Here is a 57671-nt window from a genome sequence, read left to right on the forward strand (position 1 = left end):
TATACATAAGGCACCTCGTTAATTTTGTTTATTGCTATTTATTAAATTTTACGGAAAGGTCTTATTTTCAAAGTATTTTAATGTAAAATGACATATAAACACAAAGTATTTTGGCGAGACTCTTGAGGGAACAGGACAAGCTGAAGACTACAGGCTGAAGCTGTCCGATAAGAAAGCGAGAAAACAATACGTAGTATTATAAATAAAGAAGCCAGTAAATGAATTTATAAAAACTCATTTACTGGCTATTTTGCTAGGAATTATGTCCTAGCCTTTGTATATTGCAAATTTTCTGACAACGACATAAAATAGCTAAAAAGGGGTTGATGAAATGCTGAGATTATTTTTGATTTTCATCGCATTCATCATTAACACGACGATAACTTATTTATGGACTATCGAGGGAACATGGCCCAACTTGCTATTTAAATCATTATCATTGAGCATGATAATTGTTTTTATGTTCTATTACATTCGTTTTGTTATTGAAAATAAAAAAGAAGACTGAAGAAATAAAAAATAAAGAGTATCTTTTTGGATTAACTTATTTAATAATAACTCCACACTTTTTTATGAATCAGATAAATCATATTGATAAAATGATAAATCGAGCCATCGATCAAATTTATAACCTACATTTTTAATTGTACCTGCATGTGAGAAGTCAAACTTCTTATGCAATGCGATACTATCCATGTTCGATGCATCAATCCCAGCAACAATGGTGCGATAACCTTGTTCTTTAGCGTAACGAATTAAATTCTCTAATAATTGAGAAGCGATACCTAGTCCTCTGTACTGTTGATGAACATATATAGAATGTTCAATAGTATATAAATAGGCCGGCCATTGTCTAAAGGAACCATAAGTGGCAAAACCAACTACTTTCCCTTCTTTTTCATAAACCCATATAGGTTCGTTTATTTTTGCTTTAGATTGATACCATTGAAGACGTTCATCTAATTGTTGTGGCTTATACGTATAAACAGCTGTTGTATTAAGGATGGCATCATTATAAATTGTCAAAATATCTTGAAGATCTTCTAGTCGTGCAAATCTAATCATCTCAATCCCTCAAATCTTTAAAATTATTATTCTCATTCAATAGATAGTGCGTCATTTTCAGAGGTTAATATGCATTCTCATCTATTTCATATCATGTAATGTTGAATTTTTAATTTAATGCTATACTAAACTAAAATTATATAATTTGCGAAATAAATATAAAGGAGTAACATAAATGAAGCAGTGGATGAATAGATTAATCACCTTAATAGGCGTATTGTTAATCATTTTAGCTATTTATTTATTCTCAAAGCCATATATCGATAATTATCTACATGAAAAAGATAACGATCATAAAATTGAAAATTATGATAAAAAGGAAAAAGAACAGACAAAGACATCTAAATCGACGCCAAAGATACCTTCCGATAAATCTAAAATGGCTGGTTATATAGAAGTTCCAGATGCACAAATAAAAGAACCAGTATACCCTGGTCCAGCAACACCAGAACAACTCAATAGAGGTGTTAGTTTTGCAGAAGGTGACGAATCTCTTAATCAACAGAATATTTCAATTGCTGGTCATACGTTTACAGATCGTTCGCACTATCAATTTACAAATTTAAAATCAGCCAAAATCGGTAGTAAAGTGTATTTTAAAACTGGAAATCAAACTAGAAAGTATAAAATAACTAAAATACGTGATGTTAAGCCTACAGAGGTTAAGGTATTAGACGAACATCCTAATAAGAAAAATCAATTAACATTAATTACTTGCGATGACTATAACGAAGAAACGGGTGTTTGGGAAACAAGGAAAATATTCATAGCTACACAAATTAACTAATATTCTTATAAGTGAAAGATACGTAATAAACTGTATTAATTATGTTCTTCTTCGAGAAGATGCTTTGTTAAAATAAATTTTAATAACTTATTGATTAGAGGGTCGAGGACAAAGTGAATGTCCTTGGCTCTTTTTAATATTTTTGATTCAAGTTATATAAATGAAAATAAGAGATTTATCTTATATATTAAGCGATAGTGTGAATGACAAAGGTAATTATTTTTTATGTTGAAAACAATTTCAATATATGAATATGTTTTCACTATATTTGATATTGCTTCAATACCAAATCCAACAGCTATATAATGATTATGAATTTTAATCTATAGATAGGGGGATTAACGATGATTAAAGCCATTGCGGTAGATATGGATGGAACATTTCTTGACACAAATAAACAGTTTGATCGAAATCGTTTTGAAACTATTTTTAAAGAATTAATAGATAAAAATATTAAGTTTATAGCTGCGAGTGGGAATCAATTTGCAAAGCTAAAATCAATTTTTGGAGATAGGGAAATGTTCTTTATATCTGAAAATGGAGCAGTCATCTATAAAGGTAATCAACTTTACAATTATCGAAGTTTTGATCAGTATATTTTTCAAAAAGTTGTAAATTATTTAAATTTGAATCAAAAGATAAACAATTTGATTATTTGTGGTGTAAAAAGTGCATATATTTTAAAAGAAACAAGCGAAGCATTTAAGCAAGATGCACGTACATATTATCACCAACTAATAGAGGTTGACTCCTTACAAACATTACCTGATGATGATTATGTGAAAATTGCTTTCAATATAAATCGTCAGACTCATCCAGACTTAGATGAGAAATTAGCTCTTAAGTTTAAAGACGATATTAAACTAGTATCAAGTGGGAGAGATAGTATAGATGTTATTATGCCAAATATGACTAAGGGTCAAGCTTTGTCTAGATTATTAAAAGAATGGCAAATGCCTGCTTCACATTTAATGGCATTTGGAGATGCAAATAACGATAAAGATATGTTGGAGCTTGCCGAACATAGTTATGTTATGGCTAATAGTGAAGATCAATCATTATTTAATATAGCGAGTCATGTGGCACCTTCCAATGATGAACAAGGCGTACTATCAACAATCGAAAATGTTGTTCTCGGTTATTCCAATAAATAATAAAATGGTTAAATGTCTGAAACGTTAACATGTACAGACACTTAACCATTTTTTTAGAAAAGTAAAGTCTTTTTTATTTTATTCGCAACAATACCAAGTGATATTGTGATGTAATGATATAGGTTAAGTAAATCGAAATAATGATAAATAATATCTTGATTACAGTGATTACTGACTTTATTCGTATTAGTTTAATCGCGTATCACATGTGCCAGTATTAATTACTGATAATGCTGCATTCAAACCACCCTCTACTAAATTTTGTACTGCTTCATCGGAGAAAAAGGCAATATGAGGTGTAACTAAAATATTTTCATTTCTAATTAGGTCTAATAATATTGGGTCGTCAATCGTTTGATTTGAACAATCAAATGTGAAATAATTAGCTTCATTTTCATATGTGTCAATGGCAGCACCTGATAATGTACCATTATTTACTGCTTCAATTAAATCAGGCGTGTTTATCACAGCTCCTCTTGCGGCATTGACTAAAACGGCACCTTTTTTAACATTTTTAAACATATTGTTATCAAATAAATGGAAACTATCTTTATTAGCGGGTACATGTAATGAGATAATATCAGCATCTTTAATTGCATCCTCTACTGTTTCTTTATATTCTAAGAAAGATAAAGAATGATTAGGATATGCATCATAACCAACTACTCTCGCACCAAAACCAGCATAGATTTTACCAGTTGCAGCACCAATACGCCCTGTACCGATGATTGCTACAGTCATATTTTTTACTGGACGAGACATAATAGGGGACGCCCATGTGAAATTATGTGCTTGCACACGTTTTTCAATTGTTGGGAATTTTCGTACGAGTTGCAGAGCGATAGATACCGAATATTCAGCAATTGTTTCAGGTGAATAACTAGGTATATTCGAGATAATAATTTCATGTTTTTTTGCAAGTTCTAAGTCATACATATCAAATCCAGCCGTACGTTGTGCAATTTGTTTAATACCATAGGACTCTAATTTAGGGTAAACTTCAGGTTCTAATTTACCGAACTGCATTGTTGTAACACCGTCATAATCTTTTAATTGATCGACAGTATCTACACTTAAAAGTTCTGTTGATGTAGTGACATCGATATTATTTTTCTTTCCCCAACGTAATGCCATGTCCTTCTCATATGCTCTTGTGCCGAAAAACATAATTTTTGTCATTAAAAATTACCCCATTTCTAAAATTTGTAATTAATAAATAGTAAAAACATTCACAAGTCAGTACTTATGATTTTTTAATTATATGTGATTTAATTCACTAAACAAGTTACTTCATAGGTCTTTTAAATTTCTAAATTATACTAACTATATAAGTGAGCTGAAGAGATTAGAAATCAATTACTTTAGTTACTTTTTGAAGTCGTATATAATTTGTATCAACAGAAGTAAAGAGAGGAAGGTATGATTATGAATCAGATGAATCAAACGATTATTGATGCATTCCATTTTAGACATGCGACAAAAGAATTTGACCCTACGAAAAAAATTAGTGATGAAGATTTTAATACGATTTTAGAAACAGGTAGATTATCTCCAAGTTCACTAGGTTTAGAACCTTGGCACTTTGTAGTGGTTCAAAATAAAGAATTGAGAGAAAAATTGAAAGCCTATAGTTGGGGAGCACAAAAGCAACTTGATACAGCAAGTCACTTTGTATTAATTTTTGCTCGTAAGAATGTGACGGCTCATACAGATTACGTGCAACATTTACTTCGTGGCGTCAAAAAATATGAAGAAAGTACAATTCCAGCAGTTGAAAATAAATTTGATGATTTCCAAGAAAGTTTCCATATTGCCGATAATGAACGAACATTATATGACTGGGCGAGTAAAACAAACATATATTGCATTAGCAAACATGATGACAAGTGCTGCATTACTAGGTATCGACTCATGTCCAATTGAAGGATTTGATTTAGATAAAGTGACTGAAATTCTTTCAGATGAGGGTGTTTTAGATACGGAACAATTTGGTATTTCAGTTATGGTAGGCTTTGGTTACAGAGCACAAGAACCTAAACATGGCAAAGTTAGACAAAACGAAGACGACATCATTAGTTGGATTGAATAAAGAAATTCTATGAAACCCAGGGTATAACATGGATTTATGTTAAATATCATAGTTAACTCACGATAGTGAGAACTTTAATCTAGTACGATTATACGAATGTAAGATTAAGTGAGTTATCAATAATTAATATATAAGCAACCTGAGACTTTTACTTGAAGTCTCAGGTTGTTTTGTTGAATATAATAGAATTTTTATACGTTGAATAATAAAATTCAAAGCGGGTACAACATACAATAGTCGCTTTTAATGATGATGCAAACAGATAATTTTGCATTATTTACAAAAGAGGTTAAAATAGGTATTACATTAAGTAAACGCTTACATTTTATTAGGGATAAGCGATTACTTCAAATATCACTAAAAAAGGATGGGTTTTAATGACAAATATTAACGTAAGAAATTATATAGATGAAAGTTACGGCTTGTTTATTAACAATGAATTCCAAGCTAGTGATAGTGGGGAAACATTAACTGTTTCTAATCCAGCTAATGGTGAAGATTTAGCTAAAGTTGCACGCGCTGGTAAAAAAGATGTAGATAAAGCTGTTCAAGCAGCTCATGATGCATTTGATAGTTGGAGTAAGATTTCTAAAGAAGAACGTGCAGATTATTTATTAGAAATTAGTCGACGTATTCATGAGAAAACTGAACATTTAGCGACGGTTGAATCACTGCAAAATGGTAAACCTTATCGTGAAACATCAACAATTGATGTACCACAAGCAGCCAATCAATTTAAGTATTTTGCTAGTGTTTTAACAACTGACGAAGGTTCAGTTAATGAAATTGATCAAAATACAATGAGTTTAGTTGTTAATGAACCTGTTGGGGTTGTTGGTGCAGTAGTAGCATGGAATTTCCCAATTTTATTAGCTTCATGGAAATTAGGACCGGCTTTAGCAGCAGGTAACACAGTAGTAATTCAACCATCATCATCTACGCCTTTATCATTAATTGAACTTGCTAAAATTTTCCAAGAAGTTCTTCCTAAAGGAGTAGTTAATGTCTTAACTGGTAAAGGGTCTGAATCAGGAGACGCTATTTTCCATCATGAAGGTGTAGATAAGTTATCATTTACAGGTTCTACTGACGTGGGTTACGGTGTAGCACAAGCAGGTGCTGAACGTATCGTTCCTACAACATTAGAACTAGGTGGTAAAAGTGCTAATATTATCTTTGATGATGCTAATTTAGAGCAAGTGATTGAAGGTGTTCAACTTGGTATATTATTTAACCAAGGTGAAGTATGTAGTGCAGGTTCAAGATTATTAGTACAATCATCTATTTACGATGAATTGTTGCCAAAATTGAAAGAAGCATTTGAAAATATTAAAGTTGGCGATCCATTTGATGAAGATACTAAAATGAGTGCGCAAACTGGACCAGAACAATTAGATAAAATTGAAAGTTATATAAAAATTGCTGAAGAAGATGACAAAGCGAACATCTTAACTGGTGGTCATCGAATCACAGATAACGGCTTAGACAAAGGTTACTTCTTTGAGCCTACAATTATTGAGATTAACGATAACAAGCATCAACTTGCTCAAGAAGAAATCTTCGGTCCAGTTGTAGTAGTTGAAAAATTCGATGATGAGCAAGAAGCTATCGAAATTGCAAATGATTCTGAGTATGGTTTAGCTGGAGGTATCTTTACTACAGATATTCATCGTGCATTAAATGTAGCTAAAGCTATGAGAACAGGTCGTATTTGGATTAACACTTATAATCAAATTCCTGCAGGTGCGCCATTCGGAGGATATAAAAAATCAGGTATTGGGCGCGAAGTATATAAAGATGCTATCAAAAACTATCAACAAGTTAAAAATATCTTTATTGATACAAGCAACCAAACTAAAGGTTTATATTAATAAAACGAGACACTTTACAGGATGCATGCGTATGCGTGCGTCCTGTTTTTTGTTGAAATTTTACTTCAATTAAAAGCCGAAAATATTTTTGAGTATTACACAAAAATTTATTTATCTGGTGAAAAATAATAAATTAATATCCGCATTTATATTTTGTATGGTACAATCATTTTAAATATGAAAATGTTGTGAGAGATTTTATGAATCTAGAAAAAAGTTATATTGAACAACAAGTAACAAATCGTGGAAAACCTACTGCTGTATCTTAAGTACTTTGGTTCTTTTTAGGAGGATTTGGAGCACACAGATTTTACCATGGTAAAGTAGGAAGTGGAGTTGGATTATTAGTCTTAACATTATTAACTGTTTGGTTTACTTTTGGAATTCCTACTTTAATTTGGACTATTATTGATGCTTTTTTAATTCCAAACTGGGTTAAAGAAGATGAAGATAGAATACGTCAGCAAGCTTTAAGCGAAATAAAATTAATGAAAAATAAATAAAATTATAAAAACCTGAGACATTGAGTGCAACGCAAAGTTAGATTAAATTCTAACATTGTGAGGTATAGTACACATCAATCTTGTCTCAGGTTTTCTTAATATATAGACAAACCATTAGAAAATACACCTGCCATATATCAAACACTTTCAACACCCCCATAAAGACGAAGTACATGTTGAAATTCCACGGACAAGGCAAGTTGGGGTTCGGGGCCCCAACAAAGAGAATTTCACCGAGAAATTCAACGGGCAAAGCAAGTTGTCGGTAACTTGGATAACTTATTCAAAATAAGGCATGTATCAACTACGATAAGTTATTATCGTTATTTTATTTCGTTACCATGAATTGTAATGTCAAAGCCTTCAGGTGAAGTAACATGAGTAGTATTTGCATTAGGTTGATATATGTCAAAGTGACATAAACCATAAGTTTGTTCATTTTGAGTTCTAATCTTATTTGACTGCCAAGAATTTGTAGCTATATGATGATGATACTTTTGAGTGGACATAAATAGTGCTTGTGGGAAATTAGATATATGTTCGAACCCTAACTTTTCAACATAAAATGCATAAGCAGATTCTAAATTGTGTGTTTTGAGATGTAAATGCCCGATTTTTCCTTCTTCCGACCAACCTTGCCAACCTTCATTTGACCGTTGAGTCATTAAATCATTGACATCAACTTCCAATGTATCCATTTTGACAAAACCGTCTCGCCACACCCAGTCTTCTGAAGGGCGATCATGATAGACTTCAATACCATTGCCTTCAGGATCAGTGAAATATAGCGCTTCACTGACAAGGTGATCTCCACCACCCATTGCGATGTTGAGATTGTTAGCATGATAAAGGAAGTCTGCTAAATCGCTACGAGTCGGTAAAAGATAAGCAACATGGAATAACCCTGCTTCTCTAAATTCCGGTTGTCGACCGTTGTTAAGTTCATTTAAAGTTAAAGTATAACCAAGATTTCCGATGTTGAATACGGTTTGTTGATTCGTTTGTTTTTCAATAGAAAAACCTAATACATTAGAATAGAAATCAGTTAATTTATTTAAATCTTTAACATTTAAAGTGACGTTTGTTACTTGTGTAGCATCTATAGAATGAAAATTTGTCATAGTTTCGTGTTCCTTTCAATTTTAAAATAAGTATAATTAATATACTTAAAAGATATTAAAATAGCTAATATATTGAACTAATATAAAATCTAAATAAAAGAGTAGAACTAAATTATTTTGAAATTAGTTCTACTCTTACATAGTTGACTATATGTGTGGCCATTTGATAAACGTATTGCATATTTAGTCAACTGCTATAAATTTTCGGTGAAATAAGCGAATGACGTATATCTCAAATTGATATGAGTACATTCACATAAACTATCCTAAATAAACATCTTGTGCATGATCATCTTTTTCTAATACGTTTTTTGCGAATGGACAAGAAGCGATAATTTTTAGATTGTTTTCTCGTGCATGTTCAACAACACGATTAACTAATTTTTTACCTAGACCTTGTCCACCGAGTTCATCAGAAACTCCAGTATGATCAATGTCTATTTCATTGTTATCAACCTCTTTAAATGTAATAACAGCTTTTGGGTTATTTTCGTCATCACCTACATAGAATTTATGATCGCCTTGTTTAATTTCTGCAGCCATCGACGTTCACTCCTTTAAAATAGTATATAGTTATATTTATCACGCTTTGACGTTTTCAAACATAATTAGTTTACAGTTTACATTTATATTGATAACTATTGCTTTTTTATAATGTAACGGATATAGTGATAAGCGTATAAATTGGTCATAGTAGGGAGCACTTATATTGAAGAAATTAATTATAGTGTCAATCATCATTTTAATGTTAAGCGGATGCAGTAGCTTTGATCATCGTAAACGCGAAAGTATTAATGACAAGAATAAAATGAAAGTATACACGACTGTATACGCATTTCAAAGTTTGACACAACAGATTGGCGGAAAATATGTTGACGTGCAATCAATCTATCCTGATGGTGCAGATTTACACTCATATGAACCAACACAAAAAGATATGATTGATATTGCCAAAAGTGATCTGTTTGTCTATTCAAGCCATCAATTAGATCCTGTCGCTGCAAAGATTACGAATTCGATGACCAATAATAGTATGAAATTAGCGCTTGCCGAAGGACTCAAACAAAGTGATTTTATTGACTCTAAAGGCCATGATGAAGATCACGAGCATCATTCACATCATGAAGAATCGAATCAAGATCCTCATGTTTGGTTAGATCCTGTTCTAAATCAAAAATTCGCTTTCATGATCAAAGAGAAATTAATAGAGAAAGACCCTAAACATCAAGCTTATTACAATAAAAATTATAAAATGGTAAATAAAGATATTGTGCATATTGATCAACAACTACAATCAATAACGAAGCATTCTAAAAGGGATAAAGTTGTGATTTCACATGATTCGCTTGGATATTTAGCGCATCGTTATGGTTTTAAACAACAAGGTGTTAAAGGTATGAATGATGAAGAACCTAGTCAAAAAGAGATTTTGAATATCGTTAAAGATATTCAACATTCGCATGCGCCTTATGTTTTATATGAACAAAATATTACCTCCAAAATTACAGATGTTATTAAGAAAGAAACAGATACGAAACCATTAAGTTTTCATAATCTAGCTGTATTGACTAAAGAGGAGCAAAATGATGATTCAATTTCATACCAATCATTAATGAAAAAGAACATTTACGTATTAAATCGCGCACTCAATAATTAAAAACGGGGTGGGTCTAACGTTCTAAATAAAACGTTAAACCCACCCCGTTAGTTATATGATAATGATTACATTAGTATCTAATATAACTTACTGTGGTATTGTAGTATTCTTCAAAACCGTGAATACCGTCAGCGCCACCTAAGCCTGATTCACGCCAACCTGCGTGATAGCCATTAACGACTTCTTCAGCCTCACAATTTGCATATACTTCACCAAATTTTAGACGTTCGGTTGCTGTCATTACTTCTGTTAAATTTTCAGAGAAGATATAAGAAGATAAGCCAGCGTTTGTATCATTAGCGTCTTCAATCACTTGTTCAAAATCGCGGTATGTTGTTATCGCAAGAACTGGACCAAAAATTTCATCTTTAAACACATTATCGTCTTTTCTAACGTTATCTAATACCGTTGGTGCGTAGAAGAAACCATGGCGTTTTAATTGATGTCCACCAGTCATCAATGTTGCACCATTTTTAATAGCATCTTGAACCTTTTCATGAATACTATCAAGTTGTTTTTGGTTAATAATTGCGCCGTAATCGGTGTTTTCATCAAATGGATCTCCAACAGTTAAGCTTTTCATTTTGGAAGTTACTTTATTTAAAAAGTCATCGTGAACATCTTCATGTACAAAGATACGTTCAGGGCACGTACAAACTTGACCTGCATTATTTATACGGGCTGTCACGATATAGTTAACTGCTTTATCTAAATCGGCATTTGATGTGACAATGACTGGTGCGTTTCCACCTAATTCTAAATTTACTTTCTTTACAGTTTGAGCAGCATTTTCGTAAACAGATTTACCAGCTCTCATACTTCCAGTTAAAGAAATAAGTTGAATGTCTTTATGCGAAGCTAATTGTGTACCTACTGTTTCTCCAGTGCCAGGAACAATTTGAATCAATCCTGCTGGTATAGTTGATGCTCTGAATAATTCAGCTAATCGAAGAGTGAGTAACGTTGTCTCTTCACTAGGTTTAATCACTACTGAACAACCAGTTACTATAGCTGGAATGACTTTTCGCATAAGGACAAGTATCGGTGCGTTCCATGGCACAATACCAGCAGTAACTCCGATAGGTTTGTTGATAATTTGAATCGTTTCATTTGCAATACTATTTTGTAGAACACGTCCTTTATCTGACATACTCAGACTTGTCATATAATCGATAAATGAGATTGATTTGTCAATTTCTCCATAAGCTTGCGTTAAAGTTTTACCTTGTTCTTTTACGTATAATTGAGCTATTTCATCGCGATTTTTTTCTAATAAAGGTATAAGTAATTTAACATGTTCCGCACGTGTAGGTTGAGGCACGCGCTCCCATTCAAGTTGTGCTTGTTGCGATTTTTCAATGGCGTCGTTTACTTCCTCTTCAGTTGCAAGAGTGATAGTATCAAATGCCTCGCCAGTAGCTGGATTAATGACATCCATTGTCTCTTTAGACTGACTTTCTATAAATTCATTGTTAATAAATAATTGATTTGTCATGTTAAACACCTCCATTAGAAGTATTCCCTGAAAGATCAGTTTTAAATTTAAATTGCATTATTTTATATTAAAATTCTCCTGAACTTCAAGAAAATGAGCAACCAATAAGAAGGTGGAATAGTGTTTAAATAGATTCGTTAACTCACACAGGAAGTGTTAATAGAATTAAAATTTGTTTAGTATATGTTTAACTCTTTACCTTATTGACAATATAAAAGCCTAAGACAATTTGTCCTAGGCTAAGATTATTATTTTCGTAAAATTCCTTTGTATATCACAGGAATCAATAAGATAAAACCAAAAAGTCCCATAATAGGGAACACTTTACCAATGAGAGAAATGAATCCCACAAAAGTACAAGCAAATGTTATTATCGCCATCATAACTATAAGAATATAATAACGTTTCGTAAACGGTCGACTAAAGCGTGATGCAAAGGCGTACATTAAACCTACTACTGTATTGTATATGACTAAAACCATAATGACAGACATGATAATACCAATGGATGGAGAAATCTGCTTAGCAAGTAGCAATGATGGTAATGCTGCCTCTTTAATTTGATTAAATTCTGTAACAAGACCAAAATTAATCAAAAGTAATAGTAAAGTCACAATAATACCACCGATAAGTCCACCATAAATTGTGGACGATTGATATCGTAGCTTACCGCCCATTACAGTTAAAAAGCTAAATGCAGCAGCAATTTGTAAGCTAGCATAATTAATTGCGTCAAACCACCAACCAGGTGAAATCGACTTATTTTGATTTGAATATTGACTGACATCACTAAAGTTTAAATCACCGGTAATAAAGTAATACACTGCAATCATTACTACGACTGCCACAAGAAATGGTGTTACCCCTCCTAAAACAGCGATAAGACGATCGAACTTTAGAAATAATGTTATCAAAATAAGTATCACTAAAATGAAAGAACTTAACCAAAAAGGTAAGCCGAAACTTTCATTTATAGTCGATGCTCCGCCAGCTGTCATAATAATTGCTAGAGAAAATAAAAATACTGTAAGTATAATATCAAATAATTTAGCTATTGTTGGATGTAAATAATAACGAATAGATTCGGAGTGGTTTTGAGATCTAAGACGAAAGCCAGTATTTAATACGAATATTCCTCCAAGAGTTAAGATAAGTCCAGTAATAAAAATACCGCCAATACTGTAAATACCATGACTAGTGAAGAACTGAAAGATTTCCTGACCTGTTGCAAATCCTGCTCCAACTACAACGCCTACAAAGGCGAAGGCAACAATGATGGATTCTTTAACATTGTTCATTTAATAAACAAATCCCTTCAAGCGCTATCCAAGTTAGATTAATTTTTCTGACAAAAATTTTAAAAATTACATTAATCTATTTTAGATGATTTTACCGAAAAAATAAACAGTAAAGTTCGCCACATATGTACTATTGTATAAATAGGGTGCACGTTTAAGTATGGTATGATTAAATAAGATGGCAGATAAGTGCGTATAGTCAAGTGCCATCTAACTTAAATTCATATATTTCATTTAAATGTTTACATTATCTTTAAGCAAATCATAATGCAATTGCAAAGCATTTTTGGTAGTATAGGTCAATATTAAGTATATAAATCGAATTAGAAATAAAGAAGGTGTTTAATATGTCATTGGAATTGCCCGTGATGCTAACGATTGTATTGTTCTTAGCACTAGGCATTTTTAGTCAATGGTTAGCGAGTAGAATAAAATGGCCATCGATTGTTGTCATGGCCATCGTAGGTTTGCTTGTAGGACCTATTTTTGGACTAGCAAACCCAAAAGAGGCACTTGGACCTGAGGCATTTAGTTCAATTGTATCTCTTGCTGTAGCAATTATATTATTTGAAGGTAGTAGTAATCTAGATTTTAGAGAATTAAAAGGCATTTCTAAAGCTGTTATAAGAATTATTACAATAGGAGCGGGAATTGCATGGATTTTAGGAGCAATCGCTTTACATGTCACTATGAATTTCCCTCTGTCTATTTCATTTGTTATCGGAGGACTATTCCTAATCACTGGTCCAACCGTGATTCAACCCTTGCTGAAGCAAGCGAAAGTAAAAAGAAATGTCGATTCAGTATTAAGATGGGAAAGTATTATCTTAGATCCTATTGGACCTATTATTGCACTCACTGCATTTTATGTATTCCAGATTTTTGAGGAAGGGATAGGCTTTGTCGTTATTATTCTCTTTATCTTGAAACTCTTAGCTGCAATTTTAATAGGTTTTGGTGCAGCCTTTCTATTTAATTGGCTTATAGGTCAAGATAAAATTCCTCAAAGTTTAATGCCACCCATTCAGCTTGTATTTATTCTTTTAACATTTAGTATCTGCGATGAGATATTATCAGAATCAGGTTTACTAGCTGTAACAATTTTTGGCTTAATGATGGCGCGTAAAAAACGTCACGATCTCATCTTTAAAGAATCAGACCACTTTATAGATAATGCATCATCTATACTTGTGAGTACTGTATTTATTTTAATTACGTCTTCTCTCACTAAAGATGTGTTGCTCAATGTGTTATCTTGGCAGCTCATACTCTTTAGTTTGGTTATGATTGTATTAGTAAGACCAATTTCAGTGCTTCTTTCAACATTAGGTACTGAAATAACTAAAAAGGAACGTGTAGTAGTAGCACTAATGGCGCCTAGAGGTATTGTGGTTTTAACAGTGGCACAATTCTTCTCAAGTTTATTTATGGACGATAAAATTCCTATGGCTCAATATATTACACCAGTAACTTTTGGTCTTGTATTTATCACTGTAGTCATTTATGGATTTGGTTTTACACCTTTAAGTAAACTGTTCGGTGTAGCAAGTACGGAGCCACCAGGCGTGATCATTGTCGGAGAAAGTGAATTTTCGTTCCATCTTGGTATTAATCTAAGGGATCATGGTATACCCGTCATGATGTTCAACTTATTTGAAAACACATCAGAAAAAGCCCACGAAGCTGGGTTCGAAGTATTTAAAGGTAATCTTTTATCTAGCAATGATAGAATTTATTCTGATTTATTACGTTATAATAAATGTATTTTGATGACACAATCGTTTATCTTTAACAGTTTAGCATTTAATGAATTGGTGTCTGAATTTGGCTTGAATAATGTAGATATGATGCCAGTATCTTTTAATGATGAGCAAGCACGAAACAATTTAAATGGTCCAATCAGAAATCATATATTATTTGATGAAAATCATACCCCACGTTGGTTTAATCAATTTATTACACAACATAATATTGTTGAAGTACCGGCAGAAGATTATGAAAAAATTACAGAAAATGATATGTTAATCTATCATATCAATGAAGATAAAGAAGTGACGTTTAAACGAAGCAATAGAGATATACCTGAACATGAAACAGGTGTTTATGGTATTTTAAAAAATGCTTATTTAACTTAATGTGTTGCGTAAGTTACAAAAAGCCATACTTCAAAAATTAATTTGTTTTATGAAAAGATAATCAATGACGTGACCATTAATTAATTCAAAATAAAACAAAGTATACTTCAGCACATGAATTAAGCGCCTGTACATGAGTGTATGTACGGGCGCTTTCAATTTAAGTTATTAGGAGATAAGATATGTTATTACACATCAACTTACAAAATATGTTTGAAGATATTATGTTAAATATCGGTCGTGCATTAAAATTTTGAGGATATCAATTTGATCTTGAAGTTGTTTACCGATATTGGTATCTCTAATTTTTTTACGTTGCAATTCTTCATCTACAACGCGTTTCACTGACAATTCATCTGCCCCCATTGATAACACTTTTTCTTTTCTATTGAACTCTTTATGTGCAACCAATTGCATACCAAATGAATTATATAAAAGTGTGTATCCGGCAATACCAGTTGTTGATTGATAAGCTTTTGAAAATCCTCCATCTATGACTAACATTTTACCATTAGCTTTAATTGGATCTTCACCATCAATTTCTTTAACAGGCGTATGACCATTTATGATACGTCCTTCATCTGGATTAAGACCAAAATCCTTTAACATTTTACGTATCATATCAACATCTTCACGTAAGTAATAATAAGGATTTTTCTCCTCTTTATGAGATGCTTTATCTTCTATAAAATAACGTTCAAACGTTGTCATGGCACGTTTACCAAATAAAGATGAATATTTACCTGTCCAAAGATACCATACTAAATCTGTAGAAATGTCTTCGGTAGATTCTTTATGGTCAAAAGCTCTTCTTACATGATATTCAAAAACATCGAGTAGTTCACGACCGCTTAAACGTTCACCTTCAATTTCAAATGATTCCATTTCTCCATTTTCATCGACGGGAATACAACCGTGAATTAAAAGGTTGCCATTATATGGAAGATATAATTTTCCTTTTCGCATAAGGAAAGACATATGACGTCTTAATTTTTCAGATTGTTGGAATGAAAGTAATAGCTTATCCATAACTTCTTTTTCCTCTGCTAGTAACTCAGCGGGATTGTTAGGGTTTACAGTTTGGAAACAAGTATCTTTAAGCGGATATGTTTTATTATATATAGTGATTTCATTGTTATCATAATCTATTTTTTCTAAAACTAAACGTTCTTCCATCTCAAAAGAAGGACGACGCTTAATAATAGGCATTTCAAGTTTAAATTGAATCATCGCAATTGCTTGATGAATTTTTGTGATTTGACTTTCTTCGCGTTTTGTAAGACTGACGTCTTTATCTGGTCGTTTCTTAGGTTTAAACGCTGGGTTTTCAGCATCGTAATACTTTTCAGCAAGCGTAAGTAAAGGGCGTAGATTGATGCCATATGCATCTTCAATAATATCTAAATTATCATAACGTGCACAGATACGTAGAAGGTTAGCAAGACATACTTTTGAACCAGCATAGGCGCCAATCCATAATACATCATGATTTCCCCATTGGATATCTACAGAATGATAATTTATTAATGTATCCATAATCTTATCAGGTTTAGGACCACGGTCATAGATATCGCCCACGACATGAAGATGGTCTACGACTAGACGTTGTACAGTATAGGAAAGGCCAATGATTAAATCATCTGATTGTTCTAATTCAATAATTTGGTTAACTAATGTTTCATAATAAGGCTTTTTATTATGAAATTCATTGCTCTTGTAAAGTAGCTCTTCAATAATATAAACGTATTGTTCAGGTAATGCTTTGCGTAATTTTGAACGTGTATATTTTGATGAGCAATATGTAATTAAATCAATTAATCGTTGAATGGTTGTAATATACCAAATATTTAATGTTCCGATTGAATCGAAATTATTTTTAACTAATTTTAGTTTTTCTTCCGGATAGTATACTAATGCTGCTAAGTCGTTGATTTCTTGCTGGGATAATTTATCTTTGAAGATATCATTAATTTTAGCACGCACATTTCCAGATCCGTTTCTTAAAACATGTTGGAAAGATTCGTATTCACCATGAAGGTCACTAACAAAATGTTCAGTCCCTTTAGGTAATTCTAAGATTGACTCTAAGTTAATAATTTCAGTAGCAAGTTTTTCTGCACTGTCAAATTTTTGTGAGAGTAAATCTAGATATTTTTGTTTCATTTCACTTTCTGTAATATGGGTCATGCATAGTCACCTCTAATTATATTTTCCGACCTAACGATACGATTATTTATAATAATGCGCTTACATAGATTATCTTGAAAAATCAATTAATTTTCAATAATTGCGTATCATAAAATTAAAATTAATAAAAAAGCTAAGTTAACCGTTAAGAAACGGAAAACTTAGCATAACATTTATTTAACACTCCGACGACGTTTCATTAAATAACGTATAACAAAATATATGACTGCAATAATAATAATGACATACATGATACGTGAATATGTATGAATACCATTCATCAAAGCGTCAAAACTGTCACTGAGCAAACGACCGAGCAGTATTAAAGCAAAATTCCAAATTGTAGTACCTATTAAAGATAAAGTTGTAAACTGTATAACGTTCATTCGATTAATGCCAGCAGGTATTGTAATTAATACTCGAAGTACTGGGACAAAACGACATAAAAATACAGCCCACGCACCATACTTTTTAAACCAATCATTTGCCCGTTTCAAATCTTTACTTTTTAACTTCATCCACTTACCATGTCGATCAACGAAACGATATAATTTCTCTTCTGAGATAAGTCTACAAATATAATACAAAATGAGTAAACCAATGAATGAAGCAATTGTTGCTATGATTAATAATGTCCAAATAGATAAGTGTGATTTCACAGATAATAAGCCTGCAAAAGTTAAAATAATCTCAGATGGAACGACAGGTAATACGTTCTCTAATAAGATTAAAATGAATATCGCTGTATAACCCCACTTACTAATAAAATCAGTGATAATTTGTTCCATACAACGTTAGTTTCTCCTTTTAAATTAATCCAGTTGTCGTAAACTTGATGTTAAGTATAAGTTATTTTAACAAGAAACAGGTTGAAAGGGTAACAATCTTACTTTAATTAGCGTATGGATTTTAACAACGTATTGTATAGGTGATGTGCTTCTTCATCATTGTGTATACCATATGCATTCATACGACCATCTTTAAACAAGGTGAATTCATAAGTTTGATATTGAATTAATTTGGCAAAGGAAGTAGATTTCACCATATTCCCAGGGAAATGGGCAGCGTGTTTAAAAGCTTTAGGTGGGAATCTAAATAAATAAGCATTCCCACACAAGTCCTCAATAGTACGTTCTTGTTGGCTTTCTAGTAACGTATATTCATGTTTTTCACACACTGGGCAATCTTTATTTTTGAGTGCATCTACATTCATTGACTTATAATTGATATTAAATGCATCAATAGTGATTAATTGCTTTGAAAATCCTTTCCCAGATAGATAACGTACGGCCTCTGCTACTTCATAGCTTGCAATCATTGATATAACAGGTGGAAGTACGCCATTAATAGCGCAACTTTCCCCTGTGTCAGGAATTGTTTGCAATAAACATTTTAGACATGGTCCTTGGTGATCTATTCCATATACTGATCCTTTACTACCAACAGCTGCACCATAAACCCATGAGATTTGATGCTTGTGACAAACCTCATTAATTAGGTATCGTATTTTGAAGTTATCCATGCCATCAATGATGATGTCTGGTTCGACATTTTTTATCAAATTTTCGATATTTGATGAAGTAACTTCTAAATCATAAGTTGTTAGATTGACATTGGTATTAATTTGATTAATCTTAAGCTTGATTGCTTCTACTTTGGATATTAAAGTATGTGCGTCTTCTTCATCGAAGAGTGTTTGTCGATGTAAATTTGAAATTTCAACAATATCCATATCGACAATTGCAATATGATGAGCCCCCATGCGTGCGAGTTGATCTACAATATGGCTTCCTAAAGCACCAGCGCCAAAAATAAGTATTTGAGAGGAGGATAGCTTTTGCTGACCCTCTTCTCCAAATGGTGCAAAGCGTGTTTGACGTTCATAACGCGACATTTTACAAGAACCCTAAACCTTCTGATGGACTAGATGCTTGTGCAGTATACTTAACAGGAATGCGTCCAGCTTCATATGAAAGTCTGCCGGCATTTATACTTAATTTCATTGCTTCAGCCATTTTCACAGGATCTTTTGCCGCTGAAATGGCTGTGTTGAGTAAAATACCATCTGCGCCAAGCTCCATGGCATGACACGCATCTTTAGGGGAACCAATACCAGCATCTACGATTACAGGTACACTAGCATTTTCGATAATATAACTTAAATTTAATGGGTTATTAATACCTCTTCCTGTACCAATAGGGGATGCAAGTGGCATAACTGCGTGTACACCCAATTCTTCTAAACGTTGAGCTAAAACTAAATCGTTAGAGATGTAAGGACAAACAGTGTAACCTTTTTCTAACAATACTTTGCATGCCTCGTATGTTTCGAATGGATCAGGTAATAATGTTTCGTCATCACCAATGACTTCGACTTTAATCATGTCACATACACCTGCGTGATTAGCAATTTCAGCAATTCTGATAGCTTCTTGAGCTGTTTTGGCACCTGCAGTATTTGGAAAAGTGATAAAATCTTTTAAATTAACGTTTGCAAGTGGGTTAGGTAGGTTACGATCATATAAATTCATACGTCTTACTGCAAATGTAAGTACATTTGTTTCAGATGCCTCAATTGCTTTTGACTGAACCTCTTCATTTTCAAATTTTCCAGTACCTAAAAGTAAACGAGATTGTAATTCTAAATTTCCTATTTTAAACATATTAACCGCCTCCAACAATTTCTAGTAATTCTAATCTGTCGTCTTCTCTTACAGTATATTCTTCATATTTGTCTTGCTTGATAAGTTCTTTGTTTAGTTCAACAATCACTCGTTTTGGGTCTAATTCAAGTGAATGTAAAACCTCTTGTATCGATTGATTCTGATCGAAAGTGAAGAGGTCGCCATTAATGATACACTTCATGATTATTCCTCCTTGTAACTGTAAAACTTGAATAACGTGATGGTTTAATACCAGAAAGTAGCCAATTGGCAATGTCACGACCGATAATAGGTGACAATAATATTCCGTTTCGATAATGACCACTTATCACGTATAAGCCATCATCAATTTGATCCATGACTGGCATTTCTTTTTCTGTGTATGGTCTTACTCCTGACCATTTCTTCAGTATATGACTGTCTTTTAGTTGAGGTACACGATGATATGCATGGCGAAGAAGCCAATCCATACCTTCATCTGTAGTACCGACAGAATAATTATTAAATTCACTCGTCGCACCAATTAAAAAACGATTGGGTTGTTTTGGAACGATGTAACAACCATTAGTCATAAATAATGTCTCAGTAAGTGAAAGATCGTTATTTTCTAATAAGATAACTTCACCTTTAACGCCAATCACTTGTCGTTGTAGATGATATTGTGTTAATAATTGCGAAGACCATGCGCCACCTGCAACGATAATTTTGTGCGCTTCAATTGTTGAAGATTGATCGGTTTTCACTGAATAATAGCCATTATGCCGTTCTATTGAAGTGACCTCTGTAGACTCATAACGCTTAATCTCTCTTAACTTCATTGATTCTAATAATGCCAGTGTGTAATGATGTGCATTAATTTGACCATCGTGTGGTATGTGAATGGCCGCGTATGAAGGTTTAACTTCACCATGTGTAAGTTGTAGCAAATCATCATCTGATAATTGTTTGACACTACGGTCTTGACTATTCAGAAATTGATATTGTCGTTTTATAGATGAGATATCATCGTGTTCATTAGCAATTTTGATAAGTCCTGAATTTTTAAATTGAATGTCTATGCCTGTTTCATCTAATAATGATTTACTTAATTGTGGAAACATAGCACGAGATTCGATGGCTAATTGAAACAAGTCACTATCCTCTGTAAATTCATTTTGTGCACCAAGCATACCTCCAGCTTTATATGACGCATGCTTTCCAGGTACATCTCTATCTATGACTGCAACATCTAAGTGTGTTGCACTGAGGTGTCTAGCAATTGACATACCAATAACTCCTGAACCAATGATTAGTACATCATGCATGAGTAGACCACTCCTTTCTTAATTGTTTAATTTCTTCTAGTGAAGCATTGTTAAAATATGATATGGCACATATACCTTTAAATCCAGGTGGCATCTTTTGAAGTGAATGTTCATTAATACCACCAATAGCATAAATAGGGATAGGAACATTTAATGCCTGTTGAATAGCTTCTTTAGAACGCGGTGGTACATTTGGATGTGAAGAGGTAGGAAAAATATGTCCAAAAAAGACAGAATCCAAACCATTTTCGTAACATCGTTTTACTGTTTCAACGTCATGTGTAGACATACTTACACAAATATCAGGATGAGCTTCTTTATATGTGAAAGCAGTTGTGTCATTTTCTTTAAAATGGATACGTTTAAGGTGTAAATCCTCTAACAGTGTCACATCGCTATGAATAATTATTTTATCTTTACTAAAACCCAATTGAAGTAAAGATTGAATCATCTCCTTGTTTTCTTCGTTATTCATGGAAGTGCGAAATAACAAGCCATCAATAGCTTCTTCGATATGTTTATAATGCTGTAAATCGTCCTTAGTCAGTTGTTTATGATATGTAATCGCAATAAATATAAATATCCCCCCAATTTCTACAATAAAAAAACGCCATTTCCCTTAAATTGGGAAATAGCGTTGAGCTTTAGTATGACTTCATAAAATTGAGCGTCGCCACTTCCCTACGCCAGTATGAACTGGATCAGGTTCCAGGAATTATAAAGTCAGTTCTTTACTCTCAGCCTTAAACAAAGGCACTTCCAGTGGTTAAATATGAAATTAATTTACAAGATATTAAATGTTTCGTTTACAATATTTTACTACCTTTAATAAAAGACTTCAAATTTCTTTACAATTTCTATTAAGAAGATTGTAGATATCGTATTCATTTAAAAGTTATTATTATCATTTGCAAATCATTTTTAACTTTTATTGGTCAATTACATATTTAGAAACCATTTTTAAAAAATCAATAACTAATGATTGCTAATATATTGTGAGAATAGGGTGTAAGGGGCGCGGTAAAAGATATAAAAGTGTATGATGCATCTAAAATGCACAAAAAATATTAAAAAGTTCAAAAAAAATTCACAAAAAGTATTGTAACCGTTTACACTACGTGCTATATTAATAAAAAATTGTAGCGCTACAACTTAACAGTTGTTTTAAAAATTGAAGTTAAAACAGTCACCAGAGGGGATTTCTGAAACATAACGACATCATAATAAGAAACAACATAATACAAATGGAAGTAGGAAACAAATATGAAAGAAAAACGTAGTAATGTTCGTTGGTATTTTGCAATAGGGTTCTTCTTTATTGGGGTTATTGCTTACATGGATCGATCTAACATATCTTATATTGCAGTACCGATGATGAAAGATTTGGGGTTAACTAAGACACAATTTGGTTTATTAGCATCATTTTTCTCCCTAGGATATGCATTAATGCAAGTACCTTCGGGGATGTTAGCAGAGAAGTTTGGACCACGTAAAATGATTACTGTCGCTTTAGTTTGGTGGAGTGCATTTACCATCTTAACAGGGATGATTAAACATCATGGTTTACTTTACTTTATTAGATTCTTATTTGGTGTTGGTGAAGCGCCAATGTATCCATCCAATGCAGTTTTTAACTCTTTTTGGTTCGCTAAAAATGAAAAAGGTCGTGCATCTAGTGCGTTGTTAGCAGGATCTTATTTTGGTCCAGTTTTAGCACCTATCATCACGATAGCCATTGTCAATGCTTTTAACTGGCAAGCCGTTTTCTATATTTTCGGGGTTGTAGGAATTTTAATGGCAGTTCTTTGGGCAATTATTGCTAAAGACTTACCAGAACAACATAAAATGGTAAACGATGCCGAGAAAAGATTTATTACTCAAAATCGTGATATTGTCGCAACTGAGAAATCTTTACCACCGTGGAAACGTTTTTTAAGTCATTTCAGTTTCTACGCAATCGCATTGCAATACTTTGTAGTTCAGTTTGTTATCGCGTTGTTCCTAATATGGTTACCAACATATTTAACTGAACAATATCATGTGAATTTCAAAGAAATGACTATCAGTGCATTACCTTGGTTATTTATGTTCTTCTTAATTTTATTTGCTGGAGCTATTTCAGACAAGATTTTGAATACAGGTCAATCACGTTTTGTTGCACGTGGCGTAATTGCAATTGCGGGATTTGTGGTATTTTCAATTTCAATTTTCTTAGCAGTACATACAGACAACTTATATGTAACCATTTTCTGGTTATCACTTTGTTTAGGTGGCGTAGGTATTTCTATGGGAATGAGTTGGGCTGCAGCCACTGACTTAGGTCGTAATTTCTCTGGAACTGTGTCAGGTTGGATGAACTTATGGGGAAATGTTGGCGCACTTATTAGTCCTTTACTTGCAGGAATTGTTGTAGATCATTTAGGATGGTCAATGACATTACAACTCTTAATCGTTCCGGCTATTATAGCAGCAATTCTATGGTTCTTCGTTAAACCAGACAAACCTCTTATTGTTAGTGAAGAACACGTTAATAAATAATATTTTTCAAACACATGCAATGACATTCATATCATTGCGTGTGTTTATTCTTTTATTATGTGGTATAGAACATGGAAGCGATAAGCGAATTGTTTTTTTTATCAGTTATAAACTGCTAAACTTATAATTAATATGTATAGGAGTTGACTAAAATGATTATAATTAATGCTAAATTAAAAATCGATGCTAATAAACGCGAGGATTATCTAAAACTTATGAAAGAATTAGTCATAAATTCTAGAAAAGAAGACGGTAATTTATTCTATCATCATTACGAAGATGTAACTGAGAAAAATGTCTTTGTCGTAGTTGAAAACTATAAAGACGAACAAGCGGTTCAAGCACACAATCAATCAGATCACTTTAAAGTTTTTAGTGATAATATTAGTCAATATTTAATTGAAGAACCTCAAATTGATGTAAGTCAACCTATTCAATTATAATCACAATCTGTACTTACTCTAAAGTGACAATGTGATAAAATAATAATTAAATATCATAATTCTCAACAATGTTGATGAAGGGCAGAACAATAAATGTATGAAGTATATGTTCTGTCCTTTTTTAATTGAATTTGTGGGATGTTAGAGAAAGGAAGATTGGGATGCAACAAATCATTAACTCTTTGATACACTTCGACCGTTCAAAAATTGATATAGCTAAAGGAATACGACAAGGATTTTTAATGATACTACCAGCATTGATAGGTTACTTATTAGGATTCCCTATGTTTGGTATTCTAATATCAACAGGTACGCTAGCACATGTCTACGTTTTTAGTGGATCACCACAATCTATGTTAAAAACAGTCATCACCTGTTCACTATCATTTACTATTTGCATGATTCTTGGCACCTTAACAGTATCTCAGCCTATTTTATTTGGATTACTATTACTGATTGTTGTTACAATCCCATATTATACGTTTAATGCACTAAAAATCGCTGGTCCATCATCGACATTCTTTTTAGTAACGTTTTGCTTATCTATAAACTTACCGATAGCCCCAGAAGAAGCACTTTTACGTGGATCTGCAATTCTCATTGGTGGTATATTGGCTACCATAACAGTAATTTTAACAATCATATTTGCTAAAGAGAAAGCAGAAGACAGAGCAATTCATGCGGATTTTAAAACATTACATAACTTGCTACATCATTTTGATGAGCCAGAGGATTTCAAAGCATATGCTCGAAACGCTGTTACAGAATTTAGAAATTCTGAAAAACTTTTAATTACCTCAACATCAGGTGGTAATGGAAAATTAAGTAAAAGGTTTCAGAAATTAATTTTATTACACACATCAGCACAAGGGATATATTCAGAATTACTAGAACTCAATGAAAATCATATTCGTCCATTACCAAGTGACTTAGTTGAAATGATGGATCATATCATTAAAAATGTTCAACAACCTAAACAACAATATCGACCGTGGTCAAAAGTTGTTGATGTGGCACCAGAATTTCAAAATTTAATGGATCATATTTTGAAAATAGATGAAATGATTCACGCAAACGATAATCAAATTAAATATGAAGCAGATATTCGCAAGCCTTTATATAGCAAGCGAATATATCAAAATCTAACTTTCGACTCAATTGTATTTAGAAATGCTTTGCAATATACAGTTATTATGGCAGTAGCTATATTTATTGCTCTAGCGTTTAACATTCAAAAAGCGTATTGGGTGCCATTGTCAGCGCATACCATCATGTTAGGTAATGTGACAACGATTCGTACGTTAGACAGGTCACTTGCTAGAGGTATTGGAACGATAATAGGGACTATTGTTTTGTCGGGAATCTTAGCATTTCATATCGATCCTATTTTCGCTATTATCATTATGGGATTTTCTGCCATGATGACGGAAGCGTTTGTGGCATCTAACTATGCATTTGCAGTCATTTTTATTACGACACAAGTCATTATGCTCAATGGTCTAGCCTCTCAAAATTTAAATATTGAGATAGCGTACACCCGAATTATTGACGTTCTGATAGGTATAGCTATTGCAGTTATTGGTATATTCATACTCGCGCGTAAAACTGCATCCTCAATGTTATCTGATGCTATTGCCGAATTGGTACGTAAAGAAGGTATTTTATTTCATTATTTATTTTCAAAAAATAAACAGGAAACGAATGAACGTGATAGGGTAGAAAGTTTAAATTTAAACGTCAAAATCAGTAATGTGACACAGATTTACAATTCAGCGAATGGTGAATTGTTTAGTAATAAAGAAGCGGTAAGGTATTACTATCCAAGCATATTTGCTCTAGAGGAAATAAGTTTTATGCTAGAGCGTGCCATGAATAATAAACATCGACAAACAATAAATGATGATTTAATGGGTGAATATTTAGTCGTATTTGAAAATATAGCTAAGCATTTCCAATTTCAAGCAGATTTAAATCTCAGAGACATGCAACCATTACCTCAATACAATTACATCCGTGCTTCCCTTATGAATATACAACGTAATTGTGTTGAACAACGTCAGGCCATCACAAAAGATTAATTAGTACAGATGTCTCGTATTGTTTAATTAAACAAATTTAGTGGTAAGGTTTAGTAAATTATTGAGGAGGTAAGACGATGCCTTGGACGATGGAAGATTATCCTCAAAGTTGGAAAAACTTTGAAGAACTCGAACGGAAAAAAGCGATTGATATTGGTAATGCGATGCTCAAAGATGGCTATAAAGAATCTGATGTGATACCCATTGCTACAAATCAAGCTGAAAAATGGTATGAACATGCTTCAAAAGAAGAATTAGAGACGTTAAAAAACAAACATATCACGCAACATCAAGAAGATGAATCAGCTAATCCTAAACTTAACGAAGAAAATGTTCATGTATATTATGAAGATCAGCTATGGAAAGTAAAATCTAAAGAGGCTAAACGAGCTTCAGATACATTTGACACAAAATCTGAAGCAGTTAACCGTGCACAACATATCGCAGAGAATAAAGGTACCAAAGTGATTGAGCATCGAAAAGATGAGTGATTTTAAACAAAGTAATGGCGATGGATGTATGTTGAAGTGATAACTTCATATAAACATTTGGTATTGGAACATAAAATCTAATAAATATATGAAATTGACTTATCAATTATTAAAAATATGTACGTTACCTGAGACAATTATTGTTGTCTCAGGTTTTTTTATCTATAAATGATATATGATAAAACTGTAATATGACATAAAGTTTCTATATTAAATTTTAATTCGCTATAATGGGTTTGAAGAGAAATCGGAGGTTGAGAAAGATGTATGTAGAGAGAAAGCCTGCACTTTATATCGAAGATTTACGAGACGAATTCAAAAATAGCTTAAAACATTTTAAAGATGATGATGAAGCATTTAATACATTAGTTGGATTTGTGGAACTGGACCACCTATATTCTTCAGCACTTAAAGAAATAAGTACAAAATTAAGTATTTTAGATGATAACTTTAACTATCAATATAAACACAATCCAATTCATCATATGGAACGACGAGTAAAAGAGATGCACAGTTTAGTTAAAAAGTTGAATCGTAAAGGATTTGAAGTAAGTGCACAAAGTGCTAAAGATAACATTATGGATATTGCTGGTATACGGGTCGTATGTAACTATTTAGACGATGTTTATGTCATTGAAAAAATGTTATTAAGACAAGAAGATGTTAAATTATTAAAACGTAAAGATTATATCACACATCCTAAAGAAAACGGCTATCGAAGTTTACATATCGTCGTATCTATTCCAGTGTTTTTAGCAGATTCGGTAGAAGTAACACCAGTAGAAATACAAATTCGTACAATCGGCATGGATATGTGGGCAAGTTTAGAACACAAAATTCGTTATAAAAATGATACAGACACTGAAAAATATAAAGGACTATTAGAACAATGTGCATCAGAAATTACAAATGTAGAAAGTAAAATGCAACAAATACATTCAGAAATTTCAAATCGAGAGAAGTAGTGTATTATAAGGTGTGAGTTGATTGAATATATATAGAAAGATAATAGAAAGTTACATTTTATACGATGATGATATTCTCGGAGCATTTTACAGTGGAAGTATTGCTCGAAATGATTCGGACAAGTTTTCAGATATAGATTTAAGAATTATAATTAAAGCTAATCAAAAAAAGTGTAAAATTTTAAAGGAATTTATTAATTTATTTGATAATATTTTATTTGTTGAAAATCAGACTAATGAATTCGCTATAATACACTTAGAAAATCTTTTGAAAATTGATGTCTTAATATTTTATAAGCAAGAATTAATCCCCAGTATTTGGTTTAACAATATTTTGATTGTTAAAGATAAAGATTTCTTTTTAAGTGAATTAAAGAAGAAATCTGATGTTACGACTAATATAACAAGTGAAAGGTTATGTAATATTTGTAATAAGTACTTAGCATACTTGATAGAGTCTTACAAAAGATATCAAAGAGATGAATTATTTTATCTGCAATACGCCATTAATATGATGGCTAATTCTCTTTGCCATTTATGGTATTTAGAAATGACTGAAGAACCCAATTCTTTGGGAGATTGGTCTAAATATGAAGGGAGAAGGAGTAAATTAAATGAATTGCAGTTAGAAACATTAAATAAAGTATACACTAAATCGTATTATGAAAAATTAGCAATATTAAATGATTCCTTTTTGGAAGTATTAAAATATATTGATATTAAACATCACTTTAATCATTACAATGAATATAAAAAACTAGTTAAAATTATTATGAGTAAAAGAATAGCTGAATAAATTAACATGGCGTCATGTTAATTTATTCAGCTTTAATGTGTAAATGTAAGATTATTTTTATATTGAATTGACAATATTGTCATATTAAAAACTATGAATTATTACCATGAATTTTATTCAGGATGTTAACTTTATTAATGATAAAATCTGCAATAACCATGAGTGAAAACATAATGAGCAAGCTCATTGTTACATCACTAGTGAAATGTGCACCAATACGAATTCTGCTCAATGCCATTAAAATGCTATAACATAATCCGATACTAAACACTATTTTTTGAGTGCGTAATTTCTTAAAGTAAAATGCGATAAACATTAGAAATGCACCATTTCCAGTATGTCCTGAAGGGAAGGAACTATGTCCAGTGTTTCCATTTATTGTGAGCCAGTGAGTGAAATGTCCGGCTTTGTCAGTGATTTCATATGGTCTAAAACGTCCCCATAAATGTTTCAAGCTATCAACGAGTTCTAATCCAATAAATAAAATCATAAAGCTAATAAGTGAAACTTTGAATAAATGATCAAGTTCTTGGTTATTTGTATGTTTTAACCAAAACTGATAACAAATAAAAGTGATAATTATAATGATAATCAAAGAAATAAAAAAACTCATTCCTAAAGATAAAGCATTTCCAGCGTTTCCTTCATTATTTGCCATACCCATTGGCTTATGATTTTTGATGTTTTCTGATGTAGATAACATATATTGAGCAGTTTCTGACACGAATTCATTGGTTTTTATCAACGTAAAGATAAAAGATAAAATCAAAGTTAACGTTTTTGCTAATTTATTTTGAAATGTAGTGAAAATATAATAATTTAAAATTACAGTTGAAATAATTAATATGAGCGTAGGTGGAAATAAACCGTAGTTTTGAAATAAAGTACCGAAAATTGAATCTTGATTCATGAAATAATTTGAAATCTGTTGATCGATCAGAGGTGAACTTAAAAGAATACATACTAAGATACCTATAGTGATAAATGCTAATTTCTTTGAAATAACCATGAAATGCCTCCCTAGATGATGAAAATGTAAATGATGTTGTGCAAAACGTATAAATTATTTATAAGCAACGGTCGTTTCCTAATATTAAGAATAGTAATAAAATGTTAATTAATTATGAGGGTAATATTAATTTTTTATTAAGACTATTGGTATGATTCAAATTGTTTAAATCTATTTAAATAGAAAAATCAGTTTTAAATATGTAGTAACATAAAGAGGATGTACATATGATTAGTATAATTATAAAAAATTAAATTATATGATATTATTATATTAATTAATGTATTAAGAATAAGAGGATGTATATGATTAAGCAAAATTTTACAACTAAAGTTTATCCACTTAAACAATTTGAGGGAGAATATAGTGAAGTTGCCTACGCAGGAGATAGCCAAGCTGATGATGTGATTGTATTTATTCATGGTGCACTTTTAACATATAAAATTATGACGATGTTCGAGCCTTACTTCAGAGATTACAAATTAATATTTATTAATTGTCCAAGTCGTGGTAAAAGTTCAGATTTAGATCGTGACACTCATACATTAGATGATTACGCTGCACGTATATATGATGTATTAACGCAAATTGTTAAGGAGCAACAAATAAAAGAACTGAGTATTGTCGGTTATTCAATGGGAGGAATGATTGCGACACGGTTACTTAAGTATAATACATTACCAGTCTCTCATCTTATTTATTTACATAGCGCAGCGAAAATTACTCCAGATGCAAGTATGTTAGCACGATTATTTACTAGTGAAAGTAAGAGAGCAGTGTTAAAAGATGAAATTAAGGCAGTGAAAAATCTTCCTCAATATATACTAGATAAAACGATTTATGCACAAAAGGAAAACGCACTTGATTTGGTACAATTTATTGCACCTATTAAAACTATAATTACGGATATGATTTACACGATTAATACAGATTATTTACCAGATATCGATGAGATTAAACAATTTCCGAAAATATTATTTATGTCTGGAAAAGAAGATCAAATTATTCCTTATACGGATTCTCAAGCTACGTTAGAAAAGTTTAAGGCGTTAGGTGGAGAAACTAAAGAAGTTATTTATCCAGGAATTGGTCATATCGATTTCCCAAGTGTTTTAGAAACCCAATCGGATGGACAAACTGGCGTGGTAGATGAAATTAAAACGTGGATTTCAAAAAAATAAGACGTCCGGACGTCTAAAAATGAATAAAATTGTTGAAAGTGACGTAACGTTATCGAGTATGCTTTGACTAGGAGGTGAGATGTCTATGTCGATTTATACTTCAGGAGATATAGCTCATAAATGCCATGTGTCAACACGCACTATTCAGTATTACGATAAACAAGGAATTTTATCGCCAAACTATACTACTGAAACTAACAGACGCTTTTACACTGATAAGGAAGTGGAGAAACTTGAACTGATTTTACTACTTAAGGAAATAGGTTGCACAATTAAAGAAATTAAAGTGTTGTTAAAAGATGATTCATCAATGAAATCTCTTTACACGTTTCTTCAAATCAAAAAGCATGAAATACAACAGTCAATAACAGATAAAGAAAACAAGGTATGTAAAATAGAGCAAATTCAACGCTATGTTCATCAAAATTCAATTTCTCCAATTCATTATTTACAAGATATAGCTATTTATATGGAAGAATCTCATAGACTCAAAGGTGTCAGAAAGAAATTATGGTTAAGTATAGCTCTGATTGGTTCATTACAATATGGTGGTTTGATCACCTCAATTGTAACTCAAAGGAAAAAGCCTTTCTTGTCGATGATGCCTGTGGTAGCTATGTATTCACTTTGGTTAACGAAAAAGTATAAAAAGAATGTTTCATATGTCTGTCCTAATTGCCACCATGTGTTTAATCCTAGTGTCATTCATTTTGTAACAGCATCACATACACCTAAAACTAGAAAGCTTCAATGTCCTGATTGTCACGAAATGCATTACTGTGTAGAAATTGCTAAGCAATGAATGTAATTTGGATATATTAATAAGAATTCATATATGCAACATGACGCAAAGCACAAAAATAGCCTGAGACGAATAGTCTTAGGCTATTTTAATATATAGTACATGGCTGAATAGGACATATGCGCATCGTAATCAATGATTAAGCGTACTCAGGATACTAGTCGATTTGTTCTTGACCACGTTTATTCCAAGTTAAAATGAAACATAACATAGCGAGTATGCTGATGACTGTTAATAACACAAAGCCAATATGCCATCCAAAATGTTGAACTACAAACCCCAATACAATATTAGCCATAACTGCACCGAATAAGTATCCAAATAGACCAGTTAGACCAGCCGCAGTGCCAGCTGCTTTTTTAGGAACATAATCTAACGCTTGTAAACCAATTAACATGACTGGACCATAAATTAAGAAACCAATACCAATTAATGAAAGATTATCTAACCATGCGTGACCTGGTGGATTTAACCAATATATAAGGATAAAGATTGTTACGCCTAACATAAAGAAGAAGCCTGCTGGACCACGACGACCTTTAAATAGTTTGTCAGATAGATAACCACAGAGTAGCGTGCCCGGAATTCCTGCCCATTCGTATAAGAAGTAAGCCCAACCTGAAGCGCTTAAATCAAAATGCTTTTCCTCACTTAAGTATGTCGGAGCCCAGTCCAAAACACCATAACGCACAAAATAAACGAAAATGTTTGTAAAAGCAATCGCCCATACCCATTTGTTATTAAGTACATATTTAAATAATATTTCTTTAGTAGTTAGTTCTGTTTCAATTGTTTGTTTAGTTGAAGTGGCATAATCATTTTTATACTGCTCAATTGGTGGTAAACCCTGAGATTGTGGTGTATCTCTAATTAGTATGTAAGACAAGATGGCAATAATGATAGCCAATAGTGCAGGGTATATAAAGACGCCTTCAAACCCTTTTAAATAACCGAAGTTGTATAATGCAGTCATGGAAATACCCCACGTAGCAATAGGTGCCATTAAACCTCCGCCTACATTATGTGCTACATTCCATATTGACGTTTTACTTCCGCGTTCGCTGACACTAAACCAATGAACTAACACACGTCCAGATGGTGGCCAGCCCATTCCTTGGAACCAACCAACTAAAAAAAGCATGATAAACATAATAGTTATGCTTGAAGTAAAGAATGGAATAAATCCTAATAATAAGTTAATAATTGCTGTCAATACTAAACCTAAAGTTAAGAACATCCGAGCATTACTTCGATCGCTGACAGTTCCCATTACAAATTTACTAAAGCCATATGCGATAGATACTGCAGATAATGCAATACCTAATTCACCTTTACTAAAGCCTTGCTCAATTAATGAGGGCATTGCTAAAGAGAAGTTCTTTCTTAATAAATAGTAACCAGCATAACCGATAAATATTCCTAAAAAGACTTGAAAGCGTAGTCTTTTATACGTATCATCTACTTTTTCTGATGGCAATGATTTGATATGTCTAGCTGGTTTTAAGAAATTAAACATGTTGTAACCTCCTAATCGTATGATGATGTATAAAACTGAAAAATAATTACGAGTAAATATTAAGTATCCAAGTAAGCGTTGTCAATATAATTATGTTTTTTATGAAATAAAAAATATATAATTGAATAATAAGAAACAAACAATAAGTAAGTATGATTTAAGTGTATTTTACATTATTTTATAAACTCTATTGATAGGATGGAAAGTGAACGAATAAAAGATGGATGTAAATGATTCTAAGAAATAGTTTGTTAAATTGTGTTTAAAATGTCAAAACACCTAAAAGAAAGCGCTTGCAAAACGAATTTTTGTATATTAACATACTTGTATACAAGTAGAAGTGCATTGAATTGAGGTGGATAGAACGTGACGTATGGTTATCCGAAAAAGTGGAAGGAAAACATGACTTCAGGACAAGTAATAGCTGCTGAGTTACGTTTAGGAATAGTGAGTGGTGAGATTGAATCCCATATACAACTAAGTGAAAATCAAGTTGCACAACAATTTAATGTTAGTCGTTCACCAGTCAGAGATGCATTTAAGTTACTTCAAACAGATCAACTGATTCAATTAGAACGTATGGGCGCTCAGGTACTTCCTTTTGGTGATCAAGAGAAAAAGGAAATGTATGATTTGCGTTTGATGCTCGAATCATTCGCCTTTTCAAAATTAAGTGGAACAGATACACAACATATTATTAAGGAAATGAAAAAGCAATTAGAAATGATGAAGGTTGCAGTCCAATTTGAGGATGCTGAAGCATTTACACAACATGATTTTGAGTTTCATGAGGTGATGATTCAAGCAACAAACCATCAGTATCTTAAAGTGTTTTGGAATCACCTTAAACCTGTTATGGAATCACTCATACTCATTTCAATGAGACAAAGAATGGCAAATGACCCCAAAGATTTCGAGAGAATTCATAAAAATCATCAAGTTTTTATAGATGCTGTTGAGAACGATGATGCCTCCATATTGAGAAAAGCATTCCATTTAAATTTTGATGATGTAGGAGAAAATATTGAAGCATTCTGGTTACGTTAATTTATAGAAAAGAGGGATGAAATATGAAATATATGATTGGTGTAGATATGGGGACAACGAGTACGAAGGCTGTGCTATATGATGAAAATGGCAAGTTTATAATGAAACATAATATTGGCTATGACTTACATACACCAAATGTAGATGTGTCTGAAGAAAATCCTGATGAAATATTTGATGCTGTGCTTATGACGGTTAAATATATTGTAAGAGAATCTGGCATCGCAAAAGAAGATATTAAGTTTATTTCCTTGAGTGCACAAATGCATAGTTTGATTGCTATGAACGAGGATAATCAACGTTTAACTGAAAATATCACTTGGGCTGACAATCGTGCGAATGATTATGCTGATTTAATAGAAAAATCATATGGCGGTTTTGAATTGTATCAACGAACTGGTACACCGATTCATCCTATGTCACCATTATCTAAAATCTTTTGGATGAGACATAAGGAACCGAAAATATTTAAACAAACAGCTATGTTTGCAGATTTAAAAACATACGTACTGTTTCAATTATATGAAAGATTCGTCATTGATTATTCTTTAGGATCAGCTACAGGTATGATGAACTTAGAACAATTAGATTGGGATAATAAAGCTTTAGAATTGTTAGGTATTGAAAGAAATCAGTTACCACAACTTGTTCCAACTACACATGTTTTAACTGGAATGAAAAAACGCTACGCAACGTTGATGGGGATTGATGAGCAAACGCCTGTGATTGTCGGAGCGAGCGATGGTGTATTATCTAACTTAGGTGTAAATAGTTATCAAAAAGGTGAAGTTGCTGTAACTATTGGCACATCGGGCGCAATTCGTACGGTAATTAATCAGCCAAAAACAGACGAGAAGGGGCGTATTTTCTGTTATATTCTCGATAAAGATCAATATGTGATTGGCGGTCCCGTCAATAATGGTGGTGTCGTCTTGAGATGGTTACGAGATGAAATTTTAGCGAGTGAAGTTGAAACGGCTAAAAGGTTGGGGGTCGATCCTTATGATGTGTTAACTCAGATTGCCAGCAGAGTAAAACCAGGTGCAGAAGGATTAATTTTTCATCCCTATTTAGCTGGAGAGCGCGCACCATTGTGGAACGCTGACGCTAGGGGTTCATTCTTCGGATTGACATTATCTCACAAGAAAGAGCATATGATTCGTGCAGCATTGGAAGGTGTATTGTATAACTTATATACAGTTTATCTTGCATTAATTGAAGTGATGAATGAAACACCGACAACAATTAAAGCAACGGGTGGTTTTGCTAAAAGTGAAATTTGGCGACAAATGATGGCAGATATTTTTGATACAGACTTAATCGTACCTGAAAGCTACGAAAGTTCATGTCTAGGTGCATGTGTACTTGGAATGAAAGCTCTGGGAGAAATAGATGATTTTTCAGTCATTAAAGATATGGTTGGTACAACACATGCCCATGAACCTAACCAAGAAACAGTTGCCATCTACCAACAACTTGTTACCATTTTCATTAACATTAGTCGTTCTATGACTGAGAACTACAGTGATATTGCGAATTTCCAACGAGAACATTTAAGTGATTAATTGATTATATATTATATGAATAATAAACGAGAGAAAGAAGGGGAATGCGATGTTTGGAGAGATTTGGCCACTCATCAGTGTTGTATTAGGAATTATTATCTTATTAACATTAATTATTGGATTGAAGCTTAATACGTTTATTTCATTAATCATTACCTCAATGATAACGGCGTTATTATTAGGTATGCCACTTAACAAAATTATGGAAACCATTGAAAATGGTATGGGTAGTACGTTAGGTCATATTGCTTTAATCTTTGGCTTAGGTGCGATATTAGGTAAATTATTAGCCGACGGTGGTGGCGCAACACGTATTGCTGATACACTTATTGCAAAGTTTGGTCAGAAACATGTTCAATGGGCTATGTTGATAGCAGCATTTATCGTTGGTATTGCGCTATTTTTTGAAGTAGGTCTTGTACTATTAATACCACTCGTATTTACAGTAGCTAAACGCGCAAATGTATCAATATTAAAATTGGGACTACCAATGGTCACAGCGTTATCTGTTACACACGGATTCTTACCACCACATCCTGGACCCGTTGTCATCGCTAAGGAGCTTAAAGCAAATATAGGTGAAGTTTTGTTATATGGTATGATTATTGCTATCCCTGTAACACTTATTGCAGGTCCAATCTTTAATCGATTTGCACAAAAGATGGTTCCAACAGCCTATACGAGAGAAGGGGATATTTCTTCTTTAGGTACTCAAAAGGAATTTAAAGAAGAAGAGATGCCTGGTTTCGGAATAAGTTTATTGACTGCTATTTTACCTGTTATTCTTATGTTGATTTCTACAATTGTGCAACTGATTACAGGACACGAAGAAGCAACAAATGTATTCGAACAAATTGTTTACTTCATAGGAACTGCTGGTACTGCAATGCTTATCGCAGTGATATTTGCAATCTTTACAATGGGAATGAAGCAACAACGGAAAATGGAAGACATTATGAAATCAGTTACGCATGCTATTTATCCAATCGGCATGATGTTACTCATCATCGGTGGTGGTGGTACATTTAAACAAGTGCTCATCGATGGTGGCGTAGGTGATACAATCGCTAAGATGTTTGAAGGAACAATCATGTCGCCCATTTTATTAGCATGGATTGTAGCTGCAGTCTTAAGGATTTCATTAGGATCAGCTACAGTTGCTGCCGTATCAACAACAGGCATTGTGTTACCACTTTTAGAACATTCAGATGTTAATGTAGCTTTGGTCGTTCTTGCAATAGGTGCAGGTAGCGTAATTCTCTCTCACGTCAATGATGCTGGATTCTGGATGTTTAAAGAATATTTCGGGCTGACAGTCAAAGAAACATTTTTAACATGGTCGTTATTAGAGACAATTATTTCAGTATCTGGTATTTTATTTATTTTATTTATCAGTTTATTTGTATAGAGAAAAAATTCCTGAAGCTCTCATTTTAAAAATATAGCGAGTGTTTTTCAGTAGATGTCTGTCACCGATATATTTAAAACAAAGTTAATTTCTATTCGAGTATTTTTAATTTCTAACTCAATTCTTGATTAAGTTAATGTTAATATTGAAAAAGATTGTGGTGAAAAAACACTACTATGAAAGCATTTTAAATAGTGATACACTTTATTAAGTAGTCAAAAACTTAGGTTGTTAAAGGAGTTTATACGTTGAAAAACATAAAAAAAGCAATCATACCAGCTGCTGGTTTAGGTACTCGTTTTTTACCAGCAACTAAGGCGATGCCAAAAGAAATGTTACCAATATTAGATAAACCAACAATTCAATATATTGTAGAAGAAGCTTTTAATGCAGGAATAGAAGATATTATTATAGTGACTGGCAAGCATAAACGTGCAATTGAGGATCACTTTGACAATCAAAAAGAACTAGAGATAGTACTTGAAAGTAAAGGAAAAGCAGATTTACTTGAAAAAGTACAATATTCAACAGATTTAGCTAATATTTTTTACGTGCGACAAAAAGAACAAAAAGGGCTAGGACATGCAATTCATACTGCAAAACAGTTTATAGGTAACGAACCATTTGCAGTGTTATTAGGAGATGACATTGTAGAGTCTGATACACCAGCTATTAAACAATTAATGGATGTTTATGAAGAAACAGGCCATTCAGTAATAGGTGTTCAAGAAGTGCCAGAATCTGATACACATCGCTATGGTGTGATTGATCCTTCTGCTAAAGAGGGAAGTCGATATGAAGTACGTCAATTTGTAGAAAAGCCGAAACAAGGTACTGCCCCGTCTAATTTAGCAATCATGGGTCGTTATGTATTAACACCAGAAATTTTTGATTATCTTGAAACACAACAAGAAGGTGCTGGAAATGAAATTCAATTAACTGATGCGATTGAACGAATGAATAGCAAACAACAAGTGTATGCATATGATTTTGAGGGTAATCGTTATGATGTTGGAGAAAAATTAGGATTTGTTAAAACAACGATTGAATATGCTTTAAAAGATCCAGAAATGAGTCAAGACTTAAAAGCATTCATTAAACAACTAGATATTTAAATTCAAAAAAAAATGCCTGGGACAACTATTTTGTCCTAGGCATTTTACGTATTTATAGTGGATGATTGGATTGAGTATTCACTGTCATCAAGTTTTGATTACTAGAAAGGATGGTCCCCAATATCGAGAGTACCACCTAGAAATTCTACTAACTATTTTAATTCTATTTCGATTTCAAGATTGCAAAGAGAATACATTTCCACCTTATTCTACTTAAGAGTTAAATATAGCATCATTCATTTTTTGTGCAACTACGTTAAAATGGTCACAAGAAAGTGATACATAAAGTTTAATTTTAGGCTCTGTACCAGAAGGACGCAAAGCAATAAATCCTTCATTAAAGTATATCTTTATTACATTCGATTTAGGTAAAGTTATATCGCTGACTTCATCATTTTGTAAGTCAGTCTTTTTACCTGTTTCAAAATCTTCGATTGCAATGACTTTAAGACCACACATTTCCGAAGGTGTTTCACTTCTGAATTGAGTCATAATATTTTCGATTTTTGCCTTGCCTTGAGTACCTTCAAATGTATGTGAGAAAAGCTTGTCATTAAAGTTACCGACATTTCGAGTAATGTCTTCTAATTCATCTTTAAGCATGCGTCCTTTGTTTTTTAATTCAGCTGCATACTTAATCATTAATGGCACAATTTGAATCGCATCTTTATCTCTCACGAAAGGACGGGCTAAGAAGCCATAACTTTCCTCGTAGCCAAAAATAAAGTTTTGTTCAGGAGACAGATGTCTTATTTCAGCTGCGATATATTTAAAACCTGTCAAAACTTCTTTGAAATTGACATTATGATATTGAGCAAGAGATTTAGCTAAGCCACCACTTACAATTGATTGGAACATAATTCTGTTAGGTAATCCTTCTGTTTGTTTGATACGATAATTTAACAAAAGTGCACCAATCTGATTTCCGTTGTAATAGTGGATGTTACCTTCAGCATCACGTTCAACTATTCCTAAACGGTCTGCATCGGGATCTGTGCCAATAAGTAAATCAGCATCAATATGATTAGCAAGTTCTATCGATTGATCAAACGCTTTATGATCCTCTGGATTTGCACTGACTACAGAGCTGAAATCTGAATCAGGTTCACATTGTGATGCAACTAACTCAAATTGATTAAAGTTAAGAGAAGATAAGATGTCAGGTACAACTGGCACACTCGTACCATGCAAGCTTGTAAAGACAACTTTTAAATCAGACTGTGGAATCGTTCCAACTAAGTCTTGTACGTTTTTGAAATAATCTTCTCTAACTTCGCTCGGGACTGAATGAATTAATGTTTGTTGTTCAGTAGTTAAACTAGGTAAATTAATATGAAGCGGATGACCTAACTTATCGATATATGTGCTTAGTCGTGCGGAATCGTCGGTTGATAATTGAGCACCATCTTCTCCATACACTTTGATTCCATTATAATCTTTAGGATTATGGCTAGCTGTAATCATAATACCCGCATCCGCCTGTAAGTATCTGACTGCAAATGATAAATCAGGTGTTGTTCTGTATGTATCAGCAAGATAAACTTTAATATCAAGACTTGCTAGAATATTAGCGATAATTTGAGCAAAATCAGGTGATAAGTGTCTTGTGTCATAATGTATGACGACGACAGGATGCGCGATACTTGATGTTAAATAATGGGCAAAGCCTAACGCTACTTTAGATACGGTGAACTTATTTAATCGGCCTTCGCCTAAACCGAATTTCCCTCTAATACCAGCCGTGCCAAAAGACAGTGTAGTATCAAGTCCTTCTTGTTGCTCTTCGGAAGTTTGATTATTATAAAAATCTTTGACTAAACTTTCATCTAATACATCTATCCAATTATCTATCATTTTTAGTATTACCTCTTTTTTAAAGTATATCATGTTTCCATTTTTATTTTGAGTCAAGTCTAAAAAATTAGAGTTTTTCAATTTATTTATACTGTGTAAATAACTTATTATCATTTAGTAATATCAAAGTTCTAGATAAAAATTGTATCTATATTTACAACTTTACAATTTAAACATAAGCCTGTATACAATAATTTAATACTTTAAAATTAAAAATACACTCAGTTAAAAAATAATCTGAGTGCACGAGTGTTTCCATTAATTTAAAACTTCAATGAATTTTTTATTAGCAGTTATAAAATAACCATCTTTTGTTTTTAAACGTGGTGTTAGATTTTTTGTATAAGCAATATCTATTATATTAATTTCATCACCCGGTTTTAAAGTACCTAAATGATCATTTTTAAATGAAACGTCATGGTACAATTTACATTTTTTTAATACTTTGATTTTTTTGGGAGTGTCACAAATATACCCTTCTTTATTTATATTAATAGAAGGAGAAACAAAATCTGTATTTGCCGTGATAAAATATTGATCGTCAGTAATCAATCTAGGAGTCCCCTTTGTTGAATGATCTATACCAATAATGTTGATTAGGCTTCCCTTTCTAATAGAACTTTGTGCTATTTTAAAGTCTGTATCAGAGTATTTTTTTATATTCTTTTTAATTAATACTTGTTTCGGATTTTTTGATATATACTTTGTTTTAGTAGAATTTGACTTTAAATTTTTATTTTTAGGATTTTTAAATTCTAATTTAAAATTTTGCCTTTTCAATTCAACTATAGAATTATGATTAGGATAAGTAGCGAAGACTAGTTCTGAGTTATAATCATTAAACTGAACTTCAATATTAAAATCTTTTTCACCGAAAGTTAAATCACTGGTTTTGATATAAATATAATCATCCAAAAGTTTATAGTCAATATGAGTTGACTGTGTAGCGTTATTAATTTCAACTAACTTAACGTCATTAATTTTTATTTTCGGTTTTTTAAATAACTTAATACATTCATATAAATGATTATCAATCATTTTTGTACCACTATAAACAGGTGTACAAATTGAGTACAAAGGAATTAGATTAATAAATTTTTCTTTCGGTTCATAATACACAACATTATTTTTTATGAATTTATTTTTATCTAAATCAAATAAAAGGTAGTGCACATATTCGTTTACCAATGTTCTATTAGAGTGAAATAATTGATATAAATTTTTATATTTATCTATAGTAAGCAACGATTTAACGTCATAGCCCGCTTCGAATATAATATTTTCCATTTTTGAAAATTGATTATAAAAATATTCTTTGTTATTAGATTTTAAAAATGTTTTTGTAACTAAGAAACGACTCATAAAATCCATTTCAATAATACGACTTAACACGTGCTTTTTTGCTAAATCCGTTATATTTAATTGAAGAACACATTCTAATACCTTTAAATTAATTTCAGATTTTTCGATTACAGTAGTTGATTTTACTAATGATACATTTTCAGAGTAACGATTCACATGATATGTAGCATGTGAAGACATTGATGCACTTTTACTTTTACTAATTAGTTCTGCAAAAAATAATTTGTCCTCTCCAAATTTCATTTTTTTGAATTATATATTATTATCAACTACTGTAGATTTTTTGAAAACTTTTCCTGGTGGTCCTACTGCTCTAAAAATTTTGGGTATTTCATATGGAATAAGACCATTTGCAATTTGATAAGAAGAAAAAGTTGCGATTTTTTTAATATTATTATCTGTGTGTTTATAACACTGACCAAATCCGATATCTGAATTATGTTGAATCATTTGTTTAACAAGTTTTGGTAATCCTATAGGATCAAGCCAATCATCTGCGTCTAGTAAAGTAATAAATTCACCTTTAGCATTTTTAATACCAACATTTCTAGGTGTTGAAGGATCTCCAGAATTTTGACTAAGTTGTATACATTTTATAAATTCATACTTTTGAGCGTAATTTTCGATTATTCTGAGTGAATTATCAGAAGATAAATCATCGACAAAAATAGCTTCTATTTGATTTTTGTCGATATCTAAATCAATTAATGATTGTACACATTTGTCAATAAAGAGTTCTTTATTATAAACAGGTATAATTATAGATATAAGTTTAGTAATTTTAATTCCTCCCAAAAAATTAACTGGTTTTTTTATTATATACGATCATAACTTATCTTAATACATCAAATAGGTGTTTTTTAATATCTTACCTAAATTATTATATTTAGAAGATAATATTATTATAACTTAAAGATTTTAGAAATTTCTAGATAAACCACTTTTAAATAATTGTATGAACACAAAAAATGTGCTTGTATTTCATAATAGCCACATCGATGGCGATAATATTAAATCTTCATACAAAATTGCACTGGAAAATTCTGATAAAGTAGCTCAATACCTCTTGCTCACACATATGCAAAAAGACGATATACAACATGCATATGGTATTAGCGATGAAAAAATATCGATTGTACCTCACTTTATTAAAAGCTATGGACAACAAGATACTCATGACAAAGAGGATAGATTCGTATTTATTGGTAGACTAGGCAAACAGAAACAAGTGGATCATTTAATCAAATCTTATAATCAATTCTTAAAATATGGACATCAAACGAAATTAGCTATTTATGGTGCAGATGAACAAAATCAAAAACAAGTCATACTAGATTTAGTTAAAGAATATCAAATTGAAGATAAAGTTGATTTAAATGATTTTACCAAGCATCCTCTTGAAGAGTTTAAAAAATCTAAAGCCTCACTATTAACCAGTGAATACGAAGGTTTTGGTTTAACCGTTATGGAAAGTATTGAAGTAGGTTGCCCAGTCATTGCTTACGACGTAAGATACGGTCCTGGTGAAATCATAGAGCACGGTAAAAATGGCTATCTTGTTGAGCCAGATAACATTGAAGCATTCGCAGCCTATATGGATAAAATAATTAAAAATCCACTCAAACATGTTAAAACAAAAGAAACATTAAAGTATGAACAAGCAAAGAATAACTATCAGAAGTTGTTTGAGAGAGTAAAGTAATTATATATGAATTGAAAATTTTAGGTATTCAGATGGTTTAGATGATCTGAATACCTTTTTTATACATAAATAAAATACGTTTAATAACAATGAATTATCTATATAAATGATATTTTAACTCATCTAATATATTAAGTATGTAAACCACGACTTGTTTAAAGAATAAATTTTATATACATAAACAGAGCATTTTTAGCAGTAGTTTGGATGTATAAACGCATATACATTTGTTAAAATTAAAATAAATTTATTAAGGTATGAAGGTGATGAAATTGAAAAAGGAAATTAATGTAGTAGGTGCTATTATATATTCTGATAACAAAATACTATGTGCGCAAAGAAGCGAAAATATGAGTTTACCTTTAAAATGGGAGTTTCCAGGTGGAAAAATAGAAAATGGGGAAACCGAAAAAGACGCATTAATAAGAGAAATTAAAGAAGAAATGAAATGTGATTTAATTGTTGGTGATAAGGTAACAACCACAACTTATGAGTATGATTTTGGAATAGTTAACTTAACAACCTATAAGTGTGAACTTAACAATAAAAAACCAACTTTAACTGAACATAAGGAAATAAAATGGGTAGGAAAAAATGAACTAGATAAATTAGAATGGGCTCCAGCAGACATACCTGCTGTAAGACGTATAATAGAGGAGAATTAGATTGAGTAATTTGATACAAGATATTAAGCAATCTTTATATAAGGGATTTATAGATAAAGATAGTTCCCATAAAGGCAATTTTGTTCCAAGATTACTAGTAAATAACAAAGAAGAAAATGTACTTTCTACTATTATAGATCAGCTGCATAATTGCCAATCATTTTGTATTTCGGTTGCATTTATAACCGAGAGTGGTTTAGCAAGTCTAAAATCACATTTTTATGATTTAAGTAAGAAAGGCGTAAAAGGAAGGATAATAACATCAAATTACTTAGGTTTTAATAGTCCGAAAATGTTTGAGGAATTATTGAAATTAGAGAATGTAGAGGTTAAATTAACAAACATTGAGGGGTTCCATGCTAAGGGGTACATATTTGAACATCATAACCACACTTCTTTTATTATAGGGAGTTCGAATTTAACTTCTAATGCATTGAAATTGAATTATGAACATAATTTATTTTTATCTACTCATAAAAATGGAGATCTTGTTAACAATATTAAATATAAATTTGATGAACTTTGGGATTCTAGCTTTTCTTTAACTAATGAATGGATAAATGAATATAAACAGTCTTTTGAATATCAAACATTGCAAAAAGTATTTGATAACACTGTTGTTCAAAATTCAGATATTAAAACGTTTAATGAATCAAAACTTATAAAACCCAATTTAATGCAAGAACACGCATTAAAGTCATTAGAGTCTTTGAGAAATGTGGGAGAAGAAAAGGGGTTAATTATATCTGCGACAGGGACTGGAAAAACTATTTTATGCGCACTTGATGTAAGAGCTTATTCTCCAGATAAATTTCTATTTATTGTTCATAATGAAGGTATATTAAATAGAGCTATAGAAGAATTTAAGAAAGTATTTCCATATGAGGATGAAAGTAATTTTGGATTATTAACAGGAAAACGAAAGGATCATGATGCTAAATTCCTTTTTGCAACAATTCAAACACTTTCTAAAAAGGAAAATTATAAATTGTTTAACTCTAATCATTTTGACTACATCGTTTTTGACGAGGCTCATCGAATTGCTGCATCTAGTTATCAGAAAATATTTAATTATTTTAAACCTAACTTTTTGCTAGGAATGACTGCAACACCAGAAAGAACTGATGAATTAAATATTTTTGAATTGTTTAATTATAATATTGCTTATGAAATTCGTTTACAAGAGGCTTTAGAGAGTAATATTTTATGTCCTTTTCATTATTTTGGAGTTACAGATTATATTCAAAATGAAATGAGTCAAGAAGATGCATTTAATCTAAAATATTTAGCATCTAATGAACGTGTTGAACACATCATAAAAAAGACTAATTATTATGGTTATTCAGGTGACGTTTTAAAGGGTTTAATATTTGTTAGTAGTAGGGGTGAGGCGTATCAATTAGCAAACCAATTAAGTAAACGTGGTATATCATCGGTTGGTTTGACAGGAAAAGATTCTATAGCTTATAGAGCTGAAACAATTCAACAACTAAAAGAAGGATCTATTAATTATATAATTACTGTAGATTTGTTTAACGAAGGAATTGATATTCCTGAAATAAATCAAGTTGTAATGTTAAGACCTACTAAATCAAGTATTATATTTATTCAACAGCTTGGTAGAGGATTAAGAAAAAGTACTAATAAAGAATTTGTTACTGTTATTGATTTTATCGGTAATTATAAAACTAACTATATGATCCCAATAGCCTTATCTGGAAATAAATCTCAAAATAAGGATAATTACAGAAAATTCTTAACAGATACTACGGTTTTAAACGGTGTTTCAACAATAAATTTTGAAGAAGTAGCTAAAAATAAAATTTATAATTCACTAGATTCTGTTAAATTAAATCAACCAAAATTAATTAAAGAAGCTTTTAACAATGTAAAAGACCGTATAGGTAAATTACCTTTACTTATGGACTTTATAAATAACGATTCGATTGATCCAAGTGTGATTTTCTCACGTTTTAAAAATTATTATGAGTTTTTAATAAAAAATAAAATTATTGAGAATGAATTAAGTATTAATGAATTTAAAAATTTAACATTTTTATCAAGACAATTAACACCTGGACTTAAAAAAGTAGATATTGATGTATTGAAAGAAATTATACAAAATGACGTAACTTATGAAAATTTAACAAAAAAAATGTTAAACATTAATAACGATATTTCGGAATATGATATTAACACTTCATTAAGCATTTTAGATTTTACTTTTTTCAAAAAGACTATAGGTAAAACTTACGGATTACCTTTAATACAATATAAGGATAATCTTATTTGTCTAGCAAATGAATTTAAAGAGGCTTTAAATAAACCACTATTTAACACATTTATTCATGATTTAATTGATCTTGCTAATTATAATAATGACAGATATCAAAATAAGAAAAACAGTTTAATTCTATATAACAAATATTCTAGGGAAGATTTTGTTAAGTTATTAAACTGGGATAAAGATGAATCTGGAACAATCAATGGTTATCGTATGAAACATCGTACACTTCCTTTATTTATCACTTATGATAAACATGAGAATATCAGTGATAATACTAAGTACGACGATGAATTTTTGAGCCAAGACGAATTGAAATGGTACACGCGGTCCAATCGTAAATTAACTTCACCAGAAGTACAAAATATTTTAAAGCATGAAGAAAGTAATACAGATATGTATATATTTGTGAAAAAAAGAGATGATGAAGGGAAATATTTCTACTATTTAGGTAAAGCCAAATATATTAAAGGAACTGAGAAGCAAGATTATATGCCTAATGGAAATAGCGTGGTAACTATGCATCTATCAATGAATACGTCCATTCGAGATGATATTTATAGATACATCACTTAATTACTTATACTAAATTATTATTTATTGAATTTTGATTATTAATAAAAATAAGTGATACTTTTGTGAAATGTATCACAAAATGCTTTTAATTTACATAAAATGATGTAGTATATGAAGTGTAAGGAAAGAGTAAATTATTGAGGTGATGACTATGAGAAATGCTATAGAAGAATTAATCTTCTCCGATGTAAGTAGTTATGACATCTATGTAAACACAGGCGTTAACCAAGGGTTGGTTGGAGACATTAAAGATGGATATTTGACGATTGATTCTATCCCGTATATTGATGCTGAAAGATTATATTATTATAGTTTAGAGCGCAAAGCCCTCGTTACAAGTTGATTTTTAACGAACTCCCACAATGTTGAACTCGCTTGCTCTCAAAGAGTAATTGAGGGCAAAATTGACACTCTATATACCCCTAAAATCTAAATTAATGTGTTAGGAGACCGTAACTTACTACCCCTGTGAGTTATGGTCTTCATTTTTGATCTGTGATTCAACGATGATTTACATTAATTTTAATGTGTCATATTGTCTCATACGAAATATCCTATGATTACATCAAATATTTCATTTCCAAACATATTTTAATCATCACAATGTAAGCTGTCTTGATAATTATTAAAGGTTTCGACTTCTACGATTTCTAGAGTCTTTAGCCTGTTTAAAGTTTTTTACGGCATTGTAAGCATAAACAATATTAAACAACTTATTTTTAGCATCGTTTTCACGTGAAAATGGCATACGTATATACTCTCGCTTGTTCACTTCGCATCTAAAAGCTTTTTCTTGTTTCTGACGTTCTGCTAGCGATAATGCGCACCATTCTTCATTTGAAAATAACTCTTCAAAACGAAATTCAAAAGCAGTACGATGATTATTTTCACCTAGTTTTAATACCCGTTCATAAAACGACAGTACTGTTTCTCCTAAAGTTTGACTTTTATTCTTTAGTTACTATGTTTTCTTTATAATTAAAAATGACTAAATATAAAATGATTTTTATAATTAAATATATGTTTGATTCTTTTGTTTAAAGTTGATTTCTAAATCACATTAATGTCCTATTCTCTAACAAAACGTTATGATAAAGATGTTCAAAATAATTCTATGATAAGGAGTAATGATGTATGGCAAAAGTTAAAGAGAAAGTTGCAGTCGTTACAGGTGCGAGTAGCGGTATAGGAGAGGCGATTGCCAAAAAGTTAAGTCAACAAGGTGCATCAATAGTTCTGGTTGGTCGTAACGAACAACGCTTAAACGAAATAGCCCAGCAATTAAATACCCCGGCTAAAGTTGTTTCAGCGGATGTCACTGTAAAATCGAACATAGATGATATGTTAAAAGCTGTAATAGACCATTTTGGTCATATCGATATTGTTGTGAATAGCGCAGGTCAAAGTTTATCATCTAAGATTACAGACTATAATGTTGAGCAGTGGGATACTATGATAGATGTAAATATTAAAGGTACACTCCATGTTTTACAAGCAACATTGCCTTATTTGTTAAAACAATCTAGTGGGCATATCATCAATCTTGCATCAGTATCAGGATTTGAACCAACAAAGACGAACGCCGTTTATGGTGCGACAAAAGCAGCAATACATGCAATCACACAGTCTCTTGAAAAGGAATTAGCACGTACAGGTGTTAAAGTGACTAGTATTTCACCAGGAATGGTTGATACCCCTATGACGGAAGGTACTGATTTTGGGGAACGCAAAAAACTTGAAGCTCAGAATATTGCTGATGCTGTAGTATATGCTTTAACACAACATAGTCACGTTAATGTTAATGAAGTAACGATAAGACCTGTTTAAATGATGACATTTCTCTATTTAAAATAGCATTTTTGTTTCATGTTACACTTAAATTGTTACGTTTGAATTCAACCACTTTACACAAAGGATGGGATATCAATTGGATAAACGTCAATTTGAAATTTTAGATATGCTAGTGAGATTTAATACTGAAAGTCCACCTGGACGTAATACAGATCCATTGCAAGATGAAATCGAAACGTTACTTAAACAACTGGATTTTTCAATACAGAGAGAACAGTTATATGACAATGATAGTGTGATAGTAGCCACCTTAAAAGGGCACAATCCTAAAGCGCCAAAACTGATATTGAATGGACATGTTGATGTAGCTTCTGTAGATGACGATCAATATTGGCAGTATCCACCTTTTAAACTTACCAACAAAGATGAATGGTTATACGGTCGTGGCGTTAGCGATATGAAAGGTGGTATGTCTTCATTATTCTACGTCTTGGAGCAATTACATCAAGCGGGGCAACGTCCAGAAGGTGATATTATTGTTCAATCAGTAGTCGGTGAAGAAGTAGGTGAAGCAGGAACTAAACGTGCATGTGAAATAGGACCTAAAGGTGACTTAGCCCTTGTCTTAGATACGAGTGAGAATCAAGCACTTGGGCAAGGTGGCGTGATTACCGGATGGATTACAGTTAAAAGTAAAAATACAATACATGATGGTGCGCGTAGTCAAACGATACATGCTGGTGGGGGCTTGTTTGGTGCAAGTGCCATTGAAAAAATGACAAAGGTGATTCAATCGCTTAATGAACTTGAAAGGCATTGGGGTGTCATGAAGAAGAGTCCTGGAATGCCTCCAGGTGCGAATACAATTAACCCAGCTGTCATAGAAGGTGGACGTCACCCTGCATTTATTGCAGATGAATGTCGATTATGGATTACTGTTCATTACTTACCGAACGAAAGTTATGAATCTGTAGTTAATGAAATAGAGCGATATTTAAATAAGGTTGCAGAAGCAGATGTATGGCTCAGAGAGAATCCACTTGAATTTGAATGGGGTGGTACATCCATGATTGAGGATAAAGGAGAAATTTTCCCAAGTTTCACTGTTCCGACACATCATCCAGGTTTTAAGCAATTAGAAGAAGCACATGAACATATTCATAATAAAAAGCTTGAACATGGTATGAGTACAACTGTAACTGATGGAGGTTGGACAGCACATTTTGGCATTCCCACGATATTATATGGGCCAGGTAGTTTAGAAGAGGCACATAGTGTAGATGAGAAAATAAAAGCAAAGGAATTAGCTCAATATAGTGATGTTTTATATACATTTTTAAAAGAATGGTATGAACACCCACAATCCTATAAATCATCATAGATAAAAAAGAGGTACAAGAACGACTTTTATACTCACAAAATGTTGAGTTAAAGTGATGTGTTCTGTACCTCTTAATTATTATAAAAAATAACAAGTTGTATATTTATAAAAAGATATTTATTAATTTCGTGTTCATTTCATATAAAATACAATTGTCAAGGTGAGTTTATCTTTTAAATGTGTTTTTTAATTTTCGCATCCAACTACCGCCACGTCTAGAATGAACAGGTTGTCCAGAAGGTTGTACCGATTGTTTTTTTAGTTCTTCTCCATACTTAATTGCTTCTTGCATCAAGTAAGATTGAGAGTTTAAAGGAGATGAATTGTTTTCGACATAATGATAAAGGCCTTGTGCATCTTGGTAACGACCTTTTTGGTTGTCAGATAATTGTAAATTCATATAGTTAACTAATCGTTGTCCTATTGATTTATCTTCAACAGGGAACAATATTTCGACACGTTTAATCATATTACGTGTCATAACGTCAGCTGAAGATAAATAAATATGCGCCTCACTATTATTATGGAAGTAGTAAATACGTGAATGTTCAAGCAAACGACCCACTATACTAACAACCTCTATATTTTCGCTAATACCTGGAATGCCTGGTTTAAGACAACATATACCACGAATGATGAGTTGTATTTTAACGCCTGCTTGGGATGCTTCGAAGAGCTTTTCGATAATCGTTTTATCGGTTAAAGAGTTCATTTTCATCATAATTTTACCATTACCATGTTGTAAATGACTACGTATCTCTTTATCGATACGATCAATGAAGACGTCTCGAATATCGTATGGTGCTACAATCAATTTATTGTATTCTGGTTTTGTTGAGTAACCACTCAAGTAATTAAAGAAGTTAATTGCATCCTCAGCGATATCTTTATTTGTCGTAATGATACCCATATCTGTGTATAATTTAGCAGTTTTATCATTATAGTTACCTGTGCCTAAATGAACAAATGACGTAAGTTCATTGTTGATGCGTTTAACGACTAGCGCAATTTTACTATGCGTTTTTAGATGTGTCATACCATAAATAACGTGACAGCCAGCATCTTCTAGCATACGTGCCCAATGTACGTTATTTTCTTCATCAAAGCGTGCTTTTAATTCTACGAGCACCGTTACTTGCTTGCCGTTTTCAGCAGCTTCTTTTAAGCTGTTAATAATCGGCGAATCCTTACTCACTCGATACAAGGTTTGTTTGATAGCGATTGTATTTGGGTCATCTGCTGCTTGTCGAATAAAGTCAACTATTGGTTCAAATGATTCATACGGATGGTGGAAGAATATATCTCTTTCTAATGATAATTGATAGATATTCTTGTTGCCTAATGATCTAGGTGGTTGAGGAGTATATTTCTCATACGTTAAATATTTGAGCTTATGAGATAGATGATCAACCAATCCAAATAAGAATGTTAAATCAAGTGGACCATCTAAATAATAAATATCATTATCTTCAATTTCTAATTGATTGATTAACCATTCTACATTCTCTTTTTCAGAAGTGCGACAATCTAATTCTAAACGTACAGCCGAACCACTCTTACGTTCTTTTAAGAAACGTTCAATTTCTATAAGCAAGTCCTCAGCGCCATCTTCATGAATGGTTAAATCTGCATTACGTGTGATTCGGAAAGTAAAAGTATTTAGTACTTCGTATCCTGTAAATAAATAATTGATGAAATACGTAATCACATCTTCTACCATGACAACGTATTGTTTTGTACCCTCATTTAAAGTTAAAAAGCGTGGAATTAATGAAGGAATTTGAACGATAGCTGAATTAATGGCATCTTCCGTATCGATATCAACAAAAATATTTAAACTTTTATTATTTAACTTTGGAAATGGATGATACGCATCAATACCTAACGGAGTGAGTGTCGGCAAGACACTTAACTTGAACTCTTGTTCTAATTTTTCTATCAATGCATCTGATAAGTCTTCAGGTTTTACCATCTCAATATCGTAATTGGCTAATTCTTTAATTAATTCGTTATAACGTTGATATTGAGTGTTCACATAGTCTGTATTTTTAATTTTAATAGCATCAAGTTGTTCTTGAGGCGTCATTTGTGCTTTATTTTCAGGTTTGTCATATCCCATTTTGACTTGGTCTTTTAACCCAGCCACTCGAACCATAAAGAATTCATCTAAATTTGAACTGAAGATAGAAATAAAATTAAGTTTTTCAAGCAACGGATTATTTTTATCATATGATTCTTGTAATACCCTATAGTTAAAATCTAGCCAACTTAACTCCCTATTGTTGTAATACTGCGGTAAATTAATATCTTTTTCTCCCAATCGAGTTTGCATACTATACATACACCTCATTAATTTATCTTTATTATGCACCAATCTAAAATATCATAATAATTTTAAGATTTTGTAAATATAATAGAAACCTTACCTTTTAAAATTTTTTCAATATGCTTTTTCTGACGATTTGCTTGGTATTCTTCTGCAATAGGTGAACCTTTGTAATAAACTAATAAATCGTATTTGTCATCTTTCTTTGCTTTTAGTTTAACTTCCTCTACAAAACTAGTATGTGAGATATTCAAGGTGTTTGCAAATTTAATAATCCCCCCTAAAGCTTGTATTGTATCTATTTCTTTATTACTAAACCACTGTGTTTCTTTGCAATAAAATTTAAGTAAAGATTTGTTTTTAAAACTAGCTAACAAAGCTAATTTCACACGATCTTTATGTGAAAAGCCGTTAATCATTGAATTTGCGATTAAGTAATACGTATGTGGTGAACTTGAGTCTGAATCAATGAAACTACCTAGGTAATAAATGTAGGAACCTTCAATAAATAATTCTTTTTCCATTGCTGAAATATTAAGTGATCGTTCACTTATAATTTGATTCAATAAGGATTGAGCTAATTTTACACGACGATTAGCACTCGTTTCTTCAATATGATATTCATTCGCTAAATGACGTAATGCATCTTTACGTACGTTACTTTTATTAAACTCATCAGGATATCGTTTGCTGATGTGGTTCATAATAAATCCTTCACGAATTCCTTTTCTTGAGAAGGTGAATTGTGTGGCGTCAATTTTTTTGAAAAGTGTTTTAAAGACGGAGATAGCTGGCAGAATAATATCGACGCGATCGCGGCTTAAACCGTCTAAATTTGTAAGTTCATCGCGAGAACTTTTACGGATTAAATCATAAACATTGTTAATATCTTTCGAAGTCATCTTATAGTTATGAACGCCACCGATAGGGTATGCATGTGCTGATTGATGAATGCGTGCAACATTACGTGCAGAACCACCTACTCCTACAAGCGCAATATGTTGGTTGGATAGCCAGTCTAACTGACTAAATTGCTCACGTAAAAACTGTTCCATATTTTTAATGGCTGTTTTGTCATTGTGTGCTTTATCACCAAAAAACTGACGCTTAAGTGATACCACGCCGAATGGAAAGCTATGAGCCTCTTTAAGTTGCTTGTCTTTGAAAAGGGTAACTTCGGTAGAACCGCCCCCGATATCGACAGAAATTCCATTTTCAATATCAGTAGTATGTGTAATCGCATAGTAACCGTAAAATGCTTCATCTTCTTCAGGTACAATTTGAATTTCGATATGAATATCTTGTTTAATTTCTTTAATGATAGCTTCACGATTTTTTGATTGACGGATAGCAGCTGTTGCGATGGGATATAATGCATCAACGTTAAATTTATCCGCAACTTTTCTAAAACTGCTTAATGTCTCTTTTAAAACATGAATACCTTCATCATTCATTTCATTGGACTTAGTGAGATATTGACTTAATCGTGCAGGTGTTTTTATATTCAGTATTTCATTGAGCCCAGTTTTTTTATTGTAGCCAAATATAACAAGTCGAATCGTGTTGGAACCAATGTCTATCAAACCAATTCTTTCTTCCATGTTTGCCTCCTATTATTGAAACAATGCGTTTAAAATAATCCCTATTTAATTTTATTGTACATGATATAGATAAATTGAAAAGAACTTACAGTTAATTTTTCTGAAATATTTAAGATGATTGATAAGTAATTATATTTAAAAATTAATATTAGAAGTTAAGTGGTTTTCGGAAGTGTATTGACTCCCTAAAAAATAATAGGTTTTCCGTCTTATTCTTATCACTGTTTAAGGTGATTCACATCGTGGAAAACTAAAACTAATATGATACTTAATTATATTAAGTATGCATAAGTGATAGGAGAGTGACTTTGGATGGAACGTTTAGAAAACAAAATCGCAGTGATTACCGGTGCGAGTACTGGTATTGGACAAGCATCAGCCGTGGCGTTAGCAATAGAAGGAGCACATGTGTTAGCGCTTGATATATCAGATCAATTAGAAGAAACTGTGCAGTCTATTAATGATAATGGTGGGAAAGCAACTGCATATCGCGTAGACATTTCAGATGATAAACAAGTCAAACAATTCTCAGAAAAAATAGCACAAGAATTTGGACATGTAGATGTTATTTTTAATAATGCGGGTGTAGATAATGGCGCCGGACGTATTCATGAGTATCCAGTTGAAGTGTTTGATAAAATTATGGCTGTTGATATGAGAGGAACGTTTTTAGTAACTAAATTTTTATTACCTTTAATGATGAAACAAGGTGGTTCTATTATTAATACAGCTTCATTCTCTGGACAAGCTGCCGATTTATACCGTTCAGGGTATAATGCTGCAAAGGGCGGTGTCATTAATTTCACAAAATCTATCGCTATAGAATACGGACGTGAAAATATTCGTGCTAATGCCATAGCACCTGGAACAATCGAAACACCACTTGTTGATAATTTAGCAGGTACATCAGATGAAGAAGCCGGACAAACATTCCGAGAAAATCAAAAATGGGTAACACCATTAGGTCGACTAGGAACACCGGATGAAGTCGGGAAACTTGTAGCATTTTTAGCTTCCGATGATAGTTCATTTATAACTGGTGAAACTATTCGTATAGATGGTGGCGTTATGGCTTATACATGGCCTGGAGAAATGTTAAGTGATGAAAGTTGGAAAAACTCTACTAAATAAAATTATAGAAAATAATGCATGCCTAAGACATCATTTCTTGTCTCAGGCATGTTTTAATATATTGTCAGGTAATCAATGAAATAAATTTAATTTTTGTTATTGAGATGTGGTAGTAAATTCTCATATGAATGTTAACTTAATTCATTTGTGCTCTGGTAATGCTTATTCTGAGCAGTTTTCACACAATTTATACTGTGCATCAGCCCAACTTGATAAGTGAGTATAACCTTTTAATTCTTTAGTATTGATTTTGATGGTAATATTTTCATCATTATTGAGTGTCTTACCACATTTTGAACAAGTCATAGCTCCAAATATAGTCTTTTTAGCTTTATTACCAGTAGAAAACATGATACGCCTCCTTCATTTACCACATAAGTGCTTGATAACTGTCATCATTTAATGATCGAACAATCTCAGTAATTAAGCGCACTGAATTTGTATAATCATCAATGTTGAGCACAGATACATTAGAGTGCATATATCTTAATGGCACGCCGATTGTAATCGTTGGGATACCTTCATTGGCTACATGAATGCTACCTGCATCTGTACCACCACCAGGTGTTGTTGCCCACTGTACTGGAATATTATGATGCTCAGCAACGTCTTTAATATGTTTGCGCAAACCATCGTGAGCGATACTAGTGGCATCCATCAATATTGCTAATGGACCATCGCCCAACTTACCTTCATTTTTTTCACTCGTCATACCTGGAACATCGTATGCAACCCCGACGTCCACCGCAATTGCTAAATCAGGTTTAATCAAATTTGCTGCAACTTTAGCACCACGTAAACCTACTTCTTCTTGTACAGTTGCACCGGCATATAAATTGATGTCTATGTTTTCATCTTTTAGTTGTTGAAGTACTTCAACAGCGAGTGCACATCCATAGCGATTATCAAAAGCTTTAGCAGTTAAGTATTTATCATTCGCTAATGATTCAAATTCGCTATAAGGTGTAATCATATTACCTAATTCGATTCCCGCTTCTTTCGCTTCTTCTTTATTACGCACACCAATATCGATGTACATATTTTTAATATCAACTGGTTTTTTGCGTTCTTCCGACGAGAGGGCGTGTGGAGGTTTAGAACCAATAATTCCACGTATCTCTTTGCCACTTTCAGTAGTAATCGTCACTTTTTGAGATAACATGACTTGATTCCACCATCCACCAATTGGCGTGAAATAAATGTATCCTTGTTCATCAATTTGTGTAACGATAAAGCCAATTTCATCTAAATGGCCAGAAATCATTAAAGATTTAGTTCCATGAGTAGCATTCTTTTTACCAAAAATACCACCTAATTGGTCTTCAACGATATCATCGCTCACAGGTGTTAAATAATCTTTCATTAAAGATTTAACTTGCATTTCATGTCCAGAAATACCATTAACATCTGTTAAAGATTTAAGTAACGCTTTAGATTCTGGCATAGTCATTCCTCCATTAATAAGTCTTTAAGAGTAGTATAACATTCTAAGTAGTGAAATTCTGAATACCATGTTTATAGATGTTTAAATTTTCGAAATAAAAAGATATTTATCTTCATATAAGTAACATATTCAAATTAAAGATGATATAATTAACATGATTAAAGATGAGAGAAGGCGACTACTATGAAAAAAGTCATATCGCTTTTAGTAGTATTAGTTATAAGTGCTGTATCTCTTTCGGCATGTGGGAAAGAACGCACAAAAACTTATGAAGGCGAAGTCAACGGAAAGCAAGTGATTACATCTTTGACATACAAAGATGATGAAGTTCTCAAACAATCTACTATAGCAACAATTAAATATGATGATTTAGGCATCGATAAAGATGAAGCTAAACAAATGTTTAAAAATGATGAACAAGCATTCAAAGGGATAGACGGGGTTACATATAAAGCTGATTTTAAAGATCGAAAAGCCATCGAACATATCGATATTGATTATAAAGATGCGGATATAGATCAGCTTAAGAAAAATTTAGGTTTCATATCATCAGATGCCAAAAAAGGTGACCATGTGAGTGTGGATAGGGTTGTTAAACAACTCAAACGTAATGGTTTAAAAGATAAAAGTAAAATGAATGAAGATAATTAAATTGAAAAGGAGTGAGACAGCATTTTGTCTCGCTCCTTTTCGATGTTGTGATTTAAGAAATTAATTTAAGTTTATAATCCTGAATGGACGTTGTAGTGCCATCTAATTGTCTATAGATAATATGGTCGGAAGTAATCTCCGTTGGACTATGAACGCCTACAGCTGCAGCGATGTTAAATAAACCTTCATGCAAACTTGTAACATAATTTGTAACACGGTATTGTTTTTCATCAACAATAAGTCCCTTTTCCTTTTTAGGATCGGTTGTTGCTACTCCAACTGGACATGTATTTAAATGACATTGTTGGCTCATGATGCATCCTACACTTATCATCATACCTCTAGCAATATTGACGAGATCCGCACCTAATCCTAATGCAATAGCGATTTTATCTGGAGTCACTAATTTACCGGACGCAAAAATTTTAACCTTGTTTCTTATGCCATACTTTTCTAACATACTTGAAACGATAGGAAGTGCTGTAAATAACGGTAAACCAACACCATCTTCAAGCTCTTGGAAGGTAGCGCCTGTACCACCTTCACCACCATCAACAGTAATAAAGCTTGGATAGGTGTCTATCTCTATCATTGTTTTAACTAACGCCTCTATTTCTTCA

The 57671-nt window shown here is 32.2% G+C and carries 49 protein-coding genes, 3 pseudogenes and 1 riboswitch (1 of these 53 running past the window's edge); of the genes and pseudogenes, 28 read left to right on the top strand and 24 right to left on the bottom strand.

Annotated elements, in window-relative coordinates; all coding sequences use genetic code 11:
* Nucleotides 1-331 precede the first annotated feature (331 nt).
* Nucleotides 332-508 carry a hypothetical protein gene (locus tag HMPREF2576_RS12105; RefSeq protein ID WP_002438139.1) on the top strand — a complete coding sequence of 59 codons (177 nt, stop codon included), beginning with the start codon at nucleotides 332-334 and terminating at the stop codon, nucleotides 506-508.
* 62 nt (nucleotides 509-570) lie between these two features.
* Here the strand turns inward: HMPREF2576_RS12105 and HMPREF2576_RS04540 are convergent, their stop codons facing one another.
* Nucleotides 571-1065, bottom strand: a complete 495-nt coding sequence (locus HMPREF2576_RS04540) for a GNAT family N-acetyltransferase (RefSeq protein ID WP_002495508.1) — start codon at nucleotides 1063-1065, stop codon at nucleotides 571-573.
* A 175-nt stretch (nucleotides 1066-1240) separates the two neighbouring features.
* On the opposite strand from HMPREF2576_RS04540, the gene srtA reads away from it, so the two are divergent.
* Both srtA and HMPREF2576_RS04550 read left to right on the top strand, forming a co-directional pair.
* The gene (srtA, locus tag HMPREF2576_RS04545) at nucleotides 1241-1852 is read left to right on the top strand and encodes a class A sortase SrtA (protein WP_001831599.1); all 612 of its coding nucleotides are present in this window, start codon (nucleotides 1241-1243) and stop codon (nucleotides 1850-1852) included.
* Between the two features lie 344 nt (nucleotides 1853-2196).
* The gene (locus tag HMPREF2576_RS04550) at nucleotides 2197-3006 is read left to right on the top strand and encodes a Cof-type HAD-IIB family hydrolase (protein WP_002495509.1); all 810 of its coding nucleotides are present in this window, start codon (nucleotides 2197-2199) and stop codon (nucleotides 3004-3006) included.
* Between the two features lie 186 nt (nucleotides 3007-3192).
* Here HMPREF2576_RS04550 and HMPREF2576_RS04555 read toward each other — a convergent pair whose 3' ends face one another.
* Nucleotides 3193-4185: a D-lactate dehydrogenase gene (locus tag HMPREF2576_RS04555; protein ID WP_002456690.1), complete on the bottom strand. Its 993-nt coding sequence runs from the start codon at nucleotides 4183-4185 to the stop codon at nucleotides 3193-3195.
* A gap of 246 nt (nucleotides 4186-4431) precedes the next feature.
* On the opposite strand from HMPREF2576_RS04555, the pseudogene HMPREF2576_RS04560 reads away from it, so the two are divergent.
* The 3 genes and pseudogenes from HMPREF2576_RS04560 to HMPREF2576_RS11590 all read left to right on the top strand — a co-directional run bounded on the left by HMPREF2576_RS04560 (nucleotide 4432) and on the right by HMPREF2576_RS11590 (nucleotide 7469).
* Nucleotides 4432-5095: pseudogene (locus tag HMPREF2576_RS04560) on the top strand (NAD(P)H-dependent oxidoreductase).
* A gap of 377 nt (nucleotides 5096-5472) precedes the next feature.
* The gene (locus tag HMPREF2576_RS04565; protein ID WP_002438147.1) at nucleotides 5473-6966 is read left to right on the top strand and encodes an aldehyde dehydrogenase family protein; all 1494 of its coding nucleotides are present in this window, start codon (nucleotides 5473-5475) and stop codon (nucleotides 6964-6966) included.
* A gap of 200 nt (nucleotides 6967-7166) precedes the next feature.
* A pseudogene (locus HMPREF2576_RS11590) lies at nucleotides 7167-7469 on the top strand (TM2 domain-containing protein).
* 323 nt (nucleotides 7470-7792) lie between these two features.
* On the opposite strand, the gene HMPREF2576_RS04570 reads toward HMPREF2576_RS11590, so the two are convergent.
* Nucleotides 7793-8590 (bottom strand): VOC family protein, encoded by a 798-nt coding sequence (locus HMPREF2576_RS04570; protein WP_002484948.1) that lies wholly within the window; start codon nucleotides 8588-8590, stop codon nucleotides 7793-7795.
* Nucleotides 8591-8851: 261 nt separating this feature from the next.
* Nucleotides 8852-9133, bottom strand: a complete 282-nt coding sequence (locus HMPREF2576_RS04575; protein ID WP_002484947.1) for a GNAT family N-acetyltransferase — start codon at nucleotides 9131-9133, stop codon at nucleotides 8852-8854.
* A 166-nt stretch (nucleotides 9134-9299) separates the two neighbouring features.
* Here HMPREF2576_RS04575 and HMPREF2576_RS04580 point away from each other — a divergent pair, with 166 nt between their 5' ends.
* A complete protein-coding gene (locus HMPREF2576_RS04580; RefSeq protein ID WP_002484957.1) occupies nucleotides 9300-10247 on the top strand; it encodes a metal ABC transporter solute-binding protein, Zn/Mn family in 948 nt (315 codons plus the stop codon).
* 70 nt (nucleotides 10248-10317) lie between these two features.
* Here the strand turns inward: HMPREF2576_RS04580 and aldA are convergent, their stop codons facing one another.
* Together aldA and HMPREF2576_RS04590 are read right to left on the bottom strand one after the other, a co-directional pair.
* Nucleotides 10318-11742: an aldehyde dehydrogenase gene (aldA, locus tag HMPREF2576_RS04585; protein WP_002484955.1), complete on the bottom strand. Its 1425-nt coding sequence runs from the start codon at nucleotides 11740-11742 to the stop codon at nucleotides 10318-10320.
* A 248-nt stretch (nucleotides 11743-11990) separates the two neighbouring features.
* The gene (locus HMPREF2576_RS04590; protein WP_002468263.1) at nucleotides 11991-13040 is read right to left on the bottom strand and encodes a YkvI family membrane protein; all 1050 of its coding nucleotides are present in this window, start codon (nucleotides 13038-13040) and stop codon (nucleotides 11991-11993) included.
* A gap of 347 nt (nucleotides 13041-13387) precedes the next feature.
* Here HMPREF2576_RS04590 and HMPREF2576_RS04595 point away from each other — a divergent pair, with 347 nt between their 5' ends.
* Nucleotides 13388-15175, top strand: coding sequence for a cation:proton antiporter (locus HMPREF2576_RS04595; RefSeq protein ID WP_070856505.1), 1788 nt, complete (start codon nucleotides 13388-13390; stop codon nucleotides 15173-15175).
* A gap of 222 nt (nucleotides 15176-15397) precedes the next feature.
* Here the strand turns inward: HMPREF2576_RS04595 and HMPREF2576_RS04600 are convergent, their stop codons facing one another.
* The 7 genes from HMPREF2576_RS04600 to HMPREF2576_RS04630 form a co-directional block, all read right to left on the bottom strand.
* A complete protein-coding gene (locus tag HMPREF2576_RS04600; protein WP_002438166.1) occupies nucleotides 15398-17362 on the bottom strand; it encodes a fructose-1,6-bisphosphatase in 1965 nt (654 codons plus the stop codon).
* Nucleotides 17363-17535: 173 nt separating this feature from the next.
* Nucleotides 17536-18150, bottom strand: coding sequence for an undecaprenyl phosphate transporter UptA (locus HMPREF2576_RS04605; protein WP_001831584.1), 615 nt, complete (start codon nucleotides 18148-18150; stop codon nucleotides 17536-17538).
* A gap of 107 nt (nucleotides 18151-18257) precedes the next feature.
* Entirely contained in the window at nucleotides 18258-19256 is a 999-nt protein-coding gene (locus tag HMPREF2576_RS04610) for a HesA/MoeB/ThiF family protein (protein WP_070856503.1), read from the bottom strand.
* A gap of 1 nt (nucleotide 19257) precedes the next feature.
* Entirely contained in the window at nucleotides 19258-20025 is a 768-nt protein-coding gene (locus HMPREF2576_RS04615; protein ID WP_070856501.1) for a thiazole synthase, read from the bottom strand.
* A 1-nt stretch (nucleotide 20026) separates the two neighbouring features.
* Nucleotides 20027-20227: a sulfur carrier protein ThiS gene (gene thiS / locus HMPREF2576_RS04620; RefSeq protein ID WP_001831588.1), complete on the bottom strand. Its 201-nt coding sequence runs from the start codon at nucleotides 20225-20227 to the stop codon at nucleotides 20027-20029.
* Nucleotides 20211-21329, bottom strand: coding sequence for a glycine oxidase ThiO (thiO, locus tag HMPREF2576_RS04625; RefSeq protein ID WP_002468237.1), 1119 nt, complete (start codon nucleotides 21327-21329; stop codon nucleotides 20211-20213). The genes thiS and thiO overlap by 17 nt, the downstream gene beginning before the upstream one ends.
* A complete protein-coding gene (locus tag HMPREF2576_RS04630; RefSeq protein ID WP_139062377.1) occupies nucleotides 21322-21921 on the bottom strand; it encodes a thiamine phosphate synthase in 600 nt (199 codons plus the stop codon). The genes thiO and HMPREF2576_RS04630 overlap by 8 nt, the downstream gene beginning before the upstream one ends.
* 69 nt (nucleotides 21922-21990) lie before the next feature.
* A riboswitch (TPP riboswitch) is annotated at nucleotides 21991-22100 on the bottom strand.
* A 492-nt stretch (nucleotides 22101-22592) separates the two neighbouring features.
* Between HMPREF2576_RS04630 and HMPREF2576_RS04635 the strand changes: the two genes are divergently transcribed.
* The 6 genes from HMPREF2576_RS04635 to HMPREF2576_RS04660 all read left to right on the top strand — a co-directional run bounded on the left by HMPREF2576_RS04635 (nucleotide 22593) and on the right by HMPREF2576_RS04660 (nucleotide 28640).
* Nucleotides 22593-23867: a pyruvate MFS transporter gene (locus HMPREF2576_RS04635; protein WP_002438175.1), complete on the top strand. Its 1275-nt coding sequence runs from the start codon at nucleotides 22593-22595 to the stop codon at nucleotides 23865-23867.
* Nucleotides 23868-24019: 152 nt separating this feature from the next.
* On the top strand, nucleotides 24020-24310 hold the full coding sequence (locus tag HMPREF2576_RS04640; protein ID WP_002438178.1) for a putative quinol monooxygenase: 291 nt from the start codon (nucleotides 24020-24022) through the stop codon (nucleotides 24308-24310).
* Between the two features lie 161 nt (nucleotides 24311-24471).
* The gene (locus HMPREF2576_RS04645) at nucleotides 24472-26388 is read left to right on the top strand and encodes an FUSC family protein (RefSeq protein WP_070856499.1); all 1917 of its coding nucleotides are present in this window, start codon (nucleotides 24472-24474) and stop codon (nucleotides 26386-26388) included.
* 77 nt (nucleotides 26389-26465) lie between these two features.
* On the top strand, nucleotides 26466-26879 hold the full coding sequence (locus HMPREF2576_RS04650) for a DUF2188 domain-containing protein (protein WP_002469045.1): 414 nt from the start codon (nucleotides 26466-26468) through the stop codon (nucleotides 26877-26879).
* Nucleotides 26880-27142: 263 nt separating this feature from the next.
* On the top strand, nucleotides 27143-27844 hold the full coding sequence (locus tag HMPREF2576_RS04655; RefSeq protein WP_002438184.1) for a GTP pyrophosphokinase: 702 nt from the start codon (nucleotides 27143-27145) through the stop codon (nucleotides 27842-27844).
* A gap of 22 nt (nucleotides 27845-27866) precedes the next feature.
* The gene (locus HMPREF2576_RS04660; RefSeq protein ID WP_070856497.1) at nucleotides 27867-28640 is read left to right on the top strand and encodes a nucleotidyltransferase domain-containing protein; all 774 of its coding nucleotides are present in this window, start codon (nucleotides 27867-27869) and stop codon (nucleotides 28638-28640) included.
* 91 nt (nucleotides 28641-28731) lie between these two features.
* Here the strand turns inward: HMPREF2576_RS04660 and HMPREF2576_RS04665 are convergent, their stop codons facing one another.
* The gene (locus tag HMPREF2576_RS04665; protein WP_002489873.1) at nucleotides 28732-29649 is read right to left on the bottom strand and encodes a phosphatase PAP2 family protein; all 918 of its coding nucleotides are present in this window, start codon (nucleotides 29647-29649) and stop codon (nucleotides 28732-28734) included.
* Between the two features lie 305 nt (nucleotides 29650-29954).
* Between HMPREF2576_RS04665 and HMPREF2576_RS04670 the strand changes: the two genes are divergently transcribed.
* Nucleotides 29955-30830 carry an alpha/beta fold hydrolase gene (locus tag HMPREF2576_RS04670; RefSeq protein WP_002456039.1) on the top strand — a complete coding sequence of 292 codons (876 nt, stop codon included), beginning with the start codon at nucleotides 29955-29957 and terminating at the stop codon, nucleotides 30828-30830.
* 85 nt (nucleotides 30831-30915) lie between these two features.
* A complete protein-coding gene (locus HMPREF2576_RS04675; protein WP_002468220.1) occupies nucleotides 30916-31632 on the top strand; it encodes a MerR family transcriptional regulator in 717 nt (238 codons plus the stop codon).
* A 157-nt stretch (nucleotides 31633-31789) separates the two neighbouring features.
* Here the strand turns inward: HMPREF2576_RS04675 and glpT are convergent, their stop codons facing one another.
* Nucleotides 31790-33148 carry a glycerol-3-phosphate transporter gene (gene glpT, locus HMPREF2576_RS04680; protein ID WP_001831473.1) on the bottom strand — a complete coding sequence of 453 codons (1359 nt, stop codon included), beginning with the start codon at nucleotides 33146-33148 and terminating at the stop codon, nucleotides 31790-31792.
* A gap of 366 nt (nucleotides 33149-33514) precedes the next feature.
* Here glpT and HMPREF2576_RS04685 point away from each other — a divergent pair, with 366 nt between their 5' ends.
* The 4 genes from HMPREF2576_RS04685 to galU all read left to right on the top strand — a co-directional run bounded on the left by HMPREF2576_RS04685 (nucleotide 33515) and on the right by galU (nucleotide 38283).
* Nucleotides 33515-34195, top strand: a complete 681-nt coding sequence (locus HMPREF2576_RS04685) for a GntR family transcriptional regulator (protein ID WP_002438193.1) — start codon at nucleotides 33515-33517, stop codon at nucleotides 34193-34195.
* A gap of 23 nt (nucleotides 34196-34218) precedes the next feature.
* Nucleotides 34219-35760 (top strand): gluconokinase, encoded by a 1542-nt coding sequence (gene gntK / locus HMPREF2576_RS04690; RefSeq protein ID WP_002468206.1) that lies wholly within the window; start codon nucleotides 34219-34221, stop codon nucleotides 35758-35760.
* A 49-nt stretch (nucleotides 35761-35809) separates the two neighbouring features.
* Complete coding sequence (locus HMPREF2576_RS04695; protein WP_070856495.1) at nucleotides 35810-37168, top strand: gluconate:H+ symporter; 1359 nt, start codon at nucleotides 35810-35812, stop codon at nucleotides 37166-37168.
* A 248-nt stretch (nucleotides 37169-37416) separates the two neighbouring features.
* Nucleotides 37417-38283, top strand: coding sequence for a UTP--glucose-1-phosphate uridylyltransferase GalU (gene galU, locus HMPREF2576_RS04700; protein WP_002476339.1), 867 nt, complete (start codon nucleotides 37417-37419; stop codon nucleotides 38281-38283).
* 213 nt (nucleotides 38284-38496) lie between these two features.
* Here the strand turns inward: galU and HMPREF2576_RS04705 are convergent, their stop codons facing one another.
* The 3 genes from HMPREF2576_RS04705 to HMPREF2576_RS12455 all read right to left on the bottom strand — a co-directional run bounded on the left by HMPREF2576_RS04705 (nucleotide 38497) and on the right by HMPREF2576_RS12455 (nucleotide 42294).
* Nucleotides 38497-40137: a phospho-sugar mutase gene (locus tag HMPREF2576_RS04705; RefSeq protein ID WP_070856494.1), complete on the bottom strand. Its 1641-nt coding sequence runs from the start codon at nucleotides 40135-40137 to the stop codon at nucleotides 38497-38499.
* Nucleotides 40138-40395: 258 nt separating this feature from the next.
* Nucleotides 40396-41508 carry a DUF5776 domain-containing protein gene (locus HMPREF2576_RS12450; protein WP_256313857.1) on the bottom strand — a complete coding sequence of 371 codons (1113 nt, stop codon included), beginning with the start codon at nucleotides 41506-41508 and terminating at the stop codon, nucleotides 40396-40398.
* A 243-nt stretch (nucleotides 41509-41751) separates the two neighbouring features.
* Complete coding sequence (locus HMPREF2576_RS12455) at nucleotides 41752-42294, bottom strand: glycosyltransferase family 2 protein (RefSeq protein WP_256313858.1); 543 nt, start codon at nucleotides 42292-42294, stop codon at nucleotides 41752-41754.
* Between the two features lie 127 nt (nucleotides 42295-42421).
* On the opposite strand from HMPREF2576_RS12455, the pseudogene HMPREF2576_RS04715 reads away from it, so the two are divergent.
* From HMPREF2576_RS04715 to HMPREF2576_RS04730, 4 genes and pseudogenes are all read left to right on the top strand, one after another.
* Nucleotides 42422-43201 (top strand): annotated as a pseudogene (locus HMPREF2576_RS04715) (glycosyltransferase); the annotation flags it as partial.
* A 272-nt stretch (nucleotides 43202-43473) separates the two neighbouring features.
* Nucleotides 43474-43866: a (deoxy)nucleoside triphosphate pyrophosphohydrolase gene (locus tag HMPREF2576_RS04720; protein WP_001831500.1), complete on the top strand. Its 393-nt coding sequence runs from the start codon at nucleotides 43474-43476 to the stop codon at nucleotides 43864-43866.
* Between the two features lies 1 nt (nucleotide 43867).
* On the top strand, nucleotides 43868-46726 hold the full coding sequence (locus HMPREF2576_RS04725; protein WP_070856491.1) for a DUF3427 domain-containing protein: 2859 nt from the start codon (nucleotides 43868-43870) through the stop codon (nucleotides 46724-46726).
* A 151-nt stretch (nucleotides 46727-46877) separates the two neighbouring features.
* Nucleotides 46878-47069: a hypothetical protein gene (locus tag HMPREF2576_RS04730; protein ID WP_001831457.1), complete on the top strand. Its 192-nt coding sequence runs from the start codon at nucleotides 46878-46880 to the stop codon at nucleotides 47067-47069.
* Nucleotides 47070-47351: 282 nt separating this feature from the next.
* Here the strand turns inward: HMPREF2576_RS04730 and HMPREF2576_RS04735 are convergent, their stop codons facing one another.
* On the bottom strand, nucleotides 47352-47648 hold the full coding sequence (locus HMPREF2576_RS04735; RefSeq protein ID WP_070856489.1) for a DUF1413 domain-containing protein: 297 nt from the start codon (nucleotides 47646-47648) through the stop codon (nucleotides 47352-47354).
* Between the two features lie 212 nt (nucleotides 47649-47860).
* On the opposite strand from HMPREF2576_RS04735, the gene HMPREF2576_RS04740 reads away from it, so the two are divergent.
* Complete coding sequence (locus HMPREF2576_RS04740) at nucleotides 47861-48553, top strand: SDR family oxidoreductase (RefSeq protein WP_070856488.1); 693 nt, start codon at nucleotides 47861-47863, stop codon at nucleotides 48551-48553.
* Between the two features lie 88 nt (nucleotides 48554-48641).
* The gene (locus HMPREF2576_RS04745) at nucleotides 48642-49898 is read left to right on the top strand and encodes an acetylornithine deacetylase (RefSeq protein ID WP_002438217.1); all 1257 of its coding nucleotides are present in this window, start codon (nucleotides 48642-48644) and stop codon (nucleotides 49896-49898) included.
* A 166-nt stretch (nucleotides 49899-50064) separates the two neighbouring features.
* Here HMPREF2576_RS04745 and HMPREF2576_RS04750 read toward each other — a convergent pair whose 3' ends face one another.
* Together HMPREF2576_RS04750 and ppx are read right to left on the bottom strand one after the other, a co-directional pair.
* Nucleotides 50065-52230 (bottom strand): RNA degradosome polyphosphate kinase, encoded by a 2166-nt coding sequence (locus tag HMPREF2576_RS04750; protein WP_002456043.1) that lies wholly within the window; start codon nucleotides 52228-52230, stop codon nucleotides 50065-50067.
* Between the two features lie 62 nt (nucleotides 52231-52292).
* Nucleotides 52293-53825, bottom strand: a complete 1533-nt coding sequence (gene ppx, locus HMPREF2576_RS04755; protein WP_002456666.1) for an exopolyphosphatase — start codon at nucleotides 53823-53825, stop codon at nucleotides 52293-52295.
* A 312-nt stretch (nucleotides 53826-54137) separates the two neighbouring features.
* Here ppx and HMPREF2576_RS04760 point away from each other — a divergent pair, with 312 nt between their 5' ends.
* Nucleotides 54138-54956, top strand: coding sequence for an SDR family oxidoreductase (locus HMPREF2576_RS04760; protein WP_002438224.1), 819 nt, complete (start codon nucleotides 54138-54140; stop codon nucleotides 54954-54956).
* 162 nt (nucleotides 54957-55118) lie between these two features.
* Here the strand turns inward: HMPREF2576_RS04760 and HMPREF2576_RS04765 are convergent, their stop codons facing one another.
* Together HMPREF2576_RS04765 and HMPREF2576_RS04770 are read right to left on the bottom strand one after the other, a co-directional pair.
* Nucleotides 55119-55307, bottom strand: coding sequence for a hypothetical protein (locus tag HMPREF2576_RS04765; RefSeq protein WP_002456665.1), 189 nt, complete (start codon nucleotides 55305-55307; stop codon nucleotides 55119-55121).
* 16 nt (nucleotides 55308-55323) lie between these two features.
* Nucleotides 55324-56400 carry a M42 family metallopeptidase gene (locus HMPREF2576_RS04770; RefSeq protein ID WP_002456664.1) on the bottom strand — a complete coding sequence of 359 codons (1077 nt, stop codon included), beginning with the start codon at nucleotides 56398-56400 and terminating at the stop codon, nucleotides 55324-55326.
* A gap of 183 nt (nucleotides 56401-56583) precedes the next feature.
* On the opposite strand from HMPREF2576_RS04770, the gene HMPREF2576_RS04775 reads away from it, so the two are divergent.
* Entirely contained in the window at nucleotides 56584-57051 is a 468-nt protein-coding gene (locus HMPREF2576_RS04775; protein ID WP_002456663.1) for a YehR family lipoprotein, read from the top strand.
* 52 nt (nucleotides 57052-57103) lie between these two features.
* On the opposite strand, the gene HMPREF2576_RS04780 is transcribed toward HMPREF2576_RS04775, so the two are convergent.
* Nucleotides 57104-57671, bottom strand: the end of a protein-coding gene (locus HMPREF2576_RS04780; RefSeq protein ID WP_002484956.1) for an FMN-binding glutamate synthase family protein. It continues 1010 nt past the right edge of the window; 568 of the gene's 1578 nt are visible here — the last part of the coding sequence; the start codon falls outside the window, past its right edge; its stop codon occupies nucleotides 57104-57106.

It is taken from the genome of Staphylococcus sp. HMSC063F05, assembly GCF_001837075.1.
Taxonomy (GTDB): Bacteria; Bacillota; Bacilli; order Staphylococcales; family Staphylococcaceae; genus Staphylococcus; species Staphylococcus epidermidis.

Bases quoted from the DNA above. Each gene is read 5' to 3' on its own strand.
- HMPREF2576_RS04550 (WP_002495509.1), top strand. From the start codon at position 2,197: ATGATTAAAGCCATTGCGGTAGATATGGATGGAACATTTCTTGACACA.
- HMPREF2576_RS04650 (WP_002469045.1), top strand. From the start codon at position 26,466: ATGCCTTGGACGATGGAAGATTATCCTCAAAGTTGGAAAAACTTTGAA.
- HMPREF2576_RS04570 (WP_002484948.1), bottom strand. From the start codon at position 8,590: ATGACAAATTTTCATTCTATAGATGCTACACAAGTAACAAACGTCACT.
- gntK (WP_002468206.1), top strand. From the start codon at position 34,219: ATGAAATATATGATTGGTGTAGATATGGGGACAACGAGTACGAAGGCT.
- HMPREF2576_RS04670 (WP_002456039.1), top strand. From the start codon at position 29,955: ATGATTAAGCAAAATTTTACAACTAAAGTTTATCCACTTAAACAATTT.
- thiS (WP_001831588.1), bottom strand. From the start codon at position 20,227: ATGAAGTGTATCATTAATGGCGACCTCTTCACTTTCGATCAGAATCAA.
- HMPREF2576_RS04590 (WP_002468263.1), bottom strand. From the start codon at position 13,040: ATGAACAATGTTAAAGAATCCATCATTGTTGCCTTCGCCTTTGTAGGC.
- HMPREF2576_RS04575 (WP_002484947.1), bottom strand. From the start codon at position 9,133: ATGGCTGCAGAAATTAAACAAGGCGATCATAAATTCTATGTAGGTGAT.
- HMPREF2576_RS04775 (WP_002456663.1), top strand. From the start codon at position 56,584: ATGAAAAAAGTCATATCGCTTTTAGTAGTATTAGTTATAAGTGCTGTA.
- HMPREF2576_RS04705 (WP_070856494.1), bottom strand. From the start codon at position 40,137: ATGATAGATAATTGGATAGATGTATTAGATGAAAGTTTAGTCAAAGAT.
- HMPREF2576_RS04745 (WP_002438217.1), top strand. From the start codon at position 48,642: ATGGGATATCAATTGGATAAACGTCAATTTGAAATTTTAGATATGCTA.
- HMPREF2576_RS04640 (WP_002438178.1), top strand. From the start codon at position 24,020: ATGATTATAATTAATGCTAAATTAAAAATCGATGCTAATAAACGCGAG.
- HMPREF2576_RS04595 (WP_070856505.1), top strand. From the start codon at position 13,388: ATGTCATTGGAATTGCCCGTGATGCTAACGATTGTATTGTTCTTAGCA.
- HMPREF2576_RS04665 (WP_002489873.1), bottom strand. From the start codon at position 29,649: ATGGTTATTTCAAAGAAATTAGCATTTATCACTATAGGTATCTTAGTA.
- HMPREF2576_RS04540 (WP_002495508.1), bottom strand. From the start codon at position 1,065: ATGATTAGATTTGCACGACTAGAAGATCTTCAAGATATTTTGACAATT.
- HMPREF2576_RS12450 (WP_256313857.1), bottom strand. From the start codon at position 41,508: ATGGATTTTATGAGTCGTTTCTTAGTTACAAAAACATTTTTAAAATCT.
- HMPREF2576_RS04655 (WP_002438184.1), top strand. From the start codon at position 27,143: ATGTATGTAGAGAGAAAGCCTGCACTTTATATCGAAGATTTACGAGAC.
- HMPREF2576_RS04695 (WP_070856495.1), top strand. From the start codon at position 35,810: ATGTTTGGAGAGATTTGGCCACTCATCAGTGTTGTATTAGGAATTATT.
- HMPREF2576_RS04565 (WP_002438147.1), top strand. From the start codon at position 5,473: ATGACAAATATTAACGTAAGAAATTATATAGATGAAAGTTACGGCTTG.
- srtA (WP_001831599.1), top strand. From the start codon at position 1,241: ATGAAGCAGTGGATGAATAGATTAATCACCTTAATAGGCGTATTGTTA.
- HMPREF2576_RS04635 (WP_002438175.1), top strand. From the start codon at position 22,593: ATGAAAGAAAAACGTAGTAATGTTCGTTGGTATTTTGCAATAGGGTTC.
- HMPREF2576_RS04765 (WP_002456665.1), bottom strand. From the start codon at position 55,307: ATGTTTTCTACTGGTAATAAAGCTAAAAAGACTATATTTGGAGCTATG.
- HMPREF2576_RS04600 (WP_002438166.1), bottom strand. From the start codon at position 17,362: ATGACCCATATTACAGAAAGTGAAATGAAACAAAAATATCTAGATTTA.
- aldA (WP_002484955.1), bottom strand. From the start codon at position 11,742: ATGACAAATCAATTATTTATTAACAATGAATTTATAGAAAGTCAGTCT.
- HMPREF2576_RS12105 (WP_002438139.1), top strand. From the start codon at position 332: ATGCTGAGATTATTTTTGATTTTCATCGCATTCATCATTAACACGACG.
- HMPREF2576_RS04555 (WP_002456690.1), bottom strand. From the start codon at position 4,185: ATGACAAAAATTATGTTTTTCGGCACAAGAGCATATGAGAAGGACATG.
- HMPREF2576_RS04610 (WP_070856503.1), bottom strand. From the start codon at position 19,256: ATGTCGCGTTATGAACGTCAAACACGCTTTGCACCATTTGGAGAAGAG.
- thiO (WP_002468237.1), bottom strand. From the start codon at position 21,329: ATGCATGATGTACTAATCATTGGTTCAGGAGTTATTGGTATGTCAATT.
- HMPREF2576_RS04615 (WP_070856501.1), bottom strand. From the start codon at position 20,025: ATGTTTAAAATAGGAAATTTAGAATTACAATCTCGTTTACTTTTAGGT.
- HMPREF2576_RS04730 (WP_001831457.1), top strand. From the start codon at position 46,878: ATGAGAAATGCTATAGAAGAATTAATCTTCTCCGATGTAAGTAGTTAT.
- HMPREF2576_RS04675 (WP_002468220.1), top strand. From the start codon at position 30,916: ATGTCGATTTATACTTCAGGAGATATAGCTCATAAATGCCATGTGTCA.
- HMPREF2576_RS04645 (WP_070856499.1), top strand. From the start codon at position 24,472: ATGCAACAAATCATTAACTCTTTGATACACTTCGACCGTTCAAAAATT.
- HMPREF2576_RS04740 (WP_070856488.1), top strand. From the start codon at position 47,861: ATGGCAAAAGTTAAAGAGAAAGTTGCAGTCGTTACAGGTGCGAGTAGC.
- HMPREF2576_RS04750 (WP_002456043.1), bottom strand. From the start codon at position 52,230: ATGCAAACTCGATTGGGAGAAAAAGATATTAATTTACCGCAGTATTAC.
- glpT (WP_001831473.1), bottom strand. From the start codon at position 33,148: ATGTTTAATTTCTTAAAACCAGCTAGACATATCAAATCATTGCCATCA.
- HMPREF2576_RS04760 (WP_002438224.1), top strand. From the start codon at position 54,138: ATGGAACGTTTAGAAAACAAAATCGCAGTGATTACCGGTGCGAGTACT.
- ppx (WP_002456666.1), bottom strand. From the start codon at position 53,825: ATGGAAGAAAGAATTGGTTTGATAGACATTGGTTCCAACACGATTCGA.
- HMPREF2576_RS04770 (WP_002456664.1), bottom strand. From the start codon at position 56,400: ATGCCAGAATCTAAAGCGTTACTTAAATCTTTAACAGATGTTAATGGT.
- HMPREF2576_RS04605 (WP_001831584.1), bottom strand. From the start codon at position 18,150: ATGGAACAAATTATCACTGATTTTATTAGTAAGTGGGGTTATACAGCG.